General features: G+C 53.5%; 60 protein-coding genes and 1 CRISPR repeat array (2 of these 61 cut by a window edge). Of the genes, 26 read left to right on the top strand and 34 right to left on the bottom strand.

What is annotated here, in order from left to right:
* The 4 genes from TGAM_RS01170 to TGAM_RS01155 all read left to right on the top strand — a co-directional run.
* Nucleotides 1–24, top strand: the 3' end of a protein-coding gene (locus TGAM_RS01170; RefSeq protein ID WP_015857852.1) for an ATP-binding protein. 705 nt of this gene lie to the left of the window's left edge; only the last 24 of its 729 coding nucleotides appear in the window; the start codon falls outside the window, past its left edge; the stop codon is at nt 22–24.
* Between the two features lie 277 nt (nt 25–301).
* Nucleotides 302–2242: an acetate--CoA ligase gene (gene acs / locus TGAM_RS01165; RefSeq protein ID WP_015857851.1), complete on the top strand. Its 1941-nt coding sequence runs from the start codon at nt 302–304 to the stop codon at nt 2240–2242.
* An 83-nt stretch (nt 2243–2325) separates the two neighbouring features.
* Nucleotides 2326–3225 (top strand): Mrp/NBP35 family ATP-binding protein, encoded by a 900-nt coding sequence (locus TGAM_RS01160; protein ID WP_015857850.1) that lies wholly within the window; start codon nt 2326–2328, stop codon nt 3223–3225.
* A 139-nt stretch (nt 3226–3364) separates the two neighbouring features.
* Nucleotides 3365–4426, top strand: coding sequence for a hypothetical protein (locus tag TGAM_RS01155; RefSeq protein WP_015857849.1), 1062 nt, complete (start codon nt 3365–3367; stop codon nt 4424–4426).
* On the opposite strand, the gene TGAM_RS01150 is transcribed toward TGAM_RS01155, so the two are convergent.
* Nucleotides 4416–5144: a DUF2110 family protein gene (locus TGAM_RS01150; RefSeq protein WP_015857848.1), complete on the bottom strand. Its 729-nt coding sequence runs from the start codon at nt 5142–5144 to the stop codon at nt 4416–4418. The two genes, TGAM_RS01155 and TGAM_RS01150, sit on opposite strands and share 11 nt — an antisense overlap.
* Before the next feature lie 43 nt (nt 5145–5187).
* Nucleotides 5188–5808, bottom strand: a complete 621-nt coding sequence (gene tfe, locus TGAM_RS01145) for a transcription factor E (protein WP_238516227.1) — start codon at nt 5806–5808, stop codon at nt 5188–5190.
* Between the two features lie 166 nt (nt 5809–5974).
* On the opposite strand from tfe, the gene TGAM_RS01140 reads away from it, so the two are divergent.
* Entirely contained in the window at nt 5975–6520 is a 546-nt protein-coding gene (locus TGAM_RS01140; protein WP_048810985.1) for a [protein ADP-ribosylglutamate] hydrolase, read from the top strand.
* 43 nt (nt 6521–6563) lie between these two features.
* Nucleotides 6564–8006 carry a bifunctional ADP-dependent NAD(P)H-hydrate dehydratase/NAD(P)H-hydrate epimerase gene (locus TGAM_RS01135; RefSeq protein ID WP_048810984.1) on the top strand — a complete coding sequence of 481 codons (1443 nt, stop codon included), beginning with the start codon at nt 6564–6566 and terminating at the stop codon, nt 8004–8006.
* Here TGAM_RS01135 and TGAM_RS01130 read toward each other — a convergent pair whose 3' ends face one another.
* From TGAM_RS01130 to TGAM_RS01110, 5 genes are all read right to left on the bottom strand, one after another.
* The gene (locus tag TGAM_RS01130) at nt 8007–9191 is read right to left on the bottom strand and encodes a hypothetical protein (protein WP_015857844.1); all 1185 of its coding nucleotides are present in this window, start codon (nt 9189–9191) and stop codon (nt 8007–8009) included.
* Nucleotides 9192–9363: 172 nt separating this feature from the next.
* Nucleotides 9364–10794, bottom strand: coding sequence for an alpha-amylase (locus tag TGAM_RS01125; protein WP_015857843.1), 1431 nt, complete (start codon nt 10792–10794; stop codon nt 9364–9366).
* Between the two features lie 116 nt (nt 10795–10910).
* Nucleotides 10911–11468, bottom strand: a complete 558-nt coding sequence (locus tag TGAM_RS01120) for an ArsR/SmtB family transcription factor (protein WP_015857842.1) — start codon at nt 11466–11468, stop codon at nt 10911–10913.
* A gap of 14 nt (nt 11469–11482) precedes the next feature.
* Nucleotides 11483–11785, bottom strand: a complete 303-nt coding sequence (locus tag TGAM_RS01115) for a DUF211 domain-containing protein (RefSeq protein WP_014122897.1) — start codon at nt 11783–11785, stop codon at nt 11483–11485.
* A gap of 10 nt (nt 11786–11795) precedes the next feature.
* Complete coding sequence (locus tag TGAM_RS01110; protein WP_048810982.1) at nt 11796–12371, bottom strand: winged helix-turn-helix domain-containing protein; 576 nt, start codon at nt 12369–12371, stop codon at nt 11796–11798.
* A 188-nt stretch (nt 12372–12559) separates the two neighbouring features.
* Between TGAM_RS01110 and TGAM_RS01105 the strand changes: the two genes are divergently transcribed.
* Together TGAM_RS01105 and TGAM_RS01100 are read left to right on the top strand one after the other, a co-directional pair.
* A complete protein-coding gene (locus TGAM_RS01105) occupies nt 12560–13963 on the top strand; it encodes an acetate--CoA ligase family protein (RefSeq protein ID WP_015857840.1) in 1404 nt (467 codons plus the stop codon).
* A 480-nt stretch (nt 13964–14443) separates the two neighbouring features.
* Nucleotides 14444–14744: a CRISPR direct-repeat array (repeat unit 30 nt; unit sequence GTTGCAATAAGACTCTAGGAGAATTGAAAG).
* A gap of 312 nt (nt 14745–15056) precedes the next feature.
* Complete coding sequence (locus TGAM_RS01100; RefSeq protein WP_048810981.1) at nt 15057–15272, top strand: hypothetical protein; 216 nt, start codon at nt 15057–15059, stop codon at nt 15270–15272.
* On the opposite strand, the gene TGAM_RS01095 is transcribed toward TGAM_RS01100, so the two are convergent.
* The 5 genes from TGAM_RS01095 to TGAM_RS01075 form a co-directional block, all read right to left on the bottom strand.
* Complete coding sequence (locus TGAM_RS01095) at nt 15269–16036, bottom strand: MBL fold metallo-hydrolase (protein WP_015857839.1); 768 nt, start codon at nt 16034–16036, stop codon at nt 15269–15271. The two genes, TGAM_RS01100 and TGAM_RS01095, sit on opposite strands and share 4 nt — an antisense overlap.
* Nucleotides 16033–16878, bottom strand: a complete 846-nt coding sequence (locus tag TGAM_RS01090) for a DMT family transporter (RefSeq protein ID WP_015857838.1) — start codon at nt 16876–16878, stop codon at nt 16033–16035. Before TGAM_RS01090 ends, TGAM_RS01095 begins: the two co-directional genes overlap by 4 nt.
* Nucleotides 16879–16926: 48 nt before the next feature.
* Entirely contained in the window at nt 16927–17370 is a 444-nt protein-coding gene (locus tag TGAM_RS01085; RefSeq protein ID WP_148206241.1) for a type II toxin-antitoxin system VapC family toxin, read from the bottom strand.
* Nucleotides 17360–17551 (bottom strand): antitoxin family protein, encoded by a 192-nt coding sequence (locus TGAM_RS01080; protein WP_015857836.1) that lies wholly within the window; start codon nt 17549–17551, stop codon nt 17360–17362. Before TGAM_RS01080 ends, TGAM_RS01085 begins: the two co-directional genes overlap by 11 nt.
* Before the next feature lie 61 nt (nt 17552–17612).
* Nucleotides 17613–19019 (bottom strand): ATP-binding protein, encoded by a 1407-nt coding sequence (locus TGAM_RS01075; protein WP_015857835.1) that lies wholly within the window; start codon nt 19017–19019, stop codon nt 17613–17615.
* A 176-nt stretch (nt 19020–19195) separates the two neighbouring features.
* On the opposite strand from TGAM_RS01075, the gene TGAM_RS01070 reads away from it, so the two are divergent.
* Nucleotides 19196–20347, top strand: coding sequence for a tryptophan--tRNA ligase (locus tag TGAM_RS01070; protein WP_193777118.1), 1152 nt, complete (start codon nt 19196–19198; stop codon nt 20345–20347).
* 28 nt (nt 20348–20375) lie between these two features.
* On the opposite strand, the gene TGAM_RS01065 is transcribed toward TGAM_RS01070, so the two are convergent.
* The 12 genes from TGAM_RS01065 to TGAM_RS01010 form a co-directional block, all read right to left on the bottom strand.
* Entirely contained in the window at nt 20376–21311 is a 936-nt protein-coding gene (locus TGAM_RS01065) for a hypothetical protein (protein WP_015857833.1), read from the bottom strand.
* Between the two features lie 2 nt (nt 21312–21313).
* Nucleotides 21314–22267: a hypothetical protein gene (locus TGAM_RS01060; RefSeq protein WP_015857832.1), complete on the bottom strand. Its 954-nt coding sequence runs from the start codon at nt 22265–22267 to the stop codon at nt 21314–21316.
* A 117-nt stretch (nt 22268–22384) separates the two neighbouring features.
* Nucleotides 22385–22975 (bottom strand): phosphate signaling complex PhoU family protein, encoded by a 591-nt coding sequence (locus TGAM_RS01055; RefSeq protein WP_015857831.1) that lies wholly within the window; start codon nt 22973–22975, stop codon nt 22385–22387.
* A gap of 6 nt (nt 22976–22981) precedes the next feature.
* Nucleotides 22982–23740, bottom strand: a complete 759-nt coding sequence (locus tag TGAM_RS01050) for a phosphate ABC transporter ATP-binding protein (protein WP_015857830.1) — start codon at nt 23738–23740, stop codon at nt 22982–22984.
* Nucleotides 23737–24570 (bottom strand): phosphate ABC transporter permease PstA, encoded by an 834-nt coding sequence (gene pstA, locus TGAM_RS01045; protein WP_015857829.1) that lies wholly within the window; start codon nt 24568–24570, stop codon nt 23737–23739. The genes TGAM_RS01050 and pstA overlap by 4 nt, the downstream gene beginning before the upstream one ends.
* Nucleotides 24557–25471, bottom strand: a complete 915-nt coding sequence (gene pstC, locus TGAM_RS01040) for a phosphate ABC transporter permease subunit PstC (protein ID WP_015857828.1) — start codon at nt 25469–25471, stop codon at nt 24557–24559. The genes pstA and pstC overlap by 14 nt, the downstream gene beginning before the upstream one ends.
* Nucleotides 25468–26256 carry a sugar phosphate isomerase/epimerase family protein gene (locus TGAM_RS01035; protein ID WP_015857827.1) on the bottom strand — a complete coding sequence of 263 codons (789 nt, stop codon included), beginning with the start codon at nt 26254–26256 and terminating at the stop codon, nt 25468–25470. The genes pstC and TGAM_RS01035 overlap by 4 nt, the downstream gene beginning before the upstream one ends.
* Before the next feature lie 24 nt (nt 26257–26280).
* The gene (gene pstS, locus TGAM_RS01030) at nt 26281–27453 is read right to left on the bottom strand and encodes a phosphate ABC transporter substrate-binding protein PstS (protein WP_048810979.1); all 1173 of its coding nucleotides are present in this window, start codon (nt 27451–27453) and stop codon (nt 26281–26283) included.
* 111 nt (nt 27454–27564) lie between these two features.
* Entirely contained in the window at nt 27565–27948 is a 384-nt protein-coding gene (locus TGAM_RS01025; RefSeq protein ID WP_048810978.1) for a hypothetical protein, read from the bottom strand.
* A gap of 40 nt (nt 27949–27988) precedes the next feature.
* On the bottom strand, nt 27989–29086 hold the full coding sequence (gene trm14 / locus TGAM_RS01020) for a tRNA (guanine(6)-N2)-methyltransferase (protein WP_015857824.1): 1098 nt from the start codon (nt 29084–29086) through the stop codon (nt 27989–27991).
* Between the two features lie 5 nt (nt 29087–29091).
* Nucleotides 29092–30165 (bottom strand): GTPase, encoded by a 1074-nt coding sequence (locus tag TGAM_RS01015; protein WP_048810977.1) that lies wholly within the window; start codon nt 30163–30165, stop codon nt 29092–29094.
* Nucleotides 30134–30454, bottom strand: coding sequence for a TIGR04076 family protein (locus tag TGAM_RS01010; protein ID WP_015857822.1), 321 nt, complete (start codon nt 30452–30454; stop codon nt 30134–30136). The genes TGAM_RS01015 and TGAM_RS01010 overlap by 32 nt, the downstream gene beginning before the upstream one ends.
* 92 nt (nt 30455–30546) lie before the next feature.
* Here TGAM_RS01010 and TGAM_RS01005 point away from each other — a divergent pair, with 92 nt between their 5' ends.
* Genes TGAM_RS01005 through TGAM_RS00985 form a run of 5 tightly spaced genes read left to right on the top strand, consistent with a single transcriptional unit; the run spans nt 30547 to nt 38647 of the window.
* The gene (locus TGAM_RS01005) at nt 30547–31992 is read left to right on the top strand and encodes a DUF515 domain-containing protein (protein WP_148206240.1); all 1446 of its coding nucleotides are present in this window, start codon (nt 30547–30549) and stop codon (nt 31990–31992) included.
* Between the two features lie 13 nt (nt 31993–32005).
* Entirely contained in the window at nt 32006–33037 is a 1032-nt protein-coding gene (locus tag TGAM_RS01000) for a hypothetical protein (RefSeq protein ID WP_048810976.1), read from the top strand.
* A gap of 4 nt (nt 33038–33041) precedes the next feature.
* Nucleotides 33042–36644, top strand: a complete 3603-nt coding sequence (locus TGAM_RS00995) for an ATPase, T2SS/T4P/T4SS family (protein ID WP_015857819.1) — start codon at nt 33042–33044, stop codon at nt 36642–36644.
* Nucleotides 36645–36653: 9 nt separating this feature from the next.
* The gene (locus TGAM_RS00990; protein WP_015857818.1) at nt 36654–37730 is read left to right on the top strand and encodes a type II secretion system F family protein; all 1077 of its coding nucleotides are present in this window, start codon (nt 36654–36656) and stop codon (nt 37728–37730) included.
* 5 nt (nt 37731–37735) lie between these two features.
* Nucleotides 37736–38647: a type II secretion system F family protein gene (locus TGAM_RS00985; protein WP_015857817.1), complete on the top strand. Its 912-nt coding sequence runs from the start codon at nt 37736–37738 to the stop codon at nt 38645–38647.
* A 9-nt stretch (nt 38648–38656) separates the two neighbouring features.
* On the opposite strand, the gene TGAM_RS00980 is transcribed toward TGAM_RS00985, so the two are convergent.
* Both TGAM_RS00980 and TGAM_RS00975 read right to left on the bottom strand, forming a co-directional pair.
* A complete protein-coding gene (locus TGAM_RS00980) occupies nt 38657–39127 on the bottom strand; it encodes an FKBP-type peptidyl-prolyl cis-trans isomerase (protein WP_015857816.1) in 471 nt (156 codons plus the stop codon).
* Between the two features lie 81 nt (nt 39128–39208).
* Nucleotides 39209–39703 (bottom strand): DUF2118 family protein, encoded by a 495-nt coding sequence (locus TGAM_RS00975; RefSeq protein WP_015857815.1) that lies wholly within the window; start codon nt 39701–39703, stop codon nt 39209–39211.
* Nucleotides 39704–39783: 80 nt separating this feature from the next.
* On the opposite strand from TGAM_RS00975, the gene TGAM_RS00970 reads away from it, so the two are divergent.
* From TGAM_RS00970 to TGAM_RS00950, 5 genes are read left to right on the top strand one after another with little or no spacing between them, the layout of a single operon-like run.
* Entirely contained in the window at nt 39784–40653 is an 870-nt protein-coding gene (locus TGAM_RS00970) for a DUF4129 domain-containing protein (RefSeq protein ID WP_015857814.1), read from the top strand.
* Nucleotides 40640–41080: a hypothetical protein gene (locus TGAM_RS00965; RefSeq protein WP_015857813.1), complete on the top strand. Its 441-nt coding sequence runs from the start codon at nt 40640–40642 to the stop codon at nt 41078–41080. Before TGAM_RS00970 ends, TGAM_RS00965 begins: the two co-directional genes overlap by 14 nt.
* On the top strand, nt 41061–42014 hold the full coding sequence (locus TGAM_RS00960) for an AAA family ATPase (protein WP_048810975.1): 954 nt from the start codon (nt 41061–41063) through the stop codon (nt 42012–42014). The genes TGAM_RS00965 and TGAM_RS00960 overlap by 20 nt, the downstream gene beginning before the upstream one ends.
* Before the next feature lie 5 nt (nt 42015–42019).
* Nucleotides 42020–43264, top strand: coding sequence for a DUF58 domain-containing protein (locus TGAM_RS00955; protein ID WP_015857811.1), 1245 nt, complete (start codon nt 42020–42022; stop codon nt 43262–43264).
* Nucleotides 43261–43689, top strand: a complete 429-nt coding sequence (locus TGAM_RS00950) for a hypothetical protein (RefSeq protein WP_015857810.1) — start codon at nt 43261–43263, stop codon at nt 43687–43689. The genes TGAM_RS00955 and TGAM_RS00950 overlap by 4 nt, the downstream gene beginning before the upstream one ends.
* Here the strand turns inward: TGAM_RS00950 and TGAM_RS00945 are convergent.
* Nucleotides 43686–44513 (bottom strand): carbohydrate kinase family protein, encoded by an 828-nt coding sequence (locus TGAM_RS00945; RefSeq protein ID WP_015857809.1) that lies wholly within the window; start codon nt 44511–44513, stop codon nt 43686–43688. The two genes, TGAM_RS00950 and TGAM_RS00945, sit on opposite strands and share 4 nt — an antisense overlap.
* 133 nt (nt 44514–44646) lie before the next feature.
* Here TGAM_RS00945 and TGAM_RS00940 point away from each other — a divergent pair, with 133 nt between their 5' ends.
* Nucleotides 44647–46146 carry a carboxypeptidase M32 gene (locus TGAM_RS00940; protein ID WP_015857808.1) on the top strand — a complete coding sequence of 500 codons (1500 nt, stop codon included), beginning with the start codon at nt 44647–44649 and terminating at the stop codon, nt 46144–46146.
* Nucleotides 46147–46156: 10 nt separating this feature from the next.
* Here the strand turns inward: TGAM_RS00940 and TGAM_RS11000 are convergent, their stop codons facing one another.
* From TGAM_RS11000 to TGAM_RS00930, 3 genes are all read right to left on the bottom strand, one after another.
* Entirely contained in the window at nt 46157–46255 is a 99-nt protein-coding gene (locus TGAM_RS11000) for a DUF433 domain-containing protein (RefSeq protein ID WP_238516276.1), read from the bottom strand.
* A 280-nt stretch (nt 46256–46535) separates the two neighbouring features.
* Nucleotides 46536–46886 carry an ASCH domain-containing protein gene (locus TGAM_RS00935; protein ID WP_015857806.1) on the bottom strand — a complete coding sequence of 117 codons (351 nt, stop codon included), beginning with the start codon at nt 46884–46886 and terminating at the stop codon, nt 46536–46538.
* An 11-nt stretch (nt 46887–46897) separates the two neighbouring features.
* Nucleotides 46898–47383 carry a THUMP domain-containing protein gene (locus tag TGAM_RS00930; protein ID WP_015857805.1) on the bottom strand — a complete coding sequence of 162 codons (486 nt, stop codon included), beginning with the start codon at nt 47381–47383 and terminating at the stop codon, nt 46898–46900.
* Between the two features lie 61 nt (nt 47384–47444).
* Between TGAM_RS00930 and TGAM_RS00925 the strand changes: the two genes are divergently transcribed.
* The 5 genes from TGAM_RS00925 to TGAM_RS00905 all read left to right on the top strand — a co-directional run bounded on the left by TGAM_RS00925 (nt 47445) and on the right by TGAM_RS00905 (nt 52357).
* Nucleotides 47445–48635 (top strand): ATPase, encoded by a 1191-nt coding sequence (locus TGAM_RS00925; protein ID WP_015857804.1) that lies wholly within the window; start codon nt 47445–47447, stop codon nt 48633–48635.
* Nucleotides 48636–48638: 3 nt separating this feature from the next.
* A complete protein-coding gene (locus tag TGAM_RS00920) occupies nt 48639–49172 on the top strand; it encodes a metal-dependent hydrolase (RefSeq protein WP_015857803.1) in 534 nt (177 codons plus the stop codon).
* Nucleotides 49173–49239: 67 nt separating this feature from the next.
* On the top strand, nt 49240–50232 hold the full coding sequence (gene trxB, locus TGAM_RS00915) for a thioredoxin-disulfide reductase (protein ID WP_048810974.1): 993 nt from the start codon (nt 49240–49242) through the stop codon (nt 50230–50232).
* Nucleotides 50233–50366: 134 nt separating this feature from the next.
* Nucleotides 50367–51704: an ornithine aminotransferase gene (locus TGAM_RS00910; protein ID WP_015857801.1), complete on the top strand. Its 1338-nt coding sequence runs from the start codon at nt 50367–50369 to the stop codon at nt 51702–51704.
* A gap of 74 nt (nt 51705–51778) precedes the next feature.
* Nucleotides 51779–52357: a hypothetical protein gene (locus TGAM_RS00905; RefSeq protein WP_148206316.1), complete on the top strand. Its 579-nt coding sequence runs from the start codon at nt 51779–51781 to the stop codon at nt 52355–52357.
* On the opposite strand, the gene TGAM_RS00900 is transcribed toward TGAM_RS00905, so the two are convergent.
* The 3 genes from TGAM_RS00900 to TGAM_RS00890 are packed head-to-tail and all read right to left on the bottom strand — an operon-like array spanning nt 52358 to nt 53680.
* Nucleotides 52358–52645 carry a family 4B encapsulin nanocompartment shell protein gene (locus tag TGAM_RS00900; protein ID WP_015857799.1) on the bottom strand — a complete coding sequence of 96 codons (288 nt, stop codon included), beginning with the start codon at nt 52643–52645 and terminating at the stop codon, nt 52358–52360.
* Nucleotides 52635–53303 (bottom strand): deoxyribose-phosphate aldolase, encoded by a 669-nt coding sequence (gene deoC, locus TGAM_RS00895; RefSeq protein WP_048810973.1) that lies wholly within the window; start codon nt 53301–53303, stop codon nt 52635–52637. The genes TGAM_RS00900 and deoC overlap by 11 nt, the downstream gene beginning before the upstream one ends.
* Nucleotides 53304–53350: 47 nt before the next feature.
* Nucleotides 53351–53680 (bottom strand): hypothetical protein, encoded by a 330-nt coding sequence (locus TGAM_RS00890; RefSeq protein ID WP_015857797.1) that lies wholly within the window; start codon nt 53678–53680, stop codon nt 53351–53353.
* A 76-nt stretch (nt 53681–53756) separates the two neighbouring features.
* On the opposite strand from TGAM_RS00890, the gene TGAM_RS00885 reads away from it, so the two are divergent.
* On the top strand, nt 53757–54452 hold the full coding sequence (locus TGAM_RS00885; RefSeq protein ID WP_015857796.1) for a ThiF family adenylyltransferase: 696 nt from the start codon (nt 53757–53759) through the stop codon (nt 54450–54452).
* Here the strand turns inward: TGAM_RS00885 and TGAM_RS00880 are convergent.
* A protein-coding gene (locus TGAM_RS00880; RefSeq protein WP_015857795.1) for a hypothetical protein crosses the window boundary here: on the bottom strand, nt 54449–55311 show its 3' portion. The gene runs 16 nt beyond the window's last position; only the last 863 of its 879 coding nucleotides appear in the window; the start codon falls outside the window, past its right edge; its stop codon occupies nt 54449–54451. The two genes, TGAM_RS00885 and TGAM_RS00880, sit on opposite strands and share 4 nt — an antisense overlap.

Below are 55311 nucleotides of genomic sequence, written 5' to 3'. Positions count from 1 at the left end.
CTCTGGAGGATAATCAACGGATGAACACATTCGAAAAGCATTTGACACTTTGACGTTGTCTTTTTCATGTTTTTACACGTTTTTGTAAATCTCTGCCGAACTTTTTCGGAATTCTTTGGTGATTTTTTGTTAAAATGGGCCTCTCATTAGAGGTTTTCGACAAATGGCTATTCTATTTTCGGCTTTTGGCTAATTAGACCCTCCTAACTATTTTTCGGCTTTTGTCGTTTATCATTTTGACAATCAACGAAAGAATTTTAAGGCTTCCTAATTCTCATTTTTGAGAAACGGGGGTGATTGAATGCAGATAGGCGAGGGATTCCTCAAAGAAAGGTACCTACCGTTGCGGGCCTTCAGGGAGGAGCACAGGAAGTCCATAGAGAACATCGAGGAGTTCTGGGCCGAGCAGGCGAAGGTACTTGACTGGTTCAAGACCTGGGACAGGGTTCTTGATGACTCAAAGGCGCCCTTCTTCCGCTGGTTCGTCGGGGGCCAGCTCAACGCGAGCTACAACGCCCTCGACAGGCACGTTAAGGCAGGAAAGAGAAACCGCGCCGCGATAATCTGGGAGAGCGAGCGCGGTGAGACGAGAACGCTGACCTACTACGAGCTCTACCGCGAGGTTAACCGCTTTGCTTCCGCTCTGAAAAACCTCGGCGTAGGAAAGGGCGACAGGGTCGTCATCTACATGCCCCTCGTTCCAGAGGTCGTCATAGCAATGCTCGCCAGCGCGAGAATAGGGGCGATTCACAGCGTCGTCTTCTCGGGCTTCTCGGCGGAAGCCTTAGCAACGAGAATCAACGACGCAAGGGCAAAGGTGGTTATCACGGCAGATTACCTCTACAGGCGCGGTAAGAAGCTCAACCTCAAGGAGATAGTTGACAGGGCCCTTCTCGAAACGCCGAGCGTTGAGAGCGTCGTCGTCCTCAGGAGGGAAGAGAACGGCGTCAACATGGTCGAGGGCAGGGACTACGACTGGCATAACCTCCTTGAGGGGGCGGATAAGTACGTTGAGCCCGTCCCCGTTGAGAGCAACCACCCGCTGTTCATCCTATACACGAGCGGAACAACCGGAAAGCCCAAGGGTATCGTTCACTCCACAGGCGGCTACCTCGTCTACGTGGCCAAGACCATGCAGTGGGCTTGGGGGATAACCGAGAGCGACCTCTTCTGGAACACCGCCGACGTCGGCTGGATTACGGGCCACAGTTACCTCGTCTACGGGCCTTTAACCCTCGGCCTGACCGTGATGATGTACGAGGGAGCTCTCAACTATCCAAAGCCAGACAGGCCCTGGGAGCTGATAGAGAAGCACGGGGTGACGATATTCTACACCGCGCCAACAGCCATCAGGATGCTCATGCGCTACGGGGACGAGTGGGTGAAGAAGCACGACCTCTCAAGTTTAAGGCTCCTCGGTTCGGTCGGCGAGCCGATAAATCCAAGGGCCTGGAAGTGGTACTACGAGGTCGTGGGCGGTGGAAGGTGCCCGATAATCGACACCTGGTGGCAAACCGAGACCGGTGGCTACATGATTTACCCCTCCGCCGGGCTACAGTTGCCCCCGCTGAAGCCAGGCTCCGCGACGTTCCCCGGCCTCGGCGTCGATGCGGACGTTCTCAGGGCCGATGGAAGCCCTGCAGAGCCGAACGAGCGCGGCTATCTCGTGATAAAGAAGCCCTGGCCAGGGATGCTCCTCGGAATCTGGGGCGACGATGAGCGCTACATAAGAACTTATTGGCAGAGGTTCAGCAAGCCCGATGAGGGAATCTGGATTTACTACCCCGCGGATTATGCGATGAAGGACGATGAGGGCTACTTCTGGATATTCGGCAGGGCCGACGAGGTGCTGAACGTTTCGGGTCACAGGATTGGAACGGCCGAGATAGAGCATGCATTGGTTCTCCACCCAGCCGTTGCAGAAGCGGCGGTAATCGGCAGGCCAGACGAGATTAAGGGTGAGGTGCCAGTTGCCTTCGTAATCCTCAAGGAGAACGTCGTCCCGAGTGAGGGCCTGAAGAAGGAGCTCATAGACTACGTCAGGGAAACCCTCGGCCCAATAGCGGCCCCAGCGGAAGTGTTCTTCGTTAACAAACTGCCGAAGACGAGGAGCGGGAAGATAATGCGCAGGGTTCTAAAGGCCCTCGCCAGTGGAAAGGGCCTCGGCGACCTCTCGACGCTCGAAGACGAGGCGAGCGTGGAAGAGGTGAAAAAGGCTCTTGAAGGCTTTGAGATGCGCTGATTTTACCCATTTTTGACCACTACTGTCACTTTCCTGGACAAAGCTTTTTAAGTCTAAAAATCAACCTGAGCTGGTGGTATGAAATGACGATCAAGACTCCAACGCTCAACGTCGGAGGTCTCGGTGCGGACCCCCTCACCGAGAGGATAAAGGAGAAGCAGAAAAAGTGGAAGTACAAGATAGCAGTTCTGAGCGGTAAGGGCGGCGTTGGAAAGAGTACCGTCGCGGTAAACTTGGCAGCTGCCCTCGCAAAGAAAGGTTATCACGTTGGCCTGCTCGATGCCGACATACACGGACCGAACGTCGCCAAGATGCTGGGCGTTGAGAAGGCCGATGTTTTGGCGGAGCGCATGGAAGACGGTCGCTTCGAGATGCTCCCACCGATGAACGACTTTCTCGGTCAGATAACACCGATCAAGGTTATGAGCATGGGCTTTCTCGTCGGCGAGGATCAGCCGGTAATCTGGCGCGGTCCCCTCGTTACAAAGGCCATCAAACAGCTCCTCGGCGATGTCAAGTGGGGCGAGCTCGACTTCATGATCATTGACTTCCCGCCTGGAACGGGCGATGAGATTCTCACAGTCGTTCAGAACGTCCAGCTCGATGCAGCGGTTATAGTCACTACGCCACAGGAAGTTGCCCTGCTCGATACGGGCAAGGCAGTAAACATGATGAAGAAAATGGAAGTGCCTTACATAGCTGTAATTGAGAACATGAGCTACCTCATCTGCCCCCACTGCGGCAACGAGATCGACCTCTTCGGTAAAGGTGGTGGCAAAAAGCTGGCCGAGAAGGAGGGAGTTGACTTCCTTGGTGAAGTCCCCATTGACCTCAAGGCAAGGGAAGCAAGCGACGCCGGAATCCCGATAGTCCTCTACGGCGACACCCCAGCGGCAAAGGCCTTCATGGAGATAGCAGAGAAGCTCGTAAAGAAACTTGAGGAGCTCAAGGGCGAAAGCGAGGAGCAGGAGAAAACCGAGTGATCCGAGTGATTTTTAAATTCCCATACCTATTCTTTTTTAGAGCGCGGCTCAGGCCGGCGGGGACCGTTGCGATGGGGCCGCGCTGGACCAGGCTACATTAAGTTTTTAATGAATTATCCCTATTGCCCTAGGGGATCAAATGAGAAAGAGCACCGAGGCGGCGTTAATAGTGATCCTGATAGGCCTTGTAACGGCACTCTTACTCATGAATCCAGTCTCAGCGGAAGGCACTTTTCACATGAGGTCGCAGGGAGTGACGTTTTCCCCCATCAGACTCGCCCTCTTCCTAGGAGCGGCCCTCACGACCGTTGTCCTCGTTACCCTTCATCTGGAGGGATCGGGTGAGTATGCACACATCTTCTACCTCCTCTCAGTCTCAACTATCACGATATGGATTGTGAACTCAGGAGTTCCGGATATGAGCTCATTTCTGGCCGTTATTCGAGATTTGTACAACAGGATCGGGATTCAACGTTCGATCCCAGTGGAAACGGCGTTTTATCTCTACCTCTTCCTGCTCCTCATTCTCGTGACCGCCCTTCATTACTCAGCCCCCCGCCGCTCCCGTGAGCTCGGGTTCCTTATCTTTGGCATGCTGTTCTCAGCGCCGTTCTTCAGGAGCATTGTATATCCACCAAAACCCGAGTTCATTGGAATAACGGCTTTCGTTCTCTCCATTTCGGTAATGACTTCGCTCGTATTCTCCCCAAGAGTTCTCAAATCGCTGCTCCAGACAATAGCCCTTGCGATGTTTACCGTGGTGGCAATAGCTATAGAACCCTGGAACGCAGTACTGCCCCTGGCATTCATCATGATGTTTCCCCGGAGGAGAAGGAACATTATCTACGTAACCCTCGTCCTGTTTGGCATCGGTATTATCATCAGCAGGGGATTGATATGGACCGGATCCAGAGAATCCTTTGAGTGGAAAACCGTCGCATTGCAGCTCCTCTTGCCGATTATGTTGGTATTGTACGCCCTCCTCTTCAAGACAAGAACGATTGTAACGACACTGAGGAACAGCAAGGGACCAACTCCGTTTTTGACGTTCCTCCTCCTCATCTTCCTAACTGGATCCATTTCAAGTACCCGCCTACTCCCCTACGCAGCAGTAACCCTTACGGTTTTGTCCGTCAGGTTCGTCTTTCACTCGAGGGACACAGGGAAGGTAATACCAAAGAGAGAACCAGCTAAAACTTGATTGCGCCAAAAACTGCTCCCTTCAGGTGCGGACCAATTGCCTTGATGATTCCCGGGGCCTGGGTTCCCCTCTTGAGGACGAGAAGCGTCTCCATCAGGCCCAGTTCCTCCATTCTCCTGACGTCCCTGCCGTGGCCTGTCTTGATGAGCGCTTCCTCGACCCTCTCGCTTATCGTCCCGGTTATGAATAGCTTGTCGTAACCGTCACTCAGCCAGTGCTCAATGGTTTTCAGCTGTTTCTCTGTGAAGGCCAGCTCAACCTCCCTTGCGCCGAACTCAACGTTCGTCACCTCAACCTCAACCGGAAGGTTGTCAATCCAGCCGAACTCGCGAATCATTTGCCTCACAGGTTTGTCTCCAAAGGTTTTCTTGAGGTAGTAGAGCGGAATCAGAGCGTCCTTGGGCTTCGGCTTGAAGATTCCTATGTCAACGTAGACGCCGTAGCCGACTTTGCCGAGGTCTATGAAGCGCCCCCGGTATGTTTTCCCAACCTCGACGTTCTTGAGGCTGTACGGCACCTCACCGAACTCTTCTCTGACGAGGTTTGCGCTTATCTCCTCATCCTCCCCTCTCAGGGAAACCTTAACCCAGTTCTTGGTCGTTGCTGATAGCTTCCACTCAACTTCCAAGTCCCCCAGAAGGGAGTGGAGCTTCCTGTGGAGCTTGTCAAAACCGCTCCTGTCCCCGTAAACCTTCTCAAGAATAACCACTTCTTCCATCTTCACCATCCCCGAAGTTCATCAACACCGTTCGAGCTTTAAATCACGCGACGACTTCTGCCTTGGAGGTTGTTTTTGAGGATTTCTTGGATTTGCTCCTCGACGATTTCCCTGATTTCCGCGAAGATTTCTTGGCCTTCTTTGATTTCTTCAATCCGAGTTCAAGCTCAAGCTCCTCGATCCTTCGCTTGAGATCCTCGATTATCTCACTGTTGTCGTACTGCATCAGGATTTCTCCGCATATGGGACACTGAAACTCGTACTCCATAGCCTCGTCGAAAGTCAGCCTTGGATGTCCTGGATTGCCGCACCAGTAGTAGATCTCCCCGGATTCCTCCTCGAGCATTTTCCTAAGCTTCTTAAGCTCCTCCATTTTTCTGGCCCGTATGATATCGGGCAACCTTCTGAGGTCGAGGTTCCAGTAATAGTAATACCAGCCGGTTTCTTTGTCGCGTATGCGCTTAAAATCGGCGAGTCCCATATCATAGAGGGTGTAAAGAACCTTCCGAACGGTGTTTATCCTTATCCCGGTACTCTCCGCTAGCTCTTCGTCGGTCGCGTCCTTTCGCTCTGCGAGAGCCTTGACTATCTCAACTGCCTCCTCGCCTCCTATCTCCATCGCGAGATCAATGAGATCCTTGTCAAGTCTCTTTTTCCTTGCCACAATCACAACCTCCGCTCTTATTTTAGGGGCACGGTGGGGCCTCAATATTGATCTATGATCAAAGCGGTATATATAGATTTTTGTCGAAACGATTGCCCTAATGTCTAAAAGTGTCCATTGAGAAAGGATTTAAAGAAAGAAAAACGACCTTGTTTAGGGAGTGACAATGGAGTTTGAGGTGGTAAAAGGAGACATAACCCGCTTTCAGGCAGATGCCATAGTGAACGCCGCCAACAAATACCTCGAGCACGGTGGTGGAGTGGCATACGCAATAGCCAAGGCCGCCGCCGGAAACGTTGCCGAGTACATCAGGATAAGCAAGGAGGCCATGAAGAAGCAGCTTGGAAAGGACCACATAGAGCACGGCGAGGTCGTTGTAACGCCGGCTATGAGACTCGAGAGACATGGAATTCGCCACGTTATCCACACCGTTGGCCCCTACTGCGGTGGGACCTGGGATGAAGACAGGAAAGATAAGCTCAGAAAGGCCATACTCGGGGCCCTGAGAAAGGCCGACGAGCTCGGCGTTAAGAGCATTGCTTTCCCAGCGATAAGCGCCGGAATCTACGGCTGTCCGCTTGAGGAAGTCGTGAAGACTTTCAGGGAGACCGTCGAGGAGTTCTCAAAGGAAGCGAAAAGCGTGGAGAAAGTTTACCTCGTGCTGTACTCTGAAGAGAGCTATCGGAAAGCGCTGGAAGTTCTCAACGGGTGAAGTTTTTATCGCCAGTTTCTAAATATTCTCTTGGGTGGTGCTCATGCGCATCGAGGACGTTTACGTCTGGGATCTAAACGCCAAGTGGCTTGGGATTACACCTTACCAGCTCATGGAAAACGCCGGTGCTGGAGTGGCAAGGGTTATAGAGGAGCGCTTTGGAAGGGGCCTCAGGATTGCGGTCTTCTCGGGAACCGGGAACAACGGTGGAGACGGCTTCGTTGCCGCGAGGCATCTAAGCTTCGAGAACGACGTTACGGTTTTTCTGGTGGGCGACGAGGCCAAGATAAGGAGCGAGGAAGCCAGGCACAACTGGGAGATACTCAAAAGGCTCGACTTCGTGGAAATTAAGGTTCTCAAGGACTCCGCCTACATCAAAGAGCTCGACCTGAGCGGTTACGACGTCATCGTTGACGCCCTTCTTGGGGCGGGCACGAAGGGCGAACCAAGGGAGCCAGTACGCTCGGCCATCGAGAAAATCAACGAGTACGCGGGAAAGGCAAAACTCGTCAGCGTTGACCTGCCGAGCGGTTATCCGAGCAACGTCCGCGTCAAAGCCGACTTCGCTGTTACATTCCAGTGGGATAAGGAGGAATATAAGGACTTCGAGCGCGTTATAGTGAAGATAGGCTATCCCAGGGAGCTCCATCATCTCGTTGGGCCAGGAGACGCGAAGTTCACGCTGAGGAAGAGAGGAAAACACAAGGGGCAGAACGGAAAACTGCTCGTGGTTGGTGGAAGCTCAAGCTATTACGGCGCACCTTACCTCGCCTCCAAGGCAGCCTCATATCTCGTGGATCTCGTTTACCTCGCGATGCCTGCTGAACCTGCGAAGAGGATAAGCGACCCTGACTTGATCCTCAGACCCTTCCTGGGTGAGAACTTTTCGCCGGAGCACATCAATGACCTGCTTGGGCTTGCCGAAAAGGCGGACGCCGTCGTCATCGGCCCCGGAATCGGTCTCGCCAAAGAGACAAAGGAATTCGTGCGGGAGTTCGTAAAGCGCTGTGAAAGACCGATGGTCATAGACGCCGACGGTCTCAAAGCGGTGGCCGAAGACTTGGGCGTTCTGGAAGGGAAAACCTTCGTCCTAACTCCCCACGCTGGAGAGTTCAATATTTTATTCGGTGTCAAACCCCCTGAGGGGTTGCTGGAACGGGCCGAACTGGTTAGAGAGAAGGCCCTAGAAATCGGAGGCGTAATCCTTCTGAAGGGTTCCTACGACGTCATAAGCGACGGAAAAACCTGGAAGTACAACAGAACCGGCAACACCGGAATGACTACCGGTGGAACGGGCGACGTCCTGGCGGGCCTCGTTGGAGCCTTGCTTGCCTTTGGAAACTCCCCCCTGAGGTCTGCCTCCGTTGGGGCGTTCCTAAACGGCCTCGCCGGGGATATCGTAAAGGAAGAGTTCGGAGAAAACTTCACCGCGCTGGAGCTTGCGAAAAGAGTGCCAAAGGCAATAAAATGGGTGGAGGAGTTTTAATTAATTATCCCACCTTTCATAAAGAAAGGTTATCCCCAGCAAGGGAAGAGCGTAGGCCAAGAAGTAAGGGGAATTGGTTGTCATAAACAATAAGACTAGGGCCGGAGACATTAATACTATATAGCGCTTGGAAGAGTAGTTGGAGTGGTAAAGCACGTTCACAAACAGTATTGCAACGAGGAAAATGAAAAATGACGATACCCAGAAGACAAACGATGAAACACTCAACATGAGATGGTATGATATCGGTATCAAATAAGGAGCTACTACCACGGAAGACAACTCCCTTTTGTATGCTTTGACTCTTTTACCTGTAATCCCCACGAGCTCCACTGTCACCCATAGGGTCAATGAGAGCACTATTGCAAGAACATCACCGTTGGAGCCATACTTTGCCGCTGTTACCATTAGGAGCCATAAGAGACCCGATAAAATCAGCTTCCAGCTTTTTTTGTCTTCCTTATAGTCCAGAGCAGAGATCAGTACAATCGAAATTAGAAAAACAATGGATGGGATGTCGGGAGACCAATATCCGTATTTCAAGTTCCACTGGAGACCACTTGCAATTCTCGCTATACTCACCCCAACAAACCCTGAGAAAACTACCAAAAGAAGAGATCCAATTGGAAAATTCTTCGTGGAAAGGGATACAGCTATGGATATCAGGTATATCAACACTATCAGATACTCCAGGACCCAGATAAAGGAATCCCACAGTCCTGTGTTTTTAATCTTTATTTGGGCGGAAACAGGGGTAGATATCCCGTCAACCACCGCGGTGATTTTGTATGTCCTGCCTCCAAACTTGTCTCTGTAGTCATCGAGTACAGGCTTCCCAAAATAGCAATCAGCCATTTCATTGTTGAAAGTAAGTGTTATCGCTATTGAGCCCTCTATGTCATGGGGACCAAGGTGGAATTTAGAGTTTGGAACGATTACGGTTCCCCGAGATGGCCCCCTGGGCCAGATCTCCTTGTCTTCGAGATATACTTTTTTGAGTTTGAGAGTGGCAGTTTCATTGGGGTTAAGCAATTTGAAATCAATATCACAAATTACTGCACCACCCGGCTCAATGGAGGTAGGTATACAGTGCATACTGGCCATTACCTTGTCTGCTTTAACCGCAGGGGTGGACAAAATGAGAAAAGATAACAGGGTGAAGATAAAGACCAATTGCTTGTTCATCCCCCCATCCCCACTAAACCCACTTGTTGTTTATGGGTAATGACGCTGATGTCTATGTATACTATGGTTGCATTTAAGCTTTACTACTTACTCTCTGTTCCTAGGGAGAATAAAAAGATAGAATAGCTTGATAAAAATTCAAGGAAAATTAGCACGAAAGTACCAGGTAGGATCATCCAACTCCCGCATAGCTCCACACTGAGTAGCCGTAATAGCCGTTTGCCGGATCGTGAGGCGGAGCGGTTAGCTTGACCCAGCCGTTATAGTATACGTACCTGTCGACCCAACCACCGAGGTTTCCAGTGTATTCGTGGATGGTGTACCCGGCGAACTTCGAGCCGACGTTCACCCACCTCTCGGCCCAGCCGCTGCCGAGGTTGATGTAGGTTATGAGCCCGGGCCTGTCGCCGTAGCCTTCCCGCATGAATATGAGCTCATCGTCGTCGTAGTAGAGGATCTTGGTACTTCCTCCTGCCAGATGCTCATGGATCCAGATGAGGTTGTTAAGTTTGTCCTTGTTGAGCCACTCCTCGTAGTCGCGGTAGAAGATGACGGGCTGGCCTTCGTAGGTCAGGATGAAGGCGTAGGCCGGGTACTTGTTCCAGATTATGTTTGTGTCGTGGTTCGCCACGAAGGTAACGGCCTTGAATGGATCCCTGCTGACCACAGTGCCACCGTTCTGAATGGCGTAAACGAGGGCGGGAATGTTCTTGTTGTCAAAGGCCTCGTCCATCTTGTAGTAGAGCGGAAAGTCAAAGACCTTGGCACCGCTGTCGTAGGCCCAGTTGAGGAGCGCATTGACGTCCGTGTCCCAGTACTCCCCGACGGCCCATCCACCCCACCAGCTGAGCCAGTCCTTGACGACCCACGCGCCGTAGCCCTTAACGTAGTCAAAGCGCCACGCGTCAACGCCAATGCTCCTGAGGTAAGCGGCGTAGCTCTCGTCGCTCGCCCAGAGCCAGTACTTGTTGAAAGGCACGAGGTGGTCTATGTCCGGAAAGCCTCCAAAGGTTCCCTCATCGGAGGTACTGTAGTTGTTTGGATGGAAGTCCATGTAGTGGGCCTTGTATTTACCCGAAGCAACTTGAGAAAAGTCCGTCCATGTGTAATCACCAACGTAGGGGTTCCATTCAAGGTCTCCCCCTGCGCGGTGGTTTATCACTATGTCCGCTATGACCTTGATGCCGTACCTGTGGGCAGTCGAGATCATATTGACAAGTTCTTCCTTGGATCCAAAGCGGGTTTCAACGGTCCCTTTCTGGTAGAACTCGCCCAGATCAAAGTAGTCGTAGGGATCGTATCCCATTGAGTAAGCTCCACCCATGCCCTTGCTCGCGGGGGGTATCCAGATCGCGGATATGCCGGCATCGTACCATTCGGGTATCTTCTGCCGTATTGTGTCCCACCAGATACCACCAGCGGGAACATCCCAGTAGAACGCCTGCATTATAACTCCGCCCTGCTCAAGCTCGGAGTATTTCGCGGCACTTGCAGAAGGATAGTAAAGACCAGCTAGGAGGAAAAGAGCCATCAAAAGGATCAAAACCCGTGTGTACCTCCTCATTTCCATACCTCCCTGCGACAGTGCGGGGACTACCCCCATTATGTATCACCGATGGTGAAATATTTAAGTTTTGTCGTTCCTGTTCACTGAGGGATATAACTGAACATCCAATGGGAAAAATAGCCAAGCACAAAAAGTGCGGAATCACTGAGAAATCAGAACCGCAGGAGAGCCCTGGCCTCCTTTGCCTTTTCGCAGAGTTCGCAACTCTGGAGAAAGACCAGCATATTGAGAAGGTGAAAGAGTTCAACCTCGGTCAACTCAACGTTAGCCTCGGAGATCCTTTTTATTATCGGCTGAGAGCGGATTTCAATTTCGTCGAGAACTTCCTTCGCAAGGAGTTTAAGCTTCTCTCGATCCTGGATCTCAAAGCCCGCTTTTTCAAGAAGGCGTACAAGCTTCTCCGCCTCTACCTGAAGGTAGGCCTGCCTGAACTCCTCAATGCTTTCATCGGGCCCAACCTTAATCAAGAACATCCTCGCGGTTCGTGAGTAAACCTTCTCGTTCCCTATCTCCTCAATCTCCTCCACCAAGCCAGCTTTCTCCAGAACCTTAACGTGCCGGTATATGGTCGTCCTGTCCTTTCCAAGGGCGTCGCTGAGTTCGTTCACACTCATTGGCCTCTGACGGAGTAGCTTTAAAATGGAAAACCGGGTGGGCTCGGACAGGATTTTAACGACCGAGGGCTCGGTTATTATTAAAACCTCCCTCATTGCAAACTTCCCCTTTACTCCTCCAGCTTGTCCTGAGGGGTTTCCTCTTCCTCAACTATCCGCCTGCCGGCCGCGACCATATCGATGCTGTGGACAACCCCCCCGAACTCCTCTATGGTCTGGACGATCTCTTCGTAGTCGAGGTCGTCTCCAACGACTGTTATTTTAACGTTCTCAGTCTCCTTGTCTATCTCCACGAGGGTTATGTTGACCCCCTCGACTCCCTCGAGCTCACTCAAACCGAGCGCCAGCTCCGTAACAATGGGCTGGTGGGGCTTGAGAACATCGAGGACGAGAAGCCTTATCCCCTTACCCATGAAGCATCCCCTACTTCCTCAGGATCTCACCAAGTTTCTTAAGCAGCTCCAGAACTTCTTCGTCCCTGCCCATCTTCGCCATGGCGAGCCACTCTATGGCGTGGATTATATCCTCGTTGGAGAAGTCCTTGAGCTTCTCCTCGTTCTCCTCTATCTCCCTGGAGATCTCGGTCTTGTACTGGTGCTCTTTTTTGAGAAGCTCGTCCATAACGTTCAGGAGCTCGGCGTCGTCGAACTCGTAGCCGAGGGCCTTGAAGATCTCCAGCTTCGTCTTGAGCCTCGAGCGGGCAAAGTAGCGGAGCTCCTCATCGCCAAGGTAGAGGTTGATGTAGAAGGCGTCGGCGGTTCTCCCGTAGTACTTCTCGATGAGGTTGCCTTTCATTTCCGTTCTTTTGACCTCAACAAGCCCTGCCTCCTTGAGCTTCTCGATGTGGTGATAGATCGTCTGGGGCGTCTTTCCCAGGATCTCGCTGAGCTGCGAGATAGTCATCTCCCTGTTCCTCAGCAGGGAGAGGATCTTCCGCCTCGTATCTTCGAGCATAAGCTTAATAACATCTGGGTCAGTGATAACCTTCACCTTGGCCATTGCCCTCACCAATTTAAACGCTTTAACGTTTGTATGAGCGTTCGGCAATATAACTCTTTTGCTCCATAGAGCAAGACAGGATTTTACAAAGATAAACAAGTCCACCGGTACCGTTCGATAAATGGATAAAATATCCATAACGCGAAAGCTTATATACGCCCTCCGAAAAGCCTTCAGGGGGTGGTATCATGGAGAGCCTCGACTTCCTGTTTTACCCGAAGAGCGTCGCTGTCATAGGTGCCTCCCACGTACCCGGGAAGGTTGGAAACGCCATAATGCGCTCGATAACTCTACGGTTTGAGGGCAAAGTCTACGCGGTCAACGTCAAGGGCGGTGAAATTGAGGTCAACGGGAAGAAGTTCAAGGTCTACAGAAGCATCAAAGAAATTCCGGACGAAGTTGACGTCGCTGTTATAGCGGTTCCGGCCAAGTTCGTGCCGGATGTTATAGACGAGTGCGGTGAGAAGGGCGTCAAGGGCGCGATAGTCATTTCGGCGGGCTTTAAGGAGGCCGGAAGGGCCGACCTCGAGGAGGAGCTTCTCAAGCGCGCGAGGAAGTGGGGCATTCGCGTTGTCGGTCCGAACTGTCTCGGCGTCACGAACCTTGAGAACGGCTTCGACTGCAACTTCAACCCGCCGGAGAGGCAGGCGAGGCCGCCCTTCGGAAAGGTTGCCTTCATGAGCCAGAGCGGTGCCTTTGGTGCTGCAATCCTCGACTGGGCGGCCAGAGAGAAAATAGGAATGAGCAAGTTCATCAGCCTCGGCAACATGGCCGACCTCGACGAGAGCGACTTCATGGACTACCTCGGCGACGACGAGAAGACGGGCGTTATAACCGGCTACCTTGAGGGCGTCAAGGACGGAAGGAAGTTCCTCGAAACGGCAAAGCGCGTTACCCTCAAGAAGCCCGTCGTGATTCTCAAGAGCGGAAGGACCGAGGCCGGTGCCAAGGCAGCAGCTTCCCACACTGGTTCCCTCGCGGGTTCATACGCGATTTACAGGGCGGCCTTTGAGCAGAGCGGTGTTCTGGAAGCGACCACGATGAGACAGCTCTTCAACTACGCGAAGGTCTTAGCTATGCAGAAGCCGGCCAAGGGCGACCGCGTTGCGATAGTCACCAACGGCGGTGGAGCAGGAGTCATGATGAGCGACGGCCTGCTCGAGCGCGGTTTGAAGATGGCTGAACTTAGCGAGGAGACGCTGAAGAAGTTCGAGGAGGACGTCAGGGCCGGAAAGCTTCCCGCTCACATGTCCTACAAGAACCCGATTGACGTCATAGGCGACGCCCCGTCGAGCAGGTACGAGATAGCTATGCGCTACGCCCTCGAAGACCCGAACGTTGACGTCCTCGTCGTCATCGCGCTCTTCCAGAGCCCGGCCCTTGACGAGGGAATCATTGACGCGGTCGAGAGAATGAAGGCCTACGGCAAGCCGATTGTCTTCGTTGCCCCCGGTGGAGACTTCCCGCACAAGATGGCGAGGAACATCGAGCAGAAGGGCATCCCCGTCTACGAGACCACCGAGGACGCGGTTGATGCCGTCTACGCCCTCGTTAAGTACGGCGAGTGGCTCAGGGAAAACGGGAAACTCTGAGCCTTTTTCTTCCATTATCATGCTCAAACTACTGTATTTCAGGAAAAATAACCTTTAACGGCTGTTTTTGTTCAGCAAAGTCATTTCAAAGCCCTGGAGATGAATTTCAACTATTTCGAAAACATAACATTCTGTAACAATGTTAATCATCTAATGTAACGAATTTTCTTCAGGACATCGAGCAGACGACTTCCGCTCCCCTAATCCGGATAAAACCTGTTTAAAATTGTTCGTTTCTGGTTTAGAGCCTGTTTAATGTTCGGCCTTGAAAATTCTCCCCTTTTGGAGCTTTGGAGATCAACTGCATTTCGACCTCAATTTTGTTATCTCAGAACATTAGGACCAGGCTAGCCGATTGGAGGTGTTTCAGAGCTTCAATCCGAGTTCCCTCGTGATCGTTTCAAGACCGATTTCCAGAAAGGCTTAAATATTGGGACGTTCTTATTTCTTCGTTGGGCGAAAGGGCAAATTTCGCGCCCTGTTGCAATAAGACTCTAGGAGAATTGAAAGGAAACCCAAATAGAAGATGTGAACCCCGCCGGGCAAGTTGCAATAAGACTCTAGGAGAATTGAAAGAAAAGGCGAGCAGAATTTACGCGAAGAAGTACGGACAAGGTTGCAATAAGACTCTAGGAGAATTGAAAGGGATCCGGCGGATGCCATGCATGCGTCGGGGACGGCCTGTTGCAATAAGACTCTAGGAGAATTGAAAGAGGCCGATGAGGGCAATGCCGAAGACCAGCCAACCCAGGTTGCAATAAGACTCTAGGAGAATTGAAAGGCTTTCCCTATAAGCGTCAATATCGACGTATATTTCCCGTTGCAATAAGACTCTAGAGAATTGAAAGGGAGTTCTGCTACCTTCCTCATCAGTAGTAGCGCGTAGTTGCAATAAGACTCTAGGAGAATTGAAAGCTTTTTTAGACTTGACTAAGTGCTTAAACTCGAAGGTTGCAATAAGACTCTAGAGAATTGAAAGAGAATTGCTGTGAACATTGCCTGCATAATCAGGGCCGTTGCAATAAGACTCCCAGGGAATCGAAAAGCAATACAAAGCCGCAAAATATTTAATTCAAAAAGTCAAGGTAGAAACATGAGCCTCAAAAGAAAAATCAAGTCCTTTGTAGAGGACTTTCAGATCTTAATCCTCATTATCGCGATACCCCTCCTCTTCCTCCTGTTCCGGCTGTTTCTCACCGCATCGTATGCACTGACAGGAGGCTACCTCCTCGGGATAATAGCAATCCTCCTTGTACTGTTTGGCATCGGATGGATCCTGAAGCCAGCGAGCGTTAAGAGACGCATCTAAACCTCAACCCACGTGAAGTCCCTCGCGACCTCGCCCGGAATCCCTGCTTCTCTGACCCTCTTCTCCAGAACCTCGTGAGGATAGTTGCTGTGGCTTATGTGCGCGAAGACTGTGTAGCCTGCCCCGACCCTCTTCGCCAGCTCTATCGCCTCCCTAACTCCAAGATGCGAGCCGGGGATGGCTTCCCTGTGGGTCATCTCCGCTATAAGCAGGTCGGCCCCCTCCATGAGCTTTATTGCTCTTTCGTCCTTCAGAATCTCCGGCCCCGTGTCACCTGTTATTGCTATCCTCTTCCCTCCCACCTCGATGACGAAGCCCCCTGCCGTTACCGTGTGGGTAACCGGGAAGTGAACGACCTTCATCTTTCCGACTCTCGTCTCCTCCCAGAACTCAAGCTTATTATAGCTCCACTCGTGCCCCTCCGGGCTTTCCGAGCCGAAGGCCAGCCTAGCTAAGCTTTTCGCGACTTCAAGTGCCTCTCTGTGGGAGTAAAATTTGAGGCGCTTGAAGACTTGGAGCTCTGGCAGGCCAAAGATGTGGTCGAAGTGGCCATGAGTTATTAAAACCCGCTCCACCCTCTTGTTCAGCCTTTCCAGGTGGTAGTGAAGGTCTGGACTCGGGTCAACGAGCGTTTTATCAAAGTAGAGCGAGAACCGCGTTCTCCGCAGGGCTGGGTTAATCCTCGCCCGCGAGCAGTTCTCGCAGGTGCAGAGGGGCTTGGGCGTCCCGCTGTATGAACCCGAGCCAAGGATTACGACCTTCATTCTCTCACCCCGCCCTCCTCTCTGCTGATGGCTAACGTTCCGAGGGTTATTAAGGCTAAGCCCGCGAGGTGATAGAGGGTTACCCTCTCGCCGAGGAGAGCAATCGAGACGAGGGCAGTCAAAGCGGGCGCGGGCGTTAGAATCGCCGTCGCCTTCGAGAGGTTAATCCGCGCTATCGCTAAATACCAGAGGCTCTGGGTGAGCGCTATTATCAGCCCCTCCGCCAGCGCGAGCTTCGTGAAGGCAAAGCCCGTCGCAACGGCCGGTATGAGGAGGAGAAGCCCGCCGAAGGTGTTCCTCAGCGTTGCTATCGTTAATGGGTTGTAATCGGTTCTCTTGGCTATCGCGTGCCCGAGCTGCCAGAAGAGGGGAGTTAGGAGGAGCAGAACGTCGCCCCTCAGGATCTCTAGTCTCTTTCCCTGCGCAACCACGAGGAAGACGCCCGCGATTAGGGCCAGGGCCGAAGCCACCGCTCTTCCAGTTATCCTCTCCCTCAAGAGGAGCCACGAAATGAGGAATGAATAAAAGACCTCGAAGCGCGTTAGTATTGCCGAGTTTATAGCAGTGCTCAGTCTCGTCCCGTAGGAGAACAGCGAGTAGGCTATCGCCGTCGCGAAAAGGCCCGTTAGAAAGGCCCTCCTCAGCTCTGCCGGCTTCTCTCGGATTTCTCTCGCCCGACCGCTGAGAAGTATAACAGGCCAGAGGATTAGCGAGGCTATTAAGGCGGACAGCGAGGCGAAGGCGAATGGGTTAACCGGGTTGGCCTTGATTACGACCGGCTCGAGGCCGAGCAGGATTAGCACGATGAGAGCTAAGAGCGTTCCCTCGGTTTCGCGGTCCATGAATGAGGATGAGCAGTGGAGTTTTTATGGGCTTTCCTTTTCGAGTATTCATTGTTGGTTGCTGATAATCTCCAGCCATTTGACACGCTTGAAATCCTCGTCAAACGTTGCTATTCTCCGTATTCCATAGAACTCGCAGGTCGAGACTATTAGGGCATCGTTGGGAAGCAGATAATAACTTTCCATTGCCCTCTTCGAGTTTTTGACAATCTCTGAGTTGACATCGAGCATGTTGAAGAGTGAAAACAGCTCAAAGACGGGCTCAAGCTTGATATCTGCAAGAACTGACGGCTTTTTCTTGATTTCGTAGGATTTTAAACCTGTCTTGGCCTTTACATAAAAGAATAGGACCTCAGAAGCAACGATGGGATTAATGAATCCCTTAATCCTACCATCTTCCACGCTCTCAATGAGGGGCTTTGCCAGTTCTACTCCACCGAGATGGTATATTAGAACGTTGGAATCAAAGAAGACGTTCATCTCACCATTCATCTTCAATCTCCTCGATTATCTCGTCAATTTCCCTCTTGCTCATCTTCGCTATCCCAAAGGTCCTCTCGGACACTCTTGTTGGGACTATCTTAATTCTGACCTCACTCCCCTCAGGAAGGTTGAGCTTTTTCTTAGGCTTCAGGACGCCGTTCTCATAGACGGCTTCGACAACCACTTCCATTCTCTCACCCTACTGAATCTTTGTCATCCCAACTTTAACCTTTTCCAAAAATCTAGGCTAGTTAGCTCTCGCCCCCGATGCTCAAGCTATCATTACTCCCTGCCGTTTTGCTTAAGCGCTTGGTAAAGACCTCGTCAAAATCCCCCAGGTCAAAGGCCAGCCCAAGGTTTTCCTTCCCCTCGATTCTCTTTGCGATTATTCCATAGTGCTTCTCGTAGTCCTCCAATCCAACGAGCTCGGCTTTCTTTTCGAGCTGTCTCAGGACTTTTCTCGCCTTTCCCGCCGTCAGGTCGCTCCACTTGACCTCGACGAATAGGGCCTTTTTCGAGCCTTCGTCGAGAGCCACGATGTCTATTTCCTCCCCTCTGCGCCACCACCTGCCGAGCTTGGTGAAGCGGAACGGCAGGAGGTTCTTTCGGTTGGCCTCAATCAGGAACTCCCTTGCGATTTCCTCGAAGGGCCTTCCGAGGAAGGTGTTGAAGTTCCTTTCGAAGTCGAAAACGGCGGCCTCGGTGAAGTTTCCCTCAATCTCCTCGTAGTAAGGGCTCACAAAGCGCGACCAGAAGAGGAAGTAGTTGTCGGCTATCTCGTAGATTCCCTTCTTCCCAAAGAGGGGAGTTACCTTCCTCACTATTCCGAGCTCGCCGAGAACCCGGAGATAAGGCACAACCTGATTCTCCTTCATGTAGCAGAAGTTCGCTATCTGGGTAACCTTTGTGTTCCCCCTCGCTATCGCCTCGAGTATGGCCAGATAAGTGGACAGCTCCCTCAGCTCTTCACTCAGGAGCGCCCTTGCTTCCCTGAAGAGAAAGGCCGAGGAGTTGAAGAAGTTGGCTTTTATCTCCTCCTCGACGTTCCTCCCGCTGAAGAATTCGAGGTACTTGGGCGTTCCACCAGTAACTGAGTATATTTTCACGAGGTCTTCCGTACTCGCGTTGAACCATTCGTAAAGGTGCTTGAACTTCAGCGGCCGGACCTTGATGTTGGCGTCGCTCCTTCCGTAGATGGGGCTCGAATAGTCGAAGAACTCGCGCTCAAGCAGGGAGACGTGGGAACCCGACACCACTATGAGTGCGTTGAGGTCTCTGTTCTCTTCTATGGCCCGCGAGAGCTCGCTGAGTACCCCTCTGTCTTTTTTGATTAGGTAGGAGAACTCGTCGAGGACTACGAGAACCCTTTCGTTCGTCAGTCTTTTCAGCAGGGCGAACAGCGACGGAAAATCTCTCACCTCAACGTTGAATCCAATGAACTCGGAAACCTTCTTGGAGAGGAGTCTGAAGTTGTATTCCCTCGGCTTGTCCTCAAATATCACGAACACCCTGTTCTTGTCCCGCGAAAACTCTTCAAGAAGCCTCGTCTTTCCAACCCTTCTCCTTCCGTAAACGAGAGCGAGCGTTAATCCCTCTTTGCGCCACAGGTCTTTGAGTGTCTTTATCTCCTCCCGACGGTTGACAAATTCTCTAAGCATGATTATATAAACGCGATTAGAGTTTTTAAGAATTTCGTGAGAGCGGTTTCCAAAAACTTTAAATTCTCCTCTTCCCTTTCTCTTCCCATGCTCGGTGGTTGTTTTTGGCTTTGGTGAAGTCCCTCTCTTCTGTACCGCCTTAGCCACGAGTTTCGTTTCCACTGGAAATGGAGGTGTTGAAATTGGAGTTTAAGGTTACCCCCTGGGACGTTGAGGGCATGGTGGACTACGACAAGCTGATAGAGCAGTTCGGAACCAGCCCGCTGACGGACGAGCTGCTTGAGAGGACCGCAAGGCTCACGAAGAGCGAATTGCCCATTTACTTCCGCAGGCGCTTCTTCTTCTCCCACAGGGACTACGACAAGATTTTGGAGGACTACGAGAGCGGAAGGGGCTTCTTCCTGTACACGGGGAGGGGCCCGAGCGGGCCGATGCACATAGGCCACATAATCCCCTTCTACGCCACCAAGTGGCTCCAGGAGAAGTTCGGCGTCAACCTTTACATACAGATAACCGACGACGAGAAGTTCCTCTTCAAGAACCTCACCCTGGACGAGACCAAGCGCTGGGCCTATGAAAACATCCTCGACATCATAGCGGTCGGCTTCGACCCCGACAAGACTTTCATCTTCCAGGACAGCGAGTTCACCAAAATCTACGAGATGGCCCTGCCTATAGCGAAGAAGATAAACTACTCAATGGCCAAAGCTGTCTTCGGCTTCAACGAGCAGAGCAAGATTGGAATGATTTTCTATCCTGCCATACAGGCCGCACCGACCTTCTTCGAGAGGAAGCGCTGTTTAATTCCGGCAGCAATTGACCAGGACCCCTACTGGAGGCTCCAGAGGGACTTCGCCGAGAGCCTCGGCTACTACAAGACAGCTGCGCTCCACTCGAAGTTCGTCCCACCGCTGACGGGTCTTGAGGGGAAGATGAGCGCGTCCAAACCCGAGACAGCGGTTTACCTCACCGACGACCCCGAGGAAGCTGGAAAGAAAATCTGGAGGTTCGCCCTAACCGGCGGTCAGCCCACTTTAAAGGAGCAGAGGGAGAAGGGCGGGAACCCGGAGAAGTGCGTCGTCTTCAAGTGGCTGGAGATCTTCTTCGAAGAGGACGACAAGAAGCTGATGGAGCGCTACCACGCGTGTAAAGCTGGAGAGCTGACGTGCGGTGAGTGCAAGCGCTACCTCATCAAGAAGGTGCAGGAGTTCCTGAAGGAGCACCAGAAGAAGCGCAAGGAGGCCGAGAAGAAGGTGGAGAAGTTCAAATACACAGGTGAGCTCGCGAGGGAGCAGTGGGAGAGGGCCATCCCCGAGAAGCTCCGGTGATTAGATTCTTCACAGATCAGTCTTTTCATTAGTTTTTACCGGCTTCAATCCTGAAGGTCACTTTCTCAACGACGTCCCTTCCGAAAGGTACGTTCAAAACGGCCTTCAGCTCGTACGTTCCGTGCCCGAAAAGAAGGCCCTCGCGGGGAGACGGCAAAAACCCGCCGAGGTTACCCAGTATCATCATGGGAGTAATGAAGCGGAAGGGGGCAACAAGAACCGTGTCCTCCTCTGGGAGGAGTCGGTAACTGAACTCAAACTCCCTGCCCCCTCCGAGCTTCTTCTTAACTTCACCTCCTCCACCAGAGATGTAGAGTCTAATCCCCCTCGCCTTCGAGAGCCAGGAATGAACAACACCCCTGAGGACACCTCCATCAAAGTGATATTCAACCGTCGCTTCCTCCCCGTTTATCTCAAGGTGCATAGTATCCCGAAAGCGGGTTTCGCTCCTTGACGTAAGGAATATCAAGGCCAGCCCAGAGTACTTCCCGGTTTTTATAAGAACAGCGGGTGCGTTGAAGTAGCCGATCCCATCACCGTTTATCTCGACGAAGAACTCGTCCCATATAGGAACGATCTCAGACCCCTTCCCGGAGGAAGACTTAACAAACCTCCTCTCAATCTGGTAGTGCCTCCCCTTTCCGAGATAATATGAGCGTCCCTCGATGAGAAGCCGACCCGTTTCGTATTCGACCTTCTCCGACAGAACGAGAGAATTCCCGGAGACAGAAACGGTGCCGACAAAGGAAAAAGCTCTGCGGCTCTGGGAGATAATCCATCCGATCGCGGCTGTGAGGATCAGGAAGGCCGCCCCGATTAGGAGCCTATCCACGCTACCCACGTTCACAGGCTGTTCAAAATGCGAAAGGTACAGCTTCAAGAGCACGGCGGAAAAGAGCAGGGCGAGAGCCGCGAGCGTGGAAAAACGGGGAAAGAACTTAGGAGAGAGGGGAACAACTCTCATCCTTAGCCCTCATGGGGAAGCACGACCTCAAAGATCGCCCTCTCAACGATGTCCCTCGCGAGCGGAACATCCAATACCGCCTTGAGCTCAAAGGTCCCGTGTCCAAGGATCATGGGGCCCCCTCCCAGCTTTTTAAGGATTGAAAGAGGCGTTACCGTATTGTAGTGAGAGAAGATGAGAATTTTCTCCTCTGGAAGGGTGGAGAAGGAAAACTCAAAACTCCCCTTGCCTTTGGCAACCGTTTTCCACAGGTTTCCGGAGCCGTACTCAATACGGACTCCCCTGGCCTTGGAGAGCTCCGCCCAAACTCTCCCCCTGAGCATCTTCCCCTCGCCCCTGAACGTAACCTGCACCATGTCGTTTCCCTTGCTGAGGTTTAGGCTACTCTCTCCTTCAACCAAGCCCTCATCGGTAAGAAAGATAACGAGGGCGTTCTTGTAGGGTTCGCTGAGGATCCTTATAGCAGGAGCGTCGATGGTTCCCGTTCCATCCGCCTTGAGCTCGATCCTGAAGGGTTCCTTCGGAAGTTCAACCTCAAGACCGCGAGCCTTGCCGGCGGGCCTGAAACTCCTTCTCGTGCGGTAGTTCCTGCTGCTCGTTGTTCCGCTCCCGGTGCTCGTCGTGGTGTAAGTCCAGTAACCTTCAAGGAAAACCCTTCCAACCTCGTACTCAAGCTCCTCCGGAAAGCTGATTGAGGTTTCCGAGACGGTGGCCTGGCTGAACAGGCTGGAGGCCTTCTTTCCCCCTGCCAGCAGTCTGCCCCCAACGAAGAGGAGTATCCCCACAAAGAGAAGGGGAAAGAGTATGAAAGCCATTCCGAAGCCAGCGGGTGCAAAAGAGCCGAAGGAGGTGAGAACGGAAGTGGCTATGAACGCAAAAAACAGGGCGAACACCACGCCCATAACCATTAGACCGATTGGGTTTTCCTTCACGAGGACCTTCTTCACGATCACCACCGTTTTACATTTGGCGTTCCCCCTTATTACTTTTGTCCCGCGTACTGGAGATTAATTGGCCCTTGAAACGCTGATAAGTTCCACCAAGAACTACAGAACATGACTTTCTGCTTTGACTTACATCCGCCTGCCCTCCTTTATGTAAACGACCTTGGCCCCTATCTCCTTGGCGTGGTCGCTTATCCTTTCGAGGTGGCGCATTATCAGCGCGTCCGCGGCCTTCTCGGGGTTCTCGTTGAGCGCTTCGAGGGAGCGCAGGTAGTAGTCGTCGATAATCCTGTCGAGCTCGAGGAGCCTTCCCACGAGGGTCTCGTCGAGCTCCCTGAAGGCGTCGACTGAGAGTCTAACCGCCTCTTCCGTCAGGGGAAAGGCCTTCCTCGACAGCTCCACGGGGCCTTTCACGATCCTCGCCGTCCTCTCTATCTCCATCGCGTACCTCGAAATCCTGTAGAGGTCGTAGGAGACGTCTATGGCGCTCTGGATGAAGCGCAGGTCACTCGCAACAGGCGAGTAGCGGACGAGTAACTCAGTGGCAAGCTCGAGGACGTCAGACCTTATTATGTGGAGCCTGCTCGATATCTCTTCAGCGGAGTCGAAGTCGCCTTCTATGCTCCTCCTCGCCGATTCGAGGGCCTCAACCGAGCCGTTCGCCATCTCCCTAATCATCTTCTTCAGCTGTTCAATCCCCATATCGAGTAGTTTTCTCATTCAAAATCACCCCAGGGCTCCGGTCACGTACTTCTCGGTAAGCTCGTGCTCGGGATTCTCGAAGACCTTCCTCGTCGGGCCCACTTCAATGAGCTTCCCGAGGTAGAGGAACGCCACCCAGTCGGAAACGCGCGCCGCCTGCGCTGGTGAATGCGTAACGAGGACTATGGTGTATTCGTCCTTCAGCTCGAACAAAAGCTCCTCAATCTTCGCGGTTCCGACCGGGTCTATGTTCGCCGTTGGCTCGTCCATCAGGAGGATTTTTGGTTTCATAGCGAGGGCCCTCGCTATTACGAGCCTCTGCCTCTGGCCGCCCGACAGGTTGGAGGGGTAATCATTGAGCCTGTCTTTGACCTCCTCCCAGAGGGCGGACTTCTTAAGGGCCCACTCGACCCTCTTCGGTATCTCATCCTTGGGGAGCAGGTTGTTCAGCTTCAGGCCGATGGCAACGTTCTCGTAAATCGTCAGGTGGGGGAATGGGTTCGGATACTGGAAGACCATGCCGACCTGTTTTCTAACCTCTATCGGGTCAACGTCGGGGGAGTAGATGTTTTTCCCGAAGAGCCTGACCTCACCCTCAACCTTCGCGCTCTCGTTGAGCTCTATCAGCCTGTTGAACGTCCTCAGCATCGTCGACTTTCCGCAGCCGCTCGGCCCCATGAGCGCGAAGACGCCCTTCTCGGGAATCTCGAGATCAACGCCCTTGATGACGTGGTTTGAGCTGTAGTAGACGTTTAAATTCCTCGTCTCAATCGCGTAGTTCACAGTTTCACCTCCCTAAGGCTGAGCCTTATGGGTATGAATATCCCGAGGAAAATCAGCAGGAGAACGAGCGAGGCCCCCCACGCGGTCTGGTGGTCGGCCTTACTCGGGCTCTGGACGAGCTGGTAGATAAGGAGCGGTATTGCCCCAACGGGCCTCGTGATTGAGTCGGGATAGCTCTCGTAGAGCCCGCCAGCGGTAAAGAGGAGAGGTGCTGTTTCCCCCGCAACCTTGGCGAGCCCTATTAGGACTCCCGTCAGTATTCCTCGCTTCGCCATCGGCGCCAGGACCCGGAAGAGAACCTTCGCTCTCGTGAGTCCGAGCGAAAAGGCCGCCTCGCGGTATGTGAACGGTATCTCACGCATGGCCTCGTGGGTGTAGACGGCGACGTAGGGTGTGAGGATTATCGCGAGGGCCAGCGCGCCGGCTATGGCCGAGTAAGTTCCCATCGGAATGACAAGAATCTGCATCACGAAGACCCCAACGAGTATCGTGGGGAACTCGAGCATTATCTGAAGGAGCGTCTTCGTCCACCTGCCTATGGTGCTGTTCGGAAACTCGTAGGCATAGAGGCCGACGAGAAACGCAACTGGAAGGCCGAATAAAGCCGCCAAAAACGTCAGCAGGAAGGTTCCGGCTATGGCCGGACCTATGCCACCTTCGGAGAGCGTGCCGGTTATGAACTTCCCTCCGCGCTCCGCTATGACGGGCAGGCCTCTGGCCGCGACCGATAGGATGATGTGGAAGAGCGGGAGGATTGCGAGGAAAGTTAAGACCCCAACGCAGGCAAGGAACACTTTCTCTTTCAGCTTTCTCGCGTTAAGCTTTGACATTCTCCTCCCACCTCCCCAGAATCCTGAGGCCGAGCAGGTTCACGGCAAGGCCTATGAGGAAGAGCGCAAGGCCAGCGGCATATAGAACGGGCGTCATGTACTCGTAGATGAAGGCGTTCCCGAACTGGTTCGCTATGAGCGACGATACCGTGTAACCGGGGGCGAAGAGCTGCCAGGTCATGTTGAAGGTGTTCCCTATGACGAGGGACACGGCAACGGTCTCACCTATCGCCCTTCCGAAGGCGAGTATCGTTCCCGAAACTATTGCGGGTCTTATGTAGCCGATTAAAATTTTAGTCGCCTCGAACCTCGTCGCGCCGAGGGCATAAACGGCCTCGCGGTATGTGAATGGAACCATGGAGTATGCCTCCCTGATTATAGCCGAGGCGAAGGGGGTAACCATAATCGCGAGGAGTACGCCCGCCGAGAAGTAGCTGTAACCGGTTGTAGGGGGATACGAGAAGAGCGGGATGAACGAAAGGTGCTCATACAGGGGCTTCATGACGTGCTCCCTGAGGAAAGGAACGAGGACGAGGGCTCCCCAGAGGCCGTAGATTATCGTCGGGAGCCCGGCCATTATGTCTGAAATTATGATGAGCGGGTTCTTAAGCCACTTTGGCGCGTAGTCAACGACGAAAACTGAATAAGAAACCGATAGCGGGAGCGCGATGGCTATTGCAATCAGCGAGGTGTATACGCTACCCCATATTGCGGCGGCGACACCGTAGAGCTCTTCACTCGGCTCCTCCGAGGCGCGCCAGACGTTCTTCAGATAGACGTCAATTCCGAAGCGGTGGAAAGCCGGCATCGCGTTGGTGAAGTACACAAAGAGCATGCCCGCGAAGAGAAGGAAAACGGCGAGGACAGCGGGGAACGTCATAGCCTTGAAAGTGTCCCTCATACAACCACACCTTTGACCTTTATTTTTTTCAGCGACCTAACGAAGTCTATAGCCCCGAAGACGCTCTCGGGTCTTGAGTAGCGCCTTATCTCGAGAACCGCGTATTCGGGCTCTACCGCCCCTATGAGCCTGCCTGTGTAGTTCCTCCCTATCATGCCCTCCCCCGGTGGAAGGTGCTCGTCCATAACACCGTTGTTGTCGTGGACGTGGATTTCGTCAGCCTTCAGCAGGGCGAACTCGTCCATCGGAATGCCGTACTTCATGGCCGTGAGGAACGCGTGCCCCACGTCGAGGCATATTCCGACGTTCTCCTCGAGGAAGGGCAGCAGCTCGTGCGGAAAGGCCCCTATCCTGCTGTCCGTGAGGTTCTCCACGAGGAGCTTAACTCCATAGTCCTCTGCTATTGCCGAAATCTCCATGAGCTGTCTCCTCGTGTTGGTGAAGGCCCTGTGGTAGCTTCCCCTTATGTCTCCTCCGTGGACGACGACTATCCTCGCGTCGAGGGCGCTCGCGACCTTGAAGACGCGCTCCATGGTTACGATGTTCATCCTGCTGTAGTGACCGAGGTCAACACTCACGTTCCTCCCGTCGGAAGTTGGGGCGTGAAGGGTAAACTCCACTTCAAGGCCGGCCAAATTTTTCAGGACATTCCAATTGATGCCCTCCTCCGTGAGTACCTCAACGTCGTCGAAGCCGAGCTCCAGAACTTCAACGTTCAACTCGTCGAGTGGAAAGCCCCTTCCGCTGACTTCTTTGACTATGCACGTGTTAACACCGACCTTCATGGCCATCACCAAAAAAGAGAAAGATCAGCCGGTCTGAATCATGTCAACTGCCTTTAGCCCGATTTCCGCAACGTCCTTCGGCAGGCCGACGTAGCCCGGCGCTATGTGCTCCTTCTTCTGACCTTCGGTGAGAATCCACCTAAGGAAGTCCTTGATTGCCTTGGCCTTCTCTGGGCTGTAGTGCTTTCCTCCCCTGTTCTCCCACACGAGGATGTGGGTGAAGGCCACTATCGGATAGGCGTTCTCGCCGGGCGCGTTGAGGAGCTGTTTGAGGTCCTCCTTGTAGCCCTCCGTCGGCTCGGGGATGTAGGTCTTTACCGCCGAAACGGCCGCCTTAATCGTCTCGTCGGTCGGCTTCACGAACTTTCCGGCTTTGTTCTTAAGGGCGACGACCTTGAGGTTCTCCTCGATGGCGAAGGATAGCTCTGTGTAGGCTATGCTGTACTTGGTGCTCTTGAGGGCCTGAACAACTCCCGGGTTGCCCTTTCCGCCGATTCCCCTTCCCATCTTGTCCACCGGCCAGTTGACGAGCTTTCCTGCGCCAACTTTTTCGGCGAACTCCTTGCTCACAAGGCTGAGGTATGTGGTGAATATTGCCGTAGTTCCGCTCGCGTCGCTCCTGTGGACGACGATTATCTTCTCGTGCGGGAGCTTCGCGTTCGGGTTGAGCTTCTTTATGGCTTCATCGTCCCAGTACTCTATCTCGCCCATGAAGATTTTCGCGAGGGTTTCGCCGTCGAGTTTGAGCTCATCGACCCCGGGCACGTTGTAGGCAACCACAACGGCGCCGACTACCTCGGGGAACTGGAGCGGCTGGTCGCCTGTCTGGAGGAACTTCTTCCACGTTGACTCCTTGACGGGTGGATCAGTCCTTCCAATGTCGGTAAGGCCCTTTAGAAACGCCTCCTGCCCGTGGCCGCTTCCACCGCCCTCGTACTCAATCTTAACGTTTGGGTGTGTCTTCATGTATTCCTCAATCCACTTCTGAATCTGATACTGCGGGAAGGTTGCTCCCGTTGTGCGAATTACTATGACCTTGGCGCTTGAAGATGAAGTTGTAGAGCTCTGTTTTGGCGTTGCGGTGCTCGAGGGCGTGCTCGAAGGTGTCGTGCTTTCGCCCTTCGAGTTTATGCAGCCGCTCGACAGGACGGCAATTCCGAGGAGGAACACCAGGAGTAGTGCCCCAAGCCGTTTCATCGGCTTCACCGATGAGAAGATGACCATGTGAAATATAAAGATTGTCGCAATAAAACATAGTGCTCCACAAAAACTATATAGATTTATAGTCTATGGGAGAATAAAGAGAAACTATTTCCTGTCCACCAGCTTGACGGAAATCCACTGCATGCCCTTCCCCTCGTTCTTGACGACGAGGATGTAGTCTCCGCTCGGGATCTTGACGTCGTTGAATTCCACTTTCTCCACGTGCTCCCAGGCTCTGTAGTAGTTAAAGGGCTCGCCCTCTTTGAGCCTCCTAAAGTCCTCTTTCGTCAGGATGTAGACGCTTACCTCGCCCTCGGCCTTCACGTAGCCGTTCAGCGTCGAGTCGCTGATGAGATGGTACTTCTTGTAGTCCTTGAGATTAGTCCTCCACTCGTAGTTGAAGCTGTAGTGGTTGAACGCATAGTATCCCACTCCCCCAAGAACCACCGCAAGAACAGCGAGGACTAAAACGAGTGACCTGGCCTTCATCTGACCACCCAAAAAAGTAGGGAAAATCCGCTTAAAAGTTTTACCCAATCACGTAGGTATGCACCATCAGCCCGCCGTGGCCTATGAGGCGATGATGTTTGACTTCAAAGCCGTTCTCCTCAATGGCCCGCTCTATCGCCCTCTTCTCCGTCGTTATGAAGACCCCACGCTTTTCTAAGACCTTTGCAAGCTCTCCGAAGAAGTCCATGTAGAGCTTTGGAATGGCGCTCTTTCTTCCGATTTTGAGGCCGTAGGGCAGATTGCTTACCGCGAAGTCGACGCTCTCAACGTAGTCGCTCAGCCTCGTCGCATCGCCGAGGATGAACTCTATCCCCTCCAAAACCCCCGCAGAGAGGGCGTTCATCTTGGCGCCGTTCAGGTGCTTCCTGAACTTTTCGAGCCCGATTATCTTTCCCCCGTAGCCCCTTAAAGCGAGCTCTATCGGAATCGTCCCGCTGCCGCAGAAGGGGTCTATGAAGGGCCCCCCATCAGGTTCGGCAAGCTCAATCAGCGCGTTCGCTATGCTCGCCTTCAGGTGAGCCGGATGGTCGTAGACACGCCAGGGCCTCTTGTGGAGCGAGGAATCGCCGGTCGTGTCAATCCCGAGGAAGAAGACCTCGCCGATGAGCTCGGCCCTGAAGATTACCGCCGGGTGGTCGAGGTTCACCTTTGGCGTGCCGAAGCGCTCGAGCCTTTCGAATATCGCCTTGCCGACGGTTTTCGCGATATCAACGCTCGTAATCTTGTGCTCGCCCCTGCGAAAGCTCCTTACCGCGAAGCTCTCGCTGACCTTAACAAAGCGCTCCACTGGAAGCGAAGCCACGAACTCCTTAATTCTCCTGAGGGCCCTCTCGGGTTCGTCTTCACCGATGCCCTCGAAGCGCTCGCTCGCTATCTCGACTATAACCCTGTGGAGAAGCCTGGAACGTTCGTTCAGGTAAGTCGAAACGCTCAGCTCCCTCTTCCGTCCCTTCTCGTCGGTGTAAAACGCTCTATCGACCTCAGTCAACACCCTCCCCTCGACGCCGAGGGGTTTTTCCTCCACCCGAAACGGGACTCCAAGGTCGGAGAGGAGCCTCTCAACCTCGGCCCTCGCGAAGTCCTCTATTCCCCGCGATGTCGTTAGGATTAGTCTCATACCCATCACTCCAGTATCGCTATAACTCCCTTCCACTTCTTCCCGAAGCACTCATTCGCGATGGCAGTCTTTCCCGTCAGCTCCTCGAGGAATTTCAACGCCGAGTCGCACTTCTTGAAGCCCGTCGCTATGCCGACGGTTATCCCCTCTATTTCCCTTACTCCTGCCCTCTTCTGGTTGTCGAGCTTCTCCCTCAGCTCATCCCCATAGCGCCAGAGGATTCTCCTCGGGTCGAGCAAAAGCTCTCTCTCAACACCCTCAAGGACATCTTTGAAGTCCCAGATGAAGTCTTGGCTTTTCTCCTCCTCGCTCGCAAACAGCGTGAAGCGACCCGTCTGCCACTCGCGGAGAAGCCATCTCGCCGTTTCCTCCAAATCAACCTCTCCGCCGGCCTTTATGAGGCCCCGCTTTTCCCCTATCCGCCTGAGGATTTCCTCCTCGTTCTCGAACTCCTCGATGCCGAACTTCTCGGTTATGGCTTCCCTCCTCGTCTCGAGGATTCTAGAGATTAGCTTTAAGGCCGGCTTAACTGGTTCCTCAATCTTATCCGCCGGGAACCCTCCTTTAATGACCAGCTCGTCGAAGTCGTCTATCGGAACAACTCCGGGACTGTCAAGAAGCCAGAGCTTCTTGCTGAGCCTTATCAGGTGCTTCCCCTTGGTGTAACCTGGTATCGGAGCGGTTCCGACGGCTCTTTTTCCTTTCAGGGTGTTGATTATCGTGCTCTTGCCGACGTTGGGGTAGCCTATGAGGGCCACCTTAACCTTCTCCTTCTCACCAAGGAGGGGCTTTGCGAGCTTTTTGAGCTCCCTCCTCAGGATTCCGGTTCCCTTTCTCTCCCTCGCGGATATGAAGACAACCGGTATCTCGCTCTTCCGCTTGTACTCCTCGGCCCACTCCCTTGGAACTAAATCGGCCTTGTTCATGACGATGAGAAGGGGTTTGCCCTCCTCCTGCACGAGTCTCTCAAGCTTCCTGTTGCGCGTTCCTATAGGGTCTCTCGCATCTACCACTTCGACTATCACGTCGGCCTCGTCTATGACTTCCCTAACGACCTTCCAGGCTTTCCTCTGCTTCATCCCTGATCACCGTTATCTCAAAGATTACGGTTCCCCCGTCCGTGTAAGGTGGCCCCGGATCGAGGCACTGAACGTAGGCCGTCTCTCCTTTTCCAAGTCCCAACTCGCTCGGTTTAATACCCTTTCGCAGTGCCACTATGTACGGCAACAGCGAGGCAAAGGCATGGGTACATATAGCGTCGGTCTCCTCAAGCTTTATTCTCGGCCCCTCAACGACTATTCTGTCCCCGAGCTTAAACACGGGGCATCTGCCCCTAATTTCCACCACACGGGCCTCTAATCGCTCCATCCCCCTCACCGAAACCTAAATAAAGCTTGGAGTTCAAAAAGCTAACTGACTTAACAAGAGGGATTACGATAACCCTTATGGTGGTGTTCACGGTGGCCGAGGATATAGAAGCCAAGATTAGAAGGTTAAGAGAGCTGGGTAAGGCGAGTGCCGAGCCCGAGACGCCCCCCACGCCCGTTTCAAAGCCTTCCCCTAAACCAAAACCTCCCCGCCGCATAAGGCGCCTGAGTAACATTAGGGAGAGAGAAAAGAAGAGGAGAATACTCATCGGTGCCTCAATCCTGATAATTCTGATTCTAATAGTCTCATTCGCCGCATACTCATGGTACTCAAGTCAGAAAGAGAAGGAATTAAGGGACGCAAAGCAGAGAAAGCTCGCAGAACTGAACTCCTACTTCAAGGGGGACATCCTGAAGACCAGCTACGGTCAGACCACGTACAATGAGCTTAAGGCAAAGATAGAGACGGCAAAGAGCGTTGAGGAGGTCAACTCAATAGACATCAAGAGCGCCTATCTCCAGGTCTACCAAAAATACAAGGCAGAGCTTGAAGAGAAACAGAGACAGGAAGAACTCAAACGTCTGAACCAGGCAAAAGAGCAGAAAAAGATGGAAATAAAGCTCCTGTTTGAACCGTTGCTCGCCCAGCCACTGCCGACTCAGATCAGGGAACATGCCCTCCAGGTTGAAAACGAACTTCTGGCACAGGTTGAGAACGCAAGCTCCATAAACGCCGTTAACTCAACGGATCCAACTCCCTACCTGCTCCAGCTCTGGCGGGAGTACTACACCTACCGGGTTGACTCCATCAAAGGAGACTACGTAGTCCTTGAGTTCAACGGCCACAAGAAGATATACACCAAGGAGCAGGCGAAAGCAATGCTTTCCGGGATTCAAGATTACACAGTCCTGATGCAGTACAACGTAAAGGAGGTCCAGTTCGTCAAGATGGCCCTCCTCCTCACGAGAGATAGGGTGGTTGGCGGCTTCATCGAGCCGGGGGCAAAGATAATGATATTCGCCCAGAACGCCACCAGCAGGCAGTACCTCCAGATAGCGGATCTCGGCTACGTTGACTCCGTTCTCCTTCCAGCGGACGCGGGCATCATAAACCTGAACGAGCAACAGGGAAGCAGCTCCTCGAGCAACTCCAACTCCAATAGCCAGAGCTCGTCAAGCAGCCAGAACTCCGCGAGCGCCGGCGATACCACTGTTTCAACTGGCGGGAGCTCCAGCACTTCCTCAAGTTCAAGCCAGAGCTACTCCGAGTCCTCCTCAGCCTCGTACTATTACTCCGTTAACCTCGGCGAGATCATGAGGGCGATTTCATCCGGCAAGATACAGGGTTCAGAGGAGGCAATCAGGCAGCTCGAGAACTATGGGGATAACCTCCTGGCCCTCGAACAGAGACTCCAGCTCCAGAACGTGCCGAACGGTGTCCCGTTCCTCGTGATCGTTGAAGTACCCTCAGTTTACGTTCCTGACGTACTCAGCCACATAAACACAGTCTACATCGGCGAGCTCGTTGAGAAGAGCTGATGGGGTGGGAAGGATGAACGCGAAGCTTCTCCCCCTTCTGGTTCTTTCATTGTTGTTCTTGTCCCTTCCAGGGCTCGCCCAGAGCGAGGAGTACACCCTGCCCGGGGGAAATTACAATAACTTAGGTCTCGAGGGGCAACTTATGATGAGCATTAATGTCACACTCATAAACCTAGCCCCGTATCCAAAGTTCATAGTTTTAAACCCATTCTATGACTTCAAGATATATCGCAGGAACAACGGAGAATGGCTCACAGGAAAATTCAATGAGACCCGGGGCAAGATGGTGTATCATGTTTCCCCCGAGACCATGAACAACACCCTTAACTACCGCGTCGGATTCTGGATCTACCCCTACGAAACCGTTAAAGTCCAGTTCTCAATTACGGAGGCCCACCACTATTACATACAGCTCAAGGATTACAGGGATTCCTGCCCAACGAACGTGGGGCTGTACATACTGAGGTACGAGAACGGGACATTAACGGGGGGAGAGATCAACACCTACGAAAATCTAAACCATCCGATATGCGGCGTTGCGTACCCTCAGCTTCTGAACTACCCGCTGGTCATAAGGTTCAACGAAGTATTACCTTCAATGGACGGTTACATCAAAATGCTTAGATACGAGGGGATCGTTAAATTTAAGCTCACCGACGTCCCGGATAGGGCGGACGATAACAGCACATCAAACGTTGAATTCCCGCTGTTCTTTGCCGTCTCACAGCCGGTGATACTCTACAACGCAACGATGACGGATTACCAGCCCCCGTACTCCATGAAATACAGTGACTACCTGAACTTCATACTCGGGTACAGGGGTTTTACCACCCCCCAGGTCTCACAGGAAAAACCCAGAAGGCCCTCTAACGGGCTCTTCAAGCTCACAGACAGCCTCCTCTCAGGAACAACCATCAAAAAACCCGAGGTTAATGCTCCAGTCGTCAAGCCCCTCGACTTCCCGATATGGGTTGTTTACATGGGCAAGGACGTGAACACCCTTGAAATAAGTTATCACGTTGAATGGAATAATTATCGCGGGTGAGAGTGTGGTGGAAAAGAAAAAGAAGAAAGAACTCTCAGGTTCATGGATAGATGAGATACTCGGGGGTAAAAGCGATCCCCTTGCAAACGTGCTGAGCGAGAGCGAAGAGGAGAAAAAACCCCCGCTGCCCTTCATCTCGGAGAGTTCCCCGCTCGAGGAAATCCTGGGAACCTCAAAGAAGGAGGAGCAAAAAGGACAGAAAACTCCCACCACCCCAAGCAATCCGCTTGAGGAAATCCTTAGGTCATCAGAGAAACCCAAGGAGGAATCTCCAGCCCCATCACTGAGTGATATCCTCGGAGGAGGAAAGAGAGAGGTAAAAGAAGAAAAGCCAGCCAAAAAAGAGGCCAAGAGTGGAGCCCCAACAGGAGTTGACCTTCTCGGCCAGATCCTCAGTGGGGGCACGGGCACGGCCCCAAGCAAACCCAAAGCTCCAGCCAAATCACAGCCTCTGCCGTTACCCCTCCCCAAACCCAAACCTCCCCTCGGGCTCCAGAGCATAATTGGAGAGACCAAAACGGAGGAGCTATCCTACGCCGGAAGGGCCAAGGTTCTCGACGCTTACGGAAACGTCAGGATACTAAGGGTCAAAGGAGAGCCCGTGCCGATCTACGAAATCAGACTGCCCAAACTCTCAAAGGACGAGGAGAACCTCCTGAAACAGGTCAGGGAAAGGGCAATAACCGAGATTCAGATAGATCCAACCCTGATCCCGAACTACGAGGAGAGAAGGAAGATCTTCCTCAGGGAAGTCAAGAGAATGCTCAAGGAGGCCGCACCCCACTTCTCCGAGGGCAGGATAGAGGTTCTGGCAGAGCTTATAGTGCAGAATATGCTCGGGTATGGATTGCTTGATCCCCTCGTCAGGGACGATAACCTCGAGGAGATAATGGTCATCGGGACAAACAAGCCAGTCTACGTCTGGCACAGGCGTTTCTACATGTGTAAGACCAACATAGTGTTCAAAGAGGAGAGGGACATACTCAATATCATCGAAAGAATAGCGAGGGAGGTCGGCAGGAGGATAGACCAGCAGAACCCGCTCCTCGACGCCAGACTGCCAGATGGAAGCCGTGTCAACGCCACGATACCCCCGATAAGCCTCGACGGTCCAACTATAACCATCCGTAAGTTCAAGAAGGATCCCCTCACCATCATCGACCTCATAAAGTACGGAACTATGAACAGCGATGTGGCGGCTTTCCTCTGGTTGCTCGTGGATGGACTCGGAATAAAGCCGGCCAACATACTCGTTGCGGGTGGTACAGGTTCAGGTAAGACGACGACCTTGAACGCACTGGCGATGTTCATCCCGCCCAGCGAGCGTGTTATCAGCATCGAGGACACGGCGGAGCTTCAACTTCCCGTTGAACACTGGGTCAGGCTTGAGACGAGACCGCCGAACATCGAGGGCAAGGGAGAGGTCACGATGGACGACCTCGTCAAGAACACCCTCCGTATGCGTCCCGACAGAATCATCGTCGGTGAGGTTCGTGGCCCAGAGGCCAGAACGATGTTCACGGCAATGAACACTGGCCACAATGGCGCCCTCTACGACTTCTCGGTTATCCAGCTTTCGGACGGTCGCTTCGTCCTCATTGGCGACTTACTCGAGGAGCTCTTCGAGAAGTACTCCGACAGGATTGAAACCTACCGGGATTTGGAGTACGTGGTTCTCGACGAAAAGGATAGATTTGAAGTCGTCAGCGTCGGTCCGGACCTCAAGGCAGGAAAACACACAGTTACACGGGTATGGAGAAGGAAGGTTAGAGAAGGAGAAAAGCTCATCCGCGTGAGGACGAGGACGGGCAACGAAGTGATACTCACAAAGACCCACCCGTTCTTCGTGTTCTCCGACGGCGACGTGGTGAGAAAAGAGGCTGAAAAGCTCAAGCCCGGTGACAGGGTTGCGGTAATGAGAAAGCCACCCAAGCCACCCCAGAGGAAGGCTGTCATTAACCCCGAGGTTTACGCGGGGATAAGCGACTACTACCTCGTTCCCAATGGAAAGGGCCTCGTAAAGGTTCCGAACGACGGCATTCCTCCTGAGATGGCCCAGTACCTCCTCTCAATCAACTCGAAGCCTGTGAAGCTCGTCCGCGAGGTGAACGAGGGCCTTTCCTACGCTGTTGGAGTCCTCCTCGGAGACGGCTACATATCCTCGGACGGATACTACATTTCGGCCACCTTCGACGATGAATCCTACATGAAGGCCTTCACCTCCGCCATCTCAGAGTTCCTTCCCGAGAGCGAGCCGCAGGTAAAGCGTGAACCCGCTTACACGGTGGTAACCTACGGCTCAAGGCCCTTCGCCGAGTTCCTTCACAGGGCCTTCGGAATACCCAAGGGACGCAAGGAGAGCCTCGACGTTCCCGACCTGGTTCTCTCGAACGACGACCTGCTGAGGCATTTCATAGCGGGTCTCTTCGATGCCGATGCATACATAGACGAGAACGGCCCTGCTGTCGTCTTGACAACGAGGAGCGAGAACCTCGCGAGGAAGGTCTGGTACGCCCTTCAGAGGCTTGGAATAATAAGCACGGTTTCCCGCGTGAAGAACAGAGGTTACAAGGAGGGCGTAATATTCAGGGTCACGGTCAGGGGAGTTGAAGACCTGATTAGATTCCACCGCTCAATACCACTCAGGCACTCGAGGAAGAGGGAGAAACTTGAGGAGCTCATCAGAAAGTACCGCTCCCACCGCGGAAAGAGAACCGACCGCGTACCGATTTCACCGGCAATGCTCGAACCCCTCAGGAGAAGGCTCAACCTTACGGTTTCGGAGCTTTCGAAGCTCGCCTCAAGCTACGCCCGCGAGAAGGTCTCGGAGAGCCTCATAAGGCACGTTGAGAAGGGAAGGATGAAGGAAATCAGGCGCTCCGCGCTCAGGGGCATAGCGCTCGCCCTCCAGCAGGTTGCAAGCGACCTTGGGGATGAAGAGACCTGGGTTCAGGCGAAGAGGCTTGAGCTCATCGCCGACGGCGACGTCTACTGGGACGAGGTTGTAAGCGTTGAGGAAGTCGAGCCTGAGGAACTGGGCATAGAGTACCTCTACGACCTGACCGTTGAGGAGGACCACAACTACGTCGCCAATGGAATCCTTGTGTCGAACTGTATGGGCACCATCCACTCCAACAGCGCCCGTGAGACGATAGTAAGGCTGGAGAGCCCGCCGATGAACGTTCCCAGAATAATGATACCTGCCCTCGACATAATCATCATGCAGGTTCGCTTTAACAGCAGGAAGAAGGGAACGGTCAGGAGGATTACGGAGATAGCCGAGATCTCAGGAATTGAAGGTGAGAGCATACAGCTCAACAAGCTCTACAAGTACGATCCGGCCAAGGACGAACTCCAGCCAACAGAAGTGCCGAGCAGGATCATAAACGAACTCGCGAGGCACACGGGAATGAGCATAAGTGAGCTGGAGATAGAGCGGGAGAAGAGGAAGATAATCCTGGAGTGGATGATGGAGAAGGGAATCCGGAGCATAGAGGACGTTGGCCACTACATCAAGATGTTCTACATCGATGAGGAAGCACTCCTTGAAAAAATAGAACGTGACAGCTCGGCCCAGATACAGGAGCAGATCAGGAACATATCGTGAGGTGTTCGTATGGGGGTCATAGAATCATTCCTCAACTTCCTTGAAAGGCTTGGAGGCACGACGCTTGAAGTCACGGAAAAGCCGGTTAGAAGACTCCCCCGCCGGAAAAGCATCCAGGAGAGGCTCAGAGCTCTCAAAGAAATCCAAAAGGAAACCGAGGAAAGCAAGGAAAGCGAGAGGGAGAGGGAACTCGAGGAGATCCTTGAATGGAGGAGAAAAGAGATAACGACCTCATTTGGGGAGAGGTTGGCCGAAGCCTTCCTCAGGAGGTTCAAGGGGCCAGTCGAGTCCCTGACGAAGTCAATAAAGGGCCTCGACTACGATCTCTACCGCGCAAACATCAGGATGTCGAAGGAGAAGTACGTGGCCCTGATGATCATAACGTCCATCTTCCTGGGAGCGTTCTCGCTAGCCTTCGGACTGTTGCTCGAGATGGACGTTTTCACATCAATGATGCTCGGACTCCTGGGTTTCATAGGCGGCTTCCTCTACATGAGACACTACCCGAGGATGGTGTGGAGGCGCAGGGTTGCGGAGGTCGAAAAGGCCCTCCCCTACGTTCTCAGGCACATAGCTTCCCTCCTGAGCGCGGGAGTTGGTATAGCGGAGGCCCTGGTTTCTGTTGCCAAAGCGGATTATGGCGTTGCCTCGGAGGAGTTCGAACTCATAGTAAGGGATATGCGAGCGGGAGCATCCTTCGAGGAGGCACTCGAGAGGTTCGAGGAAAAGATGGGCTCCGAGAACGTGAGCAGGGTTGTGAAGCAGATCCTCAGGGCAATAAAGTTCGGTGGAAACCTCGCGGAGATACTCTACAAGATGGCGGAAGACTTTGCCTTCGAGTACAGGATGAAGCTGGTTGAATACGTGCAGAAGGTAAACGGTATAGCGTTCATATACATGTTCATGACAATAGTCATGCCAACGATGTTCATCGTGGCCATACTCGCCGGCTCGGCCTTCAGCGCCCAAGGGGGAGGGGGGACCCTGGCACTCTCACCCTCAGCACTGGCGGTCATACTGCTCTTCGCGTTTCCGATGCTGTCCCTGATAATAGTTACCATGATAAAGCGCGGTGAGCCGAGGTGAAGTGAATGCCGAGGGAATCTGGAGGAATAGCAGTCCTGCTCACGAGGATCCTTGAGCGAATCCTGCCGGCGAAGTGGATAAAACGCTACGAGCTCTTCATATACTCCGCAGGAATAGAGTTTCTGGCAATAGAGTACCTCATAATCTCGATCCTCCTGTCGATTATCTTTGCAGCCGTCGTCCTGATACTGTCAAATACCTTCTACGCCCTTGTAACGCTTGTGGCCGTTTTCGTGGGCATGGCGTTTGCCTATCCTTACTGGAGGGTATCCAAGAGGATAGAGGAGATGGAGAAACACCTCCCGGACGCGTTCTTTTATCTGGCCAGCTCCCTTAGGGCGGGCATATCTTTCTCTGAGGCACTCGAAGACCTCACAACCGCAAAGTTTGGGGCCCTAACGGATGAGTTCAAGAGGGTCGTGGGCGAGATCAGAAAGGGCCGTTCAACGGTCGAGGCACTTAAGGTTATGGCTGTGAGGAACAGGAAGTCCCCGGTGGTATACAGATCACTCATGATCATCATCGAGGCCCTTGAGAGGGGCGCCCCGATGAGTGACGTCCTAGTCTACGTTGCCAACGACGTCCGTGAGATACTCAGGATAAAGCAGGAGAGAAAGGCATCAACCGGAATGCAGATGATGTTCTTCATCATAACCAGCGGCTTCGTTGGGCCCGCCATCATCGGAACGGTTGGGAAGCTGATGGGGATAATGGTTCAAGGGCCAGCAAAGGCGCAGATCCCAACGGTTCTGAACATACTGCTTGGTTTCGTCGTAATCCAGGCAATAGTGTCAGGGCTTGGAATAGGAGTTATCAGGGAGGGCAAGTTCTCGGCGGGGATAAAGTACGGCATAATGCTGGCCATAATGGGGGCCCTCGTCTTCCAAGGAATGAAGTACGTGAACCTGAGCTTTTGAAAAAAGAAATCAGGCCTCTCCGGCCTTCTTTATTTCAACGACCTCGATCTCAAAGATCGCAGTTTTCCCCGCGAGGGGGTGGTTGAAGTCAAGCCTAACGGTCTTCTCTTCAACCTTCAGGATCTTTGCTATGCCAGCATCCGTCATGACGTACATTCCCTCCACTGGCTCGAGGCCGGCCGAGGTAAACTGCTCGATAGGAACCGGTACTATTAGATCCTCCCGGGGCATACCGTAGCCCTTCTCAGGGGGTACTACGACCTCCTTCTTCTCCCCGAGCTCCATGCCCAAGAGGGCCTCCTCTATACCCGGGATTATCTCGCCGGCACCAACCGTAACGCCTATGGGTGAGTACTCCCTTTCCTCCACGAATATCCCCTGCTCCCGGGCAACGCTCTCGTAGGAGGTGTCAAAAACCTCACCGTTCTCGTACCTTCCAACGTAGTTAAACAGAACAAAATCACCACGTTCAACCTTCATTTCCTTCAACTCCAAAATTGCTTTCATCGGAACTCGCCGGCCGGGTTTATAAACCTTTGGAACAAAAATGGGAAAGAGTGGTCACTCCTCGGGAAGGATATAGTAGACGTAGTGTGGCCTGTTCGTTATCTCGTCTATGAACACCACTGTGCCGCTTTTTGGAGGTTTGAGGTAGTGAACTTCACCCTTTCTTGTCGTGACTGCCGCAAAAGCGTCCCCCGTCCTGACCCGGTTTCCAACGTTCGCGATGAGGGTTTTTGTGAAGCCCTCTACGGGCAGTAAGAGAAGCTCGTCACCCTTTCTGAGGTATATCCTCGTCCTGCCGTCCGGAAGGACCAGAATTGCGTCCGCGAGCATTCTGCTCTCAACCCTGTCCACGTAGAGGTAAAAGCGATCGTACACTTCCCTTCTGAGGAACTTTGACCTTTCCACGTCGATGAAACCGGGCAGGGCTTCGCCCTTTCCGAGCCAGACTTCAACGTTGTCCATGATCACAACGCAGTCCTCAACGGCCTTTTCGCCAGCAAAACATTCCTCGAAGGACGTCTCAACGTAGAGCCTCGGAAGCCTCTCCATGGTCCCACCCGGAGAACTCATCACGGGAGGACGTTTTAACGTTACCGGAATGAAAACAATTTAAAGGGCAACCCCAAAGGATGGAACTGAGGCAAATGTCAATCAGAACGAAAGCCCTCACGGTGATGCTCGGAATCCTGCTCCTCATGGCACTCCTATTCCATTCCACGGTGAGACAGGGGGAGATCGAGAGAAGCAGCTCAAGTCCAGCCATCTGGTCCATAATAATCTCAGTGGCAGCAATAGCTTCCATGATGATAGTCCTCCTGCTCTTCCTGAGCTGGCGCGATGTTCCGGGCAAGAGAAAGGATCTCTACAAGGATGGAAGGGCATTCACCCGGGCAATAGCGTTTTTCGTGACCGCTCTCTTCTTCGGTGCGGTTCTTCAGATACTCGCCGGAGGCGGTCATCCGCTCCCCCTTAATGCCACAGCGAACAATACGACCAACACCCCCGGTGTGATCGGGACACCACAGTCCTACAACGTCAGTCCTCACCAGGCTAAAGAGGGGGGAACGTTTAGCTTCCCTGTGTGGATAGGCTACACGATCGGGGTTGCCTTCGTGATTTTCCTGGTGATCTGGGGGACAAACTACTACCGGGAGATTATCCGGAGGAGGAAAAGAAAGGCTATCAAGCTCAAAGCCGAAGCCTTCGACAGAAAGCTCCACGAGGAGGGATTAGAAGCCTTTGACAACCCAAGGGACGCGATCGTGGGCATATACAAGAACGCCGTCCTCTGGCTCGAGTACCTCGGCGTTCCGTACAGGGAGAGCTGGACGCACTGGGAACACGCTCAGAGAGTGGGGTTCAGGAAAGAGATCTTCATTGAGCTGACAAGACTTTTTGAGAAGGCCAAGTACGCCCCCGAGAAGGTGACGTGGGAGGACGCAGAGAGGGCCCTGAAAGCCTACAGGGAAATGAGGAGGGAGATGGATGAGAATACGTAGATCCTTCCTGATCCTCATAGCCCTGCCCCTGATCGGCGGGATAGTCTTCGGGGCTTACGTCCTCCGATGGCTCTCAGTCCTCCTGCTCTCGGTCATCACGCTCGCCTATCTCTTCGGGGAGGAGCTGAGGATAGCGTATCCCTCAATGCACAGGAAGGAAGTTGGGGAGAGAAAAGATGAGGTTGAGAGAGTCACCAAGATAATTGAAAAGGCCAAGGAAAGCCCCGTTTCGAGGTCGATCCTTGAGGAGCAGATAATCGAGATCTACATGACGCTCTCCGATAATCAGGCTGAAACGTACAGGAAGCTTCACGAGGAGCCCAACGAGGCCATTCTCCTGATAAGGAAGGAGGGGAATTTTTTGGAGAACCTTGAGAAGGCTTTGAACGTTGTTGAGGTGGATATTGATGAAGGTGGAAGAGGTTGAGCTGAAGGGTAAAGAGGTACTCGGGGAGGTTAAGAAGGCGATAGTAGGAAAGGACGAGGTGCTAAGGCTCATACTGACGACGATATTGGCAGACGGCCATATCCTACTCGAGGATTTGCCCGGTTTAGCAAAGACCCTAATGGCCAAGAGCTTTGCCAGGGCATTGGGGGTGGAGTTCAGGCGCGTTCAGTTCACGCCAGACCTCCTTCCAAGTGATATCCTTGGCGTTTCCATCTTCAACCAGAAGACACTCGAGTTCGAGTTCAAGAGGGGACCCGTTTTCACCAACGTTCTGCTGGCCGATGAAATAAACCGGGCCCCTCCGAAGACACAGAGCGCTCTGCTCGAGGCAATGCAGGAGAGGCAAGTTACCATAGAGGGCAACACATACGAGCTTCCAAAGCCCTTCATAGTCATAGCGACCCAGAACCCAATAGAGCAGGAGGGAACCTACCCCCTTCCCGAGGCCCAGCTGGACCGTTTCCTCGTCAGACTCCGCGTTGGCTATCCCAGCAAGGAGGAGGAAATTGAGATACTCAGAAGAAGGATGGAGAGGAAGAAGGAGGAAGTCGACATACATCCGGTCACGACGCCTGAGGAAGTCGTGGAAATGCAGCGCGCGATAGAGGATGTCTACGTCAGCGACGCGATACTGGAGTACATAACCGATATAGTCACGGCAACGAGGGAGAACAAGAAGGAGATCGAGGTCGGGGCCTCGCCGAGGGGAAGCCTGGCGTTACTCAAGCTCTCCAGAGCGTACGCAGCCCTCAACGGGAGGGACTACGTCATCCCCGACGACGTCAAGGCGGTGGCCGTTCCCGCTTTGAGCCACAGGCTCATCCTCAAGCGCGAGCTTTGGTACACGAGGGTTAGCCAGGAGAGTATAACGAAGAAGCTCCTTGACCGCGTTCCAGTTCCAAAGTTCGAGTGATGGCCATGCCCGGGGAAATAAAGCCCGAACTGACGGAGAGGGCTGCGGAAACCCTGCTTGCGATGTGGCTGATACTCATCTCGGCCTTCTTCTTCCTGAGATGGGAGCTGGCCTATCTGATACTCCCCATACTCTGGGTCTTCTTCGTGTCGATCTTCTTTTTCAGACCCGAGATAAAGCTCGAGGTGAGGAGGGAGATACCCCACGATAGAATGCTCGAAGGTGAGGTAGCCGAGATAAGGCTGAGGGTAAAATCGAACGCAAGGATACCAAGCCTCAAGATCGAAGAAGACATCCCCGATGGGCTCGAACTCGTGGAGGGGAGCCGGGAGCACGTGCTCTCCCTCGGAAAGGATGAGGAACGTGTGATAAAGTATAGGGTAAGGGTCAGGCGGGGAATACACGAGTTCAACGGCGTAAGGGTAAGTTACCGGGATCCGATGGGCTTCTTCAAGCTCGACCACTTCATAGAGCACTACACCGAACTCATAGGCATGCCCCTCATCGAGGACGTCCCAACGCCATACTCAACGCGGGGAACCAAGATCACCGCCGGCCCGCTGCCATCTCCGAGAATCGGTGAGGGAGTCGAGTTTCACGCCATCAGGGAGTACCAGCCCGGCGATCCACTGAAGATAATCAACTGGAAGGCAACGGCAAAGACAGGCAAGATAATGGCAAACGAGTACGAAAGCGAGAGGAAAGTGGATGTTATATTCATAGTGGACGCATCCTACAGGGGGCGGAGGGTCTTCGACCATCTCGTTAGGGCTGCCGCCTCCCTCATGCTCAACGCCCTCAACAACGGAACCAGCTTCGGTTTGCTCCTGGCGGAGGCCGTCCCCCTGTGGGTGCGCGTCGATTACGGGAAGAGACACTTCTTCAAGTGCATAGACTTCCTCAGTACGGCGAAGCCCGATAGGAACAACATGATAGCCTATCAGGTCGAGCACCTTATTAGATCCCGCTTCCCTGCAAGGGCCCAGCTCCTCTACTTCTCCACGCTCCTCACGGAGGAGAGTAGGGAGGCACTGAGAACGATGTCGGCTTACGGTTACAGGGTCGTCGTTATTTCCCCTGACCCGTACAGCCTCGTCGAGCCGAAGACGAAGGAGGAAGAGCTCGCAGTAAGGATCCTTAGACTAAAGAGGAAGGCACAGCTCAGGAGGATGGCAACCTACGGGATCATAATCGACTGGGACGTCAAAAAACCTCTCAAAGCGGCCATCGCAGAGGTGATCCATCCATGAGAAAACCCAAGAGAAGGTTCCACTCCCTGATCCCGCTGGTGCTCTCAATCTACCTGCTCTACACCGTGGACAGGTGGAGCCTTCTCCTCCTTCCCCTGGCACTGCTTGGGGTACAGTGGCACTTCTTCGGCATGCTTTTCCTAACTGGAGCGGGGGTACTCCTCGTTTACAGAAACGTCGGCGGGGTGCTCGGGATAACCATCGTTGCCTTGGCACTCCTGACGATCGAGATGGGCCAGATGGACAAAGAAAAAGCCCCCTACGAGCACTACGCAGTTCTAATACTGGCGGCATCCATGAGCATTCCAACGTACCTGCTGATCCGTACGATCTCCCCATTCCTTCCCCGGGTGGAGGTCACGGCGGTGGCCGCTGGCGTTGTACTGGCCCTCTACCTCTTCACGAGAACCGCTGGAGAGGACTAAACGCTCCAGCTTCCACTCTTTTTCAAGACCTCCCTGGCCCTTTCAAGGCCGAGCCTCGCGCATTCCTCCAGAGCCTTCCCCTTCACGAGTCCGGCAAGAAAGCCACCCGCGAAGGCATCTCCTGCACCCGTCGGGTCTATCTCCCCTTCGACTGGCAGGGCGGGGAACTCGTGGAAGTCGCCGTCATAAATCAGAACTCCCTTTTCGCCCCGCGTTACCACGACCAGCTCCGCCCCCCACGAGTGCAACTCCTCGGCGGCCTTCCTCACGTCGTCGAGGCCGGTGATGAGCTTTGCCTCCCTCTCGTTTGGGAAAACGATGTAGCTCCTTGAGACGAGCTCCCTCACAAGCTCGGGTTTTCTCCGGTAGTCCTCGTAGTAGGTCGGGTTGAAGTCAACGCTGATCCTCATTTTCCCAAGTCTCTCGATGACCTTCAACTGCTCTTCCGGTGGAATCGGAGCTATGTGGAAGAGCTTGGCCTTCAGGTACTCCTCCGGGATCGGCGTCTCGCCCATTCTCTCGGCCACACCCACCTCAACGGGCGACTCGACGCTTCCATCGGGTTTGTAGATAACCCAGATGTGAATCGTCTTTCCGGGCAGGACTTGAACTCCCCTGATATCGACGTATTTCGCGAGCTTTTGGAGCCATTCCCTCGGAAAATCCTCGCCAACTTTAGTGACGAGGCCGACCTTTGCTCCCGCCAGAGCGGCAGAAGTGGCCACTGCTGCCGCCGCCCCTCCGGGCATCTCGATTCTACCCCCGTCCGGGAAGACTATCGTGTCTATCGAAACGTGACCGAGGACGACGAGTTCTACTTCCATGTTTTCACCCGACCGCTGTAAGCGTTACCCCCTTAAAGCGATTTTTATGGTTGTAATTCACTTCCAACTTTCCGTTTAGATGGACGTCGAAAAGATTTAAAAGCTCGGCCTCCAAAGTTTCCCGGTGGTGTTTATGAACAGCGTCTTCCAGAACGAGACGATCAGAGAGATTCTGACCAAGTACCGCAGGATATGGGCCATCGGCCACGCCCAGAGCGTTCTCGGCTGGGACATGGAGGTCAACATGCCGAAGGAGGGAATCCTTGAGAGGAGCGTTGCTCAGGGGGAGCTTTCAGTCCTCAGCCAGGAGTTTCTGCTCAAGCCGGACTTCGTCGAGCTCGTTGAGAAGGCGAAGAGCATAGAGGACCTCAACGAGTATGAGCGCGGCGTCGTTCGCGTCCTCGACCGCTCGATAAGAATCAGCCGCTCGTTCCCGCCCGAGTTCCTGAGGGAGATGAGTGAGGTTACGAGTCAGGCGACCAAGGCCTGGGAAGAGGCCAAGAGGACCGACGACTACTCCAAGTTCGAGCCCTGGCTCGACAAAATAATTGATCTCGCCAAGAGGGCTGCTGAGTACCTCGGCTACGAAGAGGAGCCCTACGACGCCCTCTTGGACATGTTCGAGGAGGGACTCAGGACTAAAGAAGTCGAGAGGATGTTCGACAAGCTCGAGAAGGAACTAAAGCCCCTCCTTGAGAGGATAATGGAAGAGGGCAAGGTTCCGCAGAGCCACCCCCTCGAGAAGGAGAAGTATGAGAGGGAGCAGATGGAGAAGGTGAACCTCTGGATTCTCGAGAAGTTCGGCTTCCCGCTTGGAGTTCGCTCAAGGCTCGACGTTTCTGCTCACCCGTTCACGACCGAGTTCGGAATAAGGGACGTGAGGATAACCACGCGCTACGAGGGCTACGACTTCAGGAGGACGATACTGAGCACCGTCCACGAGTTCGGGCATGCACTCTACGAGCTCCAGCAGGACGAGCGCTTCATGTTCAGCCCGATTGCAGGTGGTGTCTCCCTTGGAATCCACGAGAGCCAGAGCAGGTTCTGGGAAAACATCATCGGGCGCTCAAGGGAGTTCGCGGGGCTAATCTACCCCGTCCTGAAGGAGAACCTGCCCTTCATGACCAACTACACGCCGGAGGACGTCTACCTATACTTCAACATGGTCAGGCCAGACTTCATCAGAACTGAGGCCGACGTCGTCACCTACAACTTCCACATACTGCTCCGCTTCAAGCTCGAGAGGATGATGCTCAACGAGGGCGTCAAGGCCAAAGACTTACCAGAGCTCTGGAACGAGGAGATGGAGAGGCTCCTCGGCATAAGGCCTAAGAGCTATGCAGAGGGCATCCTTCAGGACATCCACTGGGCGCACGGAACAATAGGCTACTTCCCGACCTACAGCATTGGAACGCTCCTCGCGAGCCAGCTCTACTACCACATGAAGAAGGACATACCCGACTTCGAGGACAAGGTGGCCAAAGCGAAGTTCGAGCCCATCAAGGCCTGGCTGAGGGAGAAGATACACCGCTGGGGAAGCATCTATCCGCCGAAGGAGCTCCTAAAGAAGGCCATCGGCGAGGAACTGAACCCGGACTACTTCATCCGCTGGGTGAAGGAGAGGTATCTGTGATTTCTTTCTTTTAACCTTTGAGAAGAGCGTTTAAGTCTTCTTTCGTCAGTTGTGGATAGCTCTCAAGTAGGTTTTCAAAGCTCCAGCCGTTTGTGAGGAGTTCGAGTATGAAGTAAACGGGAATCCTCGTCCCCTTGATGACGGGCCTACCACGTTTTCTTGGGGTTTATCCCGATTCTGTCGCCAATCATTTAAGCTGTAACCTTAAAACGCTTTTTGCAGTTTATTTATGTAGCCTTTGCGGAGGTGCTGTTATGGAAGAAACGGAAGGAAACGCTTGGGTGCTTGAGAAAATCACGGGGATTCTGGGCGAGGAGGAATGTTGGATGACAATTGAAAACCTTAGGGCCATTAAGAAAGAGTTCGAGAAATGAGGGCAAGAAATAGGCTCATTCTAACGGCTCCCCAATCCACGCCACCGGTTCGACCTCTATCGCAACTACGCCGTACTTCTTCTCCTTCTCCTCGGAATAAAACTTTCTGTAGACCTTAACGCCCTCCTCGATGCTCTTCACTCCGGGCAGGACGTTCTCAAGACCCTCTTTTTCGAGCATCTCCCTGAAGGACGAGTAGACCCTCAGGTCCTTCACGACGCAGACGAGCTTGTTCTCGAAGACTATCTCGTCGCCCGGCTTTATCGCCTGCCTCTTCTCGTCGTACAATCTGCCTTCAATCTTTTTCTTGCCTTCAGCTATGGCCTTCAGGTACTCCTCCTGGAGGCCCATCTTCCAGCGTCTCAAAGGATCACCCCCTACTCAACGACCTTAAACCTGAGGATCTCCCCCCTGCCTAGAACACCAACGCCCGCTTTCTTCCCGAGGACCTCGATGGCGAGGGTCCAATCTGGGTCGGTGAGGTTCACCCTAAGGCCGTAAGCCCTCACGATGGCCTCTCCTATCTTCCTTTCAAGTTCCATCTCCCTCAGCTTTTTGTTCCCCCTCACCCTTGCCCTGACCGCAAAGGTTCCGGTTTTACCTCCCATGAGCTCAATCGCCCTCTGTTCTATCACATCAAGGGAAGCGGGAACAAGGAGGTCAAGGGGGACAACCCTCTGGATCGCCTGGGTTTCGAATCTTTTGAGCCTCTCGATCGCCTCATCTTTTGAAAGGGGGCTTTCGGCTACGAGTAGTCCCCTCCAGTCAGTTCCCCTTACCCGAACACGGCCGAGGGCCCATTCCAGCTCGAGGATTGCGTCCCCCTCCCTCCCGGGGGGACAGGTGACGATAAGGACAACCATCTCAGCTCACCGGTGGACAAACTTTTATATCTCAATCGACAAATTAATCCAGGTGGTTTAAATGGAGAGCGAGGAACTTAAAGTTTATCCCGTTCAGAGCTACGAGATCTACGGCCTCTCAAGGAATCCATTTGAACAGCTGGCGAGTGAAGGCATAGAGGACGTTGAGGCCATTCACGTTTATCAAGAGGTCGATATGAAGCTTTCCATGATTATCTCCGAGGTAATCGGCAACAAGAGCTCGATAGCAATGAGCATAGTCGGACCGCTGGGAATGGGAAAGACCCAGAGGCTCAAAAGCATCGCCAAGGCCATCGAGAGGGAGGGGGGCAAGGCGATCTACGTTAAGGTCGATACAAACGACATACTCAAGCTCACCCGTGACATCTTCTATGCACTGAAACCTCCGAGGAGCAGGACGAACATTTTCCTTGAAAATCTCTCGAGAAAGCTCGGGTTCATAGACAGACTTGAAAAAATGCTCAGCGACACAAAGGAATACAAGAGCAGGGACATAGCTGAACTCCTCGTCCAGCAGCTCAGGAAATATCCATACTCAGCTTTGCTTCTTGACGAGCTCGAAAACATGCAGGGCGCGAGGGAGCAGGAGAAGATACAGTTTTTCGAGATGCTCAGGCACGTAATAAGCACGATGCCGCCGGGCTGCATTGTTGCCTTCGCCTGCATTCCCGAGGCCTACGAGGAGTACTCCAAGATCTTCCCGGCTTTCTTCATGCGCCTTCACTACGAGTTCAAGCTCAGGCCAATGAGCGTTGAAGAAACCTTCGAGCTCGTGAAGAAGAGGCTCAACCGCGTCCGCATAAGGGACACCGACGATCCCATCTACCCATTCACAGACGAGGCGATAAAGCTCATCCACGATCTCGCGAAGGGCAATCCGAGACAGATTCTAAGACTCCTCCATTACGTTCTCAGCGAGGCCGCGAAGCGCGCCTTCGACCCGATAGACGAGCTCGTGGTGAGCACAATACTCGAGGAACCCAAGAGCCTTGAGGAGTACCTCAGAAGGGTTCCGAAGGACTACCGCGACCTCGTAAAGGTCATAGTCGAGAAGTTCAACGGCGGACCGGTAAGCTACATAAGCGTTGCCAAAGAACTTAAGAGACCAGCGAATCAGGTCTACGAGGCCCTGAACAAGCTCGTCGCGATAGGGTTCCTCGTTGGCGATCCCGGAGGAAACTACAAGGTCCCCCACTACGTCAGGAAGTTCCTCGAGGAGAAGGAGGAGTGAAGTTTGCCAAACTACGACGTCCACGTCCTCAGTGGGATAGCCACATATCCAGTGGCGGTGCTCATAGGGGAGCTCCTGAAGGTTTACGCCAAGCTACCGATTGAACTCACGCCAACGGCGTTAATTCTTGGCTACGCCCTTTACGTCCTGGGAAGTGATCTGCCGGACATGGACCACCCCGATGCACTCATCCACAGGGGTTCAAAACCAATAATCAGCGTTGCCGTTGGGAGCGCGGTCTTCCTCTGGGCCGGCGATAAGGTAAACCTCAGCCCAGAATGGCTTAATCCAGTGGTTGCGTGGGTACTCGGCGCCCTGGGAGGCATCATCGCGTGGTATCTCTTCACGGCCTTGATGCCGAGGCACAGGGGGATAGTTCATTCGCTCCTCTTCGCGGCGGTTTATGGATTCCTCGCCTTTGCCTTAGCTGGATATGGGCTGAAATTAAGCCTCGGGGAAGGAGTTTACGTCGGTCTTGCGGCTTTCCTCGGCTACACGCTTCATCTGACCCTCGATGGATCGATAAAGCTCGTTTAATTTTACCCATTTTTGGGCAACAATCCTTTTAAATAACCCACGTTAGGAAAGCGCGGAGGTGGGAGAAATGTTCAGCCTGGGAGGATTTTCACGAGGAGGGGAGTACGAAAAGAAGCTCTGGGACGTTCTTATCATAGGAGCGGGTCCAGCGGGCTTTACGGCGGCGATATACGCGGCTCGCTTTGGTTTAGAAACCCTCATCCTCAGCAAAGATTTGGGCGGAAACATGGCGCTGACGGATCTGATAGAGAACTATCCAGGTTTCCCCGAGGGAATAAGCGGTTCCGAGCTGACTGCGAGAATGCACGAGCACGTCAAGAGGCTCGGCGTTGATATCGTCTTCGACGAGGTCGAGAGGATTGACCCCGCTGAATGCGCCTACTACGAGGGGCCGTGCAAGTTCACGGTGAAGACCAAAAACGGCAAAGAATACCGCGCGAAAACGATAATAATAGCGGTTGGTGCAGCACCCAGGAAACTCAAGGTTCCGGGCGAGGAGGAACTCACGGGGAAGGGAGTTTCCTACTGCGCCACCTGCGACGGCCCACTCTTCAAGGGCAAGAAGGTCATCGTCGTCGGCGGCGGGAACACGGCCCTTCAGGAGGCGCTCTATCTCAAGAGCATCGGCGTTGACGTAACGCTCGTCCACAGGAGGCAGAAGTTCAGGGCCGACAAGATACTGCAGGACCGCTTTAGGGAGAGCGGGATTCCGGCGATACTTGACACCGTTGTCACAGAGATAATCGGAAAGGATAAGGTCGAAGCTGTAAGGCTGAAGAACGTCAAGACGGGTGAGGAGAAGGAGATGAAAGTTGATGGAGTGTTCATCTTCATCGGCTACGAGCCCAAAACGGATTTCGTCAAGCACCTCGGCATAACCGACGACTACGGGTACATTCCAGTTGATATGCACATGCGCACCAAGGTTCCGGGGATATTCGCGGCGGGAGATATAACCAACGTCTTCAAACAGATAGCGGTCGCGGTCGGCCAGGGAGCGATAGCGGCAAATTCCGCCAAGGAGTTCCTTGAGAAGTGGGCCGAGAAGAACGGGGAGTGACTTTACGCCTTCCTTCCCTTTTCTGGACTATAACCGCTCTCCCCATCCTCTTTTCGAAAAACTTTCGGTCAAAGATGTTCATCATTGAGCATAGAGTTATATAGTCGAACGTTGAGCTTCGCCCGGTGATGGACATGGTGGTTAGACCGAACGTTAAAGAGCTCCCCGGACCAAAGGCAAGGGAAGTAATAGAGAGGAACTTCAAGTACCTCGCCATGACAACCCAAGATCCCGAGAACCTCCCGATAGTCATCGAGCGCGGTGAAGGGATAAGGGTCTACGACGTTGACGGAAACGTCTTCTACGACTTCGCGAGCGGTGTTGGAGTCATAAACGTCGGCCACGCCCACCCGCGCGTCGTCGAGGCGATAAAGAAGCAGGCCGAGAAGTTCACCCACTACTCGCTCACCGACTTCTTCTACGAGAACGCCGTCGTTCTGGCAGAGAAGCTCATCGAGCTCGCTCCTGGAGACTTCGAGAAGAAAGTCGTTTACAGCAACAGCGGTGCCGAGGCCAACGAGGCCGCCATGAAGCTCGTCAAGTACGGGACTGGGAGGAAGCAGTTCCTGGCGTTTTACCACGCCTTCCACGGAAGGACCCAGGCCGTTCTGAGCCTTACCGCCAGCAAGTGGGTCCAGCAGGACGGCTTCTTCCCGACCATGCCGGGAGTCACCCACATACCCTACCCGAACCCATACAGGAACACCTGGGGAATCGACGGCTACGACGAGCCCGACGAGCTCATAAACCGCGTCCTCGACTTCATCGAGGAGTACGTCTTCAGGCACGTCCCGCCCCATGAGGTCGGTGCGATATTCTTCGAGCCGATACAGGGTGAGGGTGGCTACGTCGTCCCGCCGAAGAACTTCTTCAAGGAGCTCAAGAAGTTCGCCGACGAGTACGGAATCCTATTGGCTGACGACGAGGTTCAGATGGGCATAGGCAGGACAGGCAAGTTCTGGGCCATCGAGCACTTCGGAGTCGAGCCTGACCTCATCCAGTTCGGTAAGGCCATCGGCGGAGGACTTCCGTTAGCGGGTGTCGTCCACAGGAAGGAGATAAGCTTCGACAAGCCCGGAAGGCACGCGACAACCTTCGGTGGCAACCCCGTTGCCATTGCCGCTGGAATAGAGGTCGTCGAGATTGTCAAGGAGCTCCTTCCGCACGTCCAGGAGGTCGGCGACTACCTCCACAAGATACTTGAGGAGCTCAAGGAGAACTACGAGGTCATAGGAGACGCCCGCGGTCTCGGTCTCGCGCAGGCCGTCGAGATTGTCAAGAGCAAGGACACCAAGGAGAAGTACCCCGAGCTCAGGGACAGGATTGTCGGAGAGGCCGCGAAGCGCGGACTCGTCTTGCTCGGCTGCGGCGACAACAGCATCCGCTTCATCCCACCGCTCATCGTCACCAAGGAGGAAATCGACATCGCGATGGAGATTTTCGAGGACGCCCTCAAGGCCGCCCTCAAGTGAGTTCCCGCCCTTCTTCCCTTTCGTTTCTGGGAAAAGGATTTAAGGAGGAAGCTTTACTCCAGCTGGGATGGAATATGGATGTAAACCCGCTCTGGCTGAAGGCGCTTGTGTTCCTCTTTCTTACGGTGTATCTGAGCTTCCTGATCCGGAACAGAGAGAACTTTAACGTTGGCAACAACCTGGTCCTCTCCGCCGTTTCGTTCTCGTTTGCACTCTCCCTGGGCCTCTCGTTCGTGAGAGAGAACGGGATGGACCTGAGCTATGTGGGGCTGATCTTCTCAAGTCTAACGTTCGGCTGGATAGGCGGAATCTCCGGAGCCTTTGGCATAGCAGTGGCGGTCTATTCGACGGGGGCGGGAACGGAAGAGATCGCTCTATGTCTCATGCTCTGCTCAGCCGCCAGTGCGGTCGCAGGGATACTGGCAAAGAAAGGTTCTGACTTCTCGACGCTCCTCGTGGGTTCCGTTCTTGCGGGCATAACAATTCTGAGCGGCGAGTACGCGTATCTTCTGATCAATGGTGTAACCGATGTCCAGGCGGTTCTTGCCCCCAAAACTGTCTCAATCGTTACGGGAGTGATCCTTGGGACGGGAGCGGCGTTCTATGTGAAAAAACTGGAAAACTGGCCGGAACCAATAGAGAGAAAGAAGTGATCAGAGCTTCCTTATTTCTTCCCAGACGTTCTCCTCAACGAGGAGAGGCTCGATGGAGATCCTCTTTGAGGCCTTCCTTACCTGTCCGAGGTAGCGAGAGTCCGCTATGACCGCATCGTACTCAAGCTCCTTTATGACGTAAACGGGAAGGTCGAGCACGTCCAAGAGCTCACCCATAACCTCAACGAAACCCGGACCCGCCAGGAGAATGTCGGGGTTGACACCCTCTTCCCTCAGTTCCTGGGAGGCCCTCTCGATGAGCTCGAGCATCTCCTCCTTACTCGGCATTCCTTGCCCCCTCCACGATCCTCACACCGCTCGAAGTGCCTATCCTGTTCGCACCGGCCTCTATCATGGCGAGGGCCTGTTCGTAAGTCCTGATTCCCCCGGCGGCTTTGACGCCCATCTCAGGCCCCACAACCTTCCTCATGAGCCTTACATCCTCGACCGTCGCACCACCGGTTCCAAAGCCGGTCGAGGTTTTCACGAAGTCCGCTCCAGCTTCTTTCGCTAGCTCACAGGCCTTGATTTTCTCCTCCTCGGTGAGGTAGCAGGTCTCGATTATGACCTTGACCTTGGCCCCCTTTTCGTGTGCTACCTTGACGACCTCCTCTATGTCCCTCTTCACGTAGTCGTAGTCCCCATCCTTGAGCGCGCCTATGTTTATGACCATGTCAAGCTCATCAGCTCCATCTTCCAGAGCTTTCCTCGCTTCAAAGACCTTGACCTCGGTGGGAGTTGCCCCGAGCGGGAAGCCTATAACGCTCGCTACCTTAACGTCGGCCTTCTTCTCGCTCAGGTATTCCTTGGCGAGCTTGACGCGGTAGGGGTTGACGCAGACGGCGTAGAAACCGTACTGAATCGCCTCATCGCAGAGCTTAATTATGTCCTCCTTGGTAGCGTAGGGCTTTAGGTTTGTATGGTCGATATACTTCGCTATGTCCATCCCCACCACCCAATAGATGTGAGGACTTGGGGTATATAGCGGTTTTGCTACGGTTCAACGTGCCTCCTAAGCGTTTCGAGGAACTCCCTCTCAAGATCAGGATCGTTAAAATCCGGCTCTGCAGACCCTGTTAGTATTTCCCTGAGAACCTTAACGGCGTTTTCCCAGCCCTCGTCAAGTTTATTTCCAGGTTTTATCGGGTTCCTCAGGACGTACCACTTGTCCCTTCCCCTGGAGTACACAGCTATCCTCGGGATGTACGCTACATCCATGAAAGTGTTGTCCAGTGTGAGCTCTATCCTAAAATCCCCGAGCTCAACGAAACCCTCCGAGAGAAGCTGCCCCTCGAATTCATCCCACTTCACTCCCTTCACCATCTGAGCTTGGAAATGGCCCCCAAAAAGTTTGCCCAACATTCATAAGGTCGGACGTGTTAAGGGGATAGGTGGTCCCATGCTCACCGATAGAGAACTTCAAAGGTATAACAGGCAGATAATGATAATCGGAACTGAAGGACAGGAGAGATTAAAGGGGAGCACCGTTGCAGTCGTCGGCGTCGGCGGCCTCGGCTCTCCGGTCGCGCTCTATCTCACGGCGGCGGGTGTGGGGAGAATAGTGCTGATCGATTCCGAGAAGCCGGAGCTGAGCAACCTGAACAGGCAGATACTCCACTGGGAGGAGGATCTCGGAGCGAGACCCAAGCCTCTTTCGGGAAAGTGGAAGCTTGAACGGTTCAATTCGGACGTGGAGGTAGTGGCCAGACCAGTGAGACTCAGCGAGGAGAACATCGACGAGGTTCTGAAGGACGCTGACGTCATAGTTGATTGCCTCGACAGTTTTGAAGCACGCTTCCTTTTGGACGATTACGCGAAGAGAACTGGGAAGCCACTCGTGCATGGGGCAGTGGAGGGAACCTACGGACAGGTGACGACAATATTACCGGGAAAAACGAAAACACTGAGAGAGATCTTCCCGAGAGTGAAGGAAAAGAAGGGAAAGCTCCCGATAATCGGACCAACGGCCGGAGTCGTTGGATCGATTCAGGCTATGGAGGTTATAAAGCTGCTAACGGGCCTTGGGGAGCCGCTCTTCAACAGACTCCTGATAATCGACCTCGCCCACAACGTCTACGAGCTCGTTGAGCTTTAGGTATGAACAACCGTGAAGGTTTCCACTATCTTTCCCCTCTGAACTAGCCTAAACGTCTCTCCCGAGGCATCGGTGTAGGTCGTGGAAACAGAGAAGCCAACCTCTATCCTTCCCCCCACAGGCTGAGAATCGCGGAAAAACACTTCTACCCTGCCCAGAGTTACTGAAACTTCGGATCCCTCAGGAGCACCAACCGAGGACTTTATCAGCTCCTCAAAGGCGTTCTTGCTCGTGCAGTGGAGAACGTAGTACCTACCCCTCGTTACCTGACAGCTTCCATCCTTGGAGGCCTCCAAAGCTAGGGCCAGAGGATTCGACTCAAAGGTCTTTTCAATGACTGTGAAGCCATCTTCTCCCCTTCTGAACTCCCTCCACTCGCCGAGGGAATAGACCCTTGCAACGTCCCCCAAGAGGATTATCCTCGTGAGAACCCTTGCACCTGCTGGCTTCGTAAGAACGGTCATGTTTACCTCCATCCGGCGGTTTGAGAGATCGTAGAAGGCAGTCGAGTTCGAGAAGACCGAGACGTTCTCGACCCGGACAACGGCTTGCCCCTCAATCCGCACGGTTGAGTTGATCGTCGTGTTTACGAGGGCCAGATACGAAGAAACTCTGGACAGGGAATCGAGGAGACCAGCCAGATAATCCAGCGTTGTGGTCGTTGTCGTTGGAGTTTCAGCCGGCCAAGATGTCGTAAAATGGGACGAAGACGAAGTGGTTGAGGGAGAAACCGTTGAGGAGGTTTGGGATGTTGACGATGTGAAAGATCCCGAAGAGGAGCTGGAAGAGTCCTTGGAACCCATCAAACAGCCCGAAGTGAAAACGATGATAACCAAGGCCAGGGCTATGAGCTTGTCCC

It is taken from the genome of Thermococcus gammatolerans EJ3 (genome assembly GCF_000022365.1).
Lineage (GTDB): Archaea > Methanobacteriota_B > Thermococci > Thermococcales > Thermococcaceae > Thermococcus > Thermococcus gammatolerans.
This window is presented reverse-complemented; position numbering and strand designations above follow the sequence as displayed.

Bases quoted from the DNA above. Each gene is read 5' to 3' on its own strand.
- TGAM_RS01115 (WP_014122897.1), bottom strand. From the start codon at position 11,785: ATGGGTAAGGGGATAAGGCTTCTCGTCCTCGATGTTCTCAAGCCCCAC.
- TGAM_RS00975 (WP_015857815.1), bottom strand. From the start codon at position 39,703: ATGGAGAGGCTTCCGAGGCTCTACGTTGAGACGTCCTTCGAGGAATGT.
- pstS (WP_048810979.1), bottom strand. From the start codon at position 27,453: ATGAAACGGCTTGGGGCACTACTCCTGGTGTTCCTCCTCGGAATTGCC.
- TGAM_RS00990 (WP_015857818.1), top strand. From the start codon at position 36,654: ATGGGGGTCATAGAATCATTCCTCAACTTCCTTGAAAGGCTTGGAGGC.
- TGAM_RS01155 (WP_015857849.1), top strand. From the start codon at position 3,365: ATGAGAAAGAGCACCGAGGCGGCGTTAATAGTGATCCTGATAGGCCTT.
- TGAM_RS00960 (WP_048810975.1), top strand. From the start codon at position 41,061: ATGAAGGTGGAAGAGGTTGAGCTGAAGGGTAAAGAGGTACTCGGGGAG.
- TGAM_RS01105 (WP_015857840.1), top strand. From the start codon at position 12,560: ATGGAGAGCCTCGACTTCCTGTTTTACCCGAAGAGCGTCGCTGTCATA.
- trxB (WP_048810974.1), top strand. From the start codon at position 49,240: ATGTTCAGCCTGGGAGGATTTTCACGAGGAGGGGAGTACGAAAAGAAG.
- TGAM_RS01085 (WP_148206241.1), bottom strand. From the start codon at position 17,370: ATGAATGGTGAGATGAACGTCTTCTTTGATTCCAACGTTCTAATATAC.
- TGAM_RS00945 (WP_015857809.1), bottom strand. From the start codon at position 44,513: ATGGAAGTAGAACTCGTCGTCCTCGGTCACGTTTCGATAGACACGATA.
- pstC (WP_015857828.1), bottom strand. From the start codon at position 25,471: ATGAGGGACACTTTCAAGGCTATGACGTTCCCCGCTGTCCTCGCCGTT.
- TGAM_RS01120 (WP_015857842.1), bottom strand. From the start codon at position 11,468: ATGAGGGAGGTTTTAATAATAACCGAGCCCTCGGTCGTTAAAATCCTG.
- TGAM_RS01080 (WP_015857836.1), bottom strand. From the start codon at position 17,551: ATGGAAGTGGTTGTCGAAGCCGTCTATGAGAACGGCGTCCTGAAGCCT.
- TGAM_RS00970 (WP_015857814.1), top strand. From the start codon at position 39,784: ATGGAACTGAGGCAAATGTCAATCAGAACGAAAGCCCTCACGGTGATG.
- TGAM_RS00885 (WP_015857796.1), top strand. From the start codon at position 53,757: ATGCTCACCGATAGAGAACTTCAAAGGTATAACAGGCAGATAATGATA.
- TGAM_RS01000 (WP_048810976.1), top strand. From the start codon at position 32,006: ATGAACGCGAAGCTTCTCCCCCTTCTGGTTCTTTCATTGTTGTTCTTG.
- TGAM_RS01075 (WP_015857835.1), bottom strand. From the start codon at position 19,019: ATGCTTAGAGAATTTGTCAACCGTCGGGAGGAGATAAAGACACTCAAA.
- deoC (WP_048810973.1), bottom strand. From the start codon at position 53,303: ATGGACATAGCGAAGTATATCGACCATACAAACCTAAAGCCCTACGCT.
- trm14 (WP_015857824.1), bottom strand. From the start codon at position 29,086: ATGAGACTAATCCTAACGACATCGCGGGGAATAGAGGACTTCGCGAGG.
- TGAM_RS01055 (WP_015857831.1), bottom strand. From the start codon at position 22,975: ATGAGAAAACTACTCGATATGGGGATTGAACAGCTGAAGAAGATGATT.
- TGAM_RS01160 (WP_015857850.1), top strand. From the start codon at position 2,326: ATGACGATCAAGACTCCAACGCTCAACGTCGGAGGTCTCGGTGCGGAC.
- TGAM_RS01025 (WP_048810978.1), bottom strand. From the start codon at position 27,948: ATGAAGGCCAGGTCACTCGTTTTAGTCCTCGCTGTTCTTGCGGTGGTT.
- TGAM_RS01125 (WP_015857843.1), bottom strand. From the start codon at position 10,794: ATGGGGGTAGTCCCCGCACTGTCGCAGGGAGGTATGGAAATGAGGAGG.
- TGAM_RS00985 (WP_015857817.1), top strand. From the start codon at position 37,736: ATGCCGAGGGAATCTGGAGGAATAGCAGTCCTGCTCACGAGGATCCTT.
- TGAM_RS01090 (WP_015857838.1), bottom strand. From the start codon at position 16,878: ATGGACCGCGAAACCGAGGGAACGCTCTTAGCTCTCATCGTGCTAATC.
- TGAM_RS00950 (WP_015857810.1), top strand. From the start codon at position 43,261: ATGAGAAAACCCAAGAGAAGGTTCCACTCCCTGATCCCGCTGGTGCTC.
- TGAM_RS01130 (WP_015857844.1), bottom strand. From the start codon at position 9,191: ATGAACAAGCAATTGGTCTTTATCTTCACCCTGTTATCTTTTCTCATT.
- acs (WP_015857851.1), top strand. From the start codon at position 302: ATGCAGATAGGCGAGGGATTCCTCAAAGAAAGGTACCTACCGTTGCGG.
- TGAM_RS00955 (WP_015857811.1), top strand. From the start codon at position 42,020: ATGCCCGGGGAAATAAAGCCCGAACTGACGGAGAGGGCTGCGGAAACC.
- TGAM_RS01100 (WP_048810981.1), top strand. From the start codon at position 15,057: ATGAGCCTCAAAAGAAAAATCAAGTCCTTTGTAGAGGACTTTCAGATC.
- TGAM_RS00930 (WP_015857805.1), bottom strand. From the start codon at position 47,383: ATGGTTGTCCTTATCGTCACCTGTCCCCCCGGGAGGGAGGGGGACGCA.
- TGAM_RS01065 (WP_015857833.1), bottom strand. From the start codon at position 21,311: ATGAGAGTTGTTCCCCTCTCTCCTAAGTTCTTTCCCCGTTTTTCCACG.
- TGAM_RS01010 (WP_015857822.1), bottom strand. From the start codon at position 30,454: ATGGAGCGATTAGAGGCCCGTGTGGTGGAAATTAGGGGCAGATGCCCC.
- TGAM_RS00940 (WP_015857808.1), top strand. From the start codon at position 44,647: ATGAACAGCGTCTTCCAGAACGAGACGATCAGAGAGATTCTGACCAAG.
- pstA (WP_015857829.1), bottom strand. From the start codon at position 24,570: ATGTCAAAGCTTAACGCGAGAAAGCTGAAAGAGAAAGTGTTCCTTGCC.
- TGAM_RS01140 (WP_048810985.1), top strand. From the start codon at position 5,975: ATGGAGTTTGAGGTGGTAAAAGGAGACATAACCCGCTTTCAGGCAGAT.
- TGAM_RS01110 (WP_048810982.1), bottom strand. From the start codon at position 12,371: ATGGCCAAGGTGAAGGTTATCACTGACCCAGATGTTATTAAGCTTATG.
- TGAM_RS00900 (WP_015857799.1), bottom strand. From the start codon at position 52,645: ATGCCGAGTAAGGAGGAGATGCTCGAGCTCATCGAGAGGGCCTCCCAG.
- TGAM_RS00925 (WP_015857804.1), top strand. From the start codon at position 47,445: ATGGAGAGCGAGGAACTTAAAGTTTATCCCGTTCAGAGCTACGAGATC.
- TGAM_RS00910 (WP_015857801.1), top strand. From the start codon at position 50,367: ATGGTGGTTAGACCGAACGTTAAAGAGCTCCCCGGACCAAAGGCAAGG.
- TGAM_RS01095 (WP_015857839.1), bottom strand. From the start codon at position 16,036: ATGAAGGTCGTAATCCTTGGCTCGGGTTCATACAGCGGGACGCCCAAG.
- TGAM_RS01015 (WP_048810977.1), bottom strand. From the start codon at position 30,165: ATGAAGCAGAGGAAAGCCTGGAAGGTCGTTAGGGAAGTCATAGACGAG.
- TGAM_RS01150 (WP_015857848.1), bottom strand. From the start codon at position 5,144: ATGGAAGAAGTGGTTATTCTTGAGAAGGTTTACGGGGACAGGAGCGGT.
- TGAM_RS00965 (WP_015857813.1), top strand. From the start codon at position 40,640: ATGAGAATACGTAGATCCTTCCTGATCCTCATAGCCCTGCCCCTGATC.
- TGAM_RS00905 (WP_148206316.1), top strand. From the start codon at position 51,779: ATGGATGTAAACCCGCTCTGGCTGAAGGCGCTTGTGTTCCTCTTTCTT.
- TGAM_RS01135 (WP_048810984.1), top strand. From the start codon at position 6,564: ATGCGCATCGAGGACGTTTACGTCTGGGATCTAAACGCCAAGTGGCTT.
- TGAM_RS00980 (WP_015857816.1), bottom strand. From the start codon at position 39,127: ATGAAGGTTGAACGTGGTGATTTTGTTCTGTTTAACTACGTTGGAAGG.
- TGAM_RS01035 (WP_015857827.1), bottom strand. From the start codon at position 26,256: ATGAAGGTCGGTGTTAACACGTGCATAGTCAAAGAAGTCAGCGGAAGG.
- TGAM_RS00890 (WP_015857797.1), bottom strand. From the start codon at position 53,680: ATGGTGAAGGGAGTGAAGTGGGATGAATTCGAGGGGCAGCTTCTCTCG.